The organism is Pseudomonas sp. RW409, from assembly GCF_003184125.1.
Taxonomy (GTDB): Bacteria; Pseudomonadota; Gammaproteobacteria; order Pseudomonadales; family Pseudomonadaceae; genus Aquipseudomonas; species Aquipseudomonas chlororaphis_I.
Genome location: NZ_QHHP01000021.1, coordinates 57,069 through 113,993, shown reverse-complemented (window position 1 = coordinate 113,993; position 56,925 = coordinate 57,069). Strand labels below are relative to the sequence as shown.

At 65.6% G+C, this 56,925-nt stretch carries 51 protein-coding genes (2 of these 51 running past the window's edge); 28 read left to right on the top strand and 23 right to left on the bottom strand.

All coding sequences use genetic code 11. From position 1 onward, the window contains the following. Positions 1-208 carry the 3' end of a DMT family transporter gene (locus DK261_RS09290; RefSeq protein ID WP_009049735.1) on the top strand. 689 nt of this gene lie to the left of the window's left edge, so the window shows 208 of its 897 coding nt (coding positions 690-897); its start codon lies off the left edge, out of view; the stop codon is at positions 206-208. Positions 209-292: 84 nt separating this feature from the next. Beyond that, on the top strand, positions 293-1,246 hold the full coding sequence (locus DK261_RS09285; protein WP_009049734.1) for a Dyp-type peroxidase: 954 nt from the start codon (positions 293-295) through the stop codon (positions 1,244-1,246). 128 nt (positions 1,247-1,374) lie between these two features. Here the strand turns inward: DK261_RS09285 and DK261_RS09280 are convergent, their stop codons facing one another. The 5 genes from DK261_RS09280 to DK261_RS09265 all read right to left on the bottom strand — a co-directional run bounded on the left by DK261_RS09280 (position 1,375) and on the right by DK261_RS09265 (position 6,571). Continuing rightward, a complete protein-coding gene (locus DK261_RS09280) occupies positions 1,375-1,536 on the bottom strand; it encodes a DUF2474 domain-containing protein (RefSeq protein WP_080684205.1) in 162 nt (53 codons plus the stop codon). Next, on the bottom strand, positions 1,523-1,678 hold the full coding sequence (locus DK261_RS33170; protein ID WP_173424515.1) for a hypothetical protein: 156 nt from the start codon (positions 1,676-1,678) through the stop codon (positions 1,523-1,525). The genes DK261_RS09280 and DK261_RS33170 overlap by 14 nt, the downstream gene beginning before the upstream one ends. Next, positions 1,665-2,681, bottom strand: coding sequence for a cytochrome d ubiquinol oxidase subunit II (gene cydB, locus DK261_RS09275; protein WP_028682832.1), 1,017 nt, complete (start codon positions 2,679-2,681; stop codon positions 1,665-1,667). Before cydB ends, DK261_RS33170 begins: the two co-directional genes overlap by 14 nt. A gap of 15 nt (positions 2,682-2,696) precedes the next feature. Further along, a complete protein-coding gene (locus DK261_RS09270) occupies positions 2,697-4,118 on the bottom strand; it encodes a cytochrome ubiquinol oxidase subunit I (RefSeq protein WP_110175631.1) in 1,422 nt (473 codons plus the stop codon). Positions 4,119-4,246: 128 nt separating this feature from the next. Then, positions 4,247-6,571, bottom strand: a complete 2,325-nt coding sequence (locus tag DK261_RS09265; protein ID WP_110175630.1) for an FdhF/YdeP family oxidoreductase — start codon at positions 6,569-6,571, stop codon at positions 4,247-4,249. Between the two features lie 444 nt (positions 6,572-7,015). Between DK261_RS09265 and moaA the strand changes: the two genes are divergently transcribed. From moaA to moaE, 5 genes are all read left to right on the top strand, one after another. Then, positions 7,016-8,014, top strand: coding sequence for a GTP 3',8-cyclase MoaA (gene moaA, locus DK261_RS09260; RefSeq protein ID WP_110175629.1), 999 nt, complete (start codon positions 7,016-7,018; stop codon positions 8,012-8,014). Between the two features lie 38 nt (positions 8,015-8,052). Beyond that, positions 8,053-8,952, top strand: coding sequence for a bestrophin family protein (locus DK261_RS09255; protein ID WP_110175628.1), 900 nt, complete (start codon positions 8,053-8,055; stop codon positions 8,950-8,952). Between the two features lie 77 nt (positions 8,953-9,029). Then, positions 9,030-9,524 carry a cyclic pyranopterin monophosphate synthase MoaC gene (gene moaC / locus DK261_RS09250; protein ID WP_110175627.1) on the top strand — a complete coding sequence of 165 codons (495 nt, stop codon included), beginning with the start codon at positions 9,030-9,032 and terminating at the stop codon, positions 9,522-9,524. After that, entirely contained in the window at positions 9,521-9,772 is a 252-nt protein-coding gene (locus DK261_RS09245; RefSeq protein ID WP_110175626.1) for a MoaD/ThiS family protein, read from the top strand. Before moaC ends, DK261_RS09245 begins: the two co-directional genes overlap by 4 nt. A gap of 3 nt (positions 9,773-9,775) precedes the next feature. After that, positions 9,776-10,222 carry a molybdopterin synthase catalytic subunit MoaE gene (gene moaE, locus DK261_RS09240; RefSeq protein ID WP_110175625.1) on the top strand — a complete coding sequence of 149 codons (447 nt, stop codon included), beginning with the start codon at positions 9,776-9,778 and terminating at the stop codon, positions 10,220-10,222. Positions 10,223-10,252: 30 nt separating this feature from the next. On the opposite strand, the gene DK261_RS09235 is transcribed toward moaE, so the two are convergent. Together DK261_RS09235 and mobA are read right to left on the bottom strand one after the other, a co-directional pair. Then, complete coding sequence (locus DK261_RS09235) at positions 10,253-11,155, bottom strand: LysR family transcriptional regulator (protein WP_009049723.1); 903 nt, start codon at positions 11,153-11,155, stop codon at positions 10,253-10,255. 159 nt (positions 11,156-11,314) lie between these two features. Further along, positions 11,315-11,905 carry a molybdenum cofactor guanylyltransferase MobA gene (mobA, locus tag DK261_RS09230; RefSeq protein WP_023964542.1) on the bottom strand — a complete coding sequence of 197 codons (591 nt, stop codon included), beginning with the start codon at positions 11,903-11,905 and terminating at the stop codon, positions 11,315-11,317. Positions 11,906-12,156: 251 nt separating this feature from the next. Here mobA and moaB point away from each other — a divergent pair, with 251 nt between their 5' ends. After that, a complete protein-coding gene (gene moaB / locus DK261_RS09225) occupies positions 12,157-12,696 on the top strand; it encodes a molybdenum cofactor biosynthesis protein B (RefSeq protein ID WP_009049721.1) in 540 nt (179 codons plus the stop codon). After that, positions 12,693-13,898: a gephyrin-like molybdotransferase Glp gene (gene glp / locus DK261_RS09220; protein ID WP_110175624.1), complete on the top strand. Its 1,206-nt coding sequence runs from the start codon at positions 12,693-12,695 to the stop codon at positions 13,896-13,898. Before moaB ends, glp begins: the two co-directional genes overlap by 4 nt. A 31-nt stretch (positions 13,899-13,929) precedes the next feature. Here the strand turns inward: glp and DK261_RS09215 are convergent, their stop codons facing one another. Together DK261_RS09215 and DK261_RS09210 are read right to left on the bottom strand one after the other, a co-directional pair. Further along, complete coding sequence (locus DK261_RS09215; RefSeq protein ID WP_016701848.1) at positions 13,930-14,970, bottom strand: FUSC family protein; 1,041 nt, start codon at positions 14,968-14,970, stop codon at positions 13,930-13,932. A 61-nt stretch (positions 14,971-15,031) separates the two neighbouring features. Beyond that, positions 15,032-16,657, bottom strand: a complete 1,626-nt coding sequence (locus DK261_RS09210; protein ID WP_009049718.1) for an NADP-dependent glyceraldehyde-3-phosphate dehydrogenase — start codon at positions 16,655-16,657, stop codon at positions 15,032-15,034. A gap of 438 nt (positions 16,658-17,095) precedes the next feature. Between DK261_RS09210 and DK261_RS09205 the strand changes: the two genes are divergently transcribed. The 3 genes from DK261_RS09205 to DK261_RS09195 all read left to right on the top strand — a co-directional run bounded on the left by DK261_RS09205 (position 17,096) and on the right by DK261_RS09195 (position 20,204). Next, entirely contained in the window at positions 17,096-17,497 is a 402-nt protein-coding gene (locus tag DK261_RS09205; protein ID WP_110175623.1) for a cytochrome c5 family protein, read from the top strand. A gap of 86 nt (positions 17,498-17,583) precedes the next feature. Further along, on the top strand, positions 17,584-18,912 hold the full coding sequence (locus tag DK261_RS09200) for a D-arabinono-1,4-lactone oxidase (protein WP_177411713.1): 1,329 nt from the start codon (positions 17,584-17,586) through the stop codon (positions 18,910-18,912). Between the two features lie 83 nt (positions 18,913-18,995). Next, positions 18,996-20,204, top strand: a complete 1,209-nt coding sequence (locus tag DK261_RS09195; protein ID WP_177411712.1) for a DSD1 family PLP-dependent enzyme — start codon at positions 18,996-18,998, stop codon at positions 20,202-20,204. Between the two features lie 220 nt (positions 20,205-20,424). On the opposite strand, the gene DK261_RS09190 is transcribed toward DK261_RS09195, so the two are convergent. After that, positions 20,425-21,375, bottom strand: a complete 951-nt coding sequence (locus tag DK261_RS09190) for a transporter (RefSeq protein ID WP_110175620.1) — start codon at positions 21,373-21,375, stop codon at positions 20,425-20,427. Between the two features lie 271 nt (positions 21,376-21,646). Between DK261_RS09190 and DK261_RS09185 the strand changes: the two genes are divergently transcribed. The 3 genes from DK261_RS09185 to DK261_RS09175 all read left to right on the top strand — a co-directional run bounded on the left by DK261_RS09185 (position 21,647) and on the right by DK261_RS09175 (position 24,675). Next, positions 21,647-22,684 (top strand): AraC family transcriptional regulator, encoded by a 1,038-nt coding sequence (locus DK261_RS09185; RefSeq protein WP_110175619.1) that lies wholly within the window; start codon positions 21,647-21,649, stop codon positions 22,682-22,684. Between the two features lie 109 nt (positions 22,685-22,793). Continuing rightward, positions 22,794-23,678 (top strand): Dyp-type peroxidase, encoded by an 885-nt coding sequence (locus DK261_RS09180; RefSeq protein WP_038577957.1) that lies wholly within the window; start codon positions 22,794-22,796, stop codon positions 23,676-23,678. Positions 23,679-23,706: 28 nt separating this feature from the next. Then, positions 23,707-24,675 (top strand): Gfo/Idh/MocA family protein, encoded by a 969-nt coding sequence (locus DK261_RS09175; protein WP_110175618.1) that lies wholly within the window; start codon positions 23,707-23,709, stop codon positions 24,673-24,675. A gap of 698 nt (positions 24,676-25,373) precedes the next feature. Here the strand turns inward: DK261_RS09175 and DK261_RS09170 are convergent. The 3 genes from DK261_RS09170 to DK261_RS09160 all read right to left on the bottom strand — a co-directional run bounded on the left by DK261_RS09170 (position 25,374) and on the right by DK261_RS09160 (position 29,775). Further along, positions 25,374-27,032 carry a phosphoethanolamine transferase gene (locus DK261_RS09170; RefSeq protein WP_371923066.1) on the bottom strand — a complete coding sequence of 553 codons (1,659 nt, stop codon included), beginning with the start codon at positions 27,030-27,032 and terminating at the stop codon, positions 25,374-25,376. A 132-nt stretch (positions 27,033-27,164) separates the two neighbouring features. Continuing rightward, positions 27,165-27,902, bottom strand: a complete 738-nt coding sequence (locus DK261_RS09165; protein WP_028682847.1) for a TorF family putative porin — start codon at positions 27,900-27,902, stop codon at positions 27,165-27,167. A 130-nt stretch (positions 27,903-28,032) separates the two neighbouring features. Beyond that, positions 28,033-29,775, bottom strand: a complete 1,743-nt coding sequence (locus DK261_RS09160) for an amidohydrolase (RefSeq protein WP_110175617.1) — start codon at positions 29,773-29,775, stop codon at positions 28,033-28,035. Positions 29,776-29,878: 103 nt separating this feature from the next. On the opposite strand from DK261_RS09160, the gene DK261_RS09155 reads away from it, so the two are divergent. From DK261_RS09155 to DK261_RS09105, 11 genes are all read left to right on the top strand, one after another. Continuing rightward, on the top strand, positions 29,879-30,796 hold the full coding sequence (locus DK261_RS09155) for a LysR family transcriptional regulator (protein WP_009049707.1): 918 nt from the start codon (positions 29,879-29,881) through the stop codon (positions 30,794-30,796). Between the two features lie 38 nt (positions 30,797-30,834). Continuing rightward, on the top strand, positions 30,835-31,452 hold the full coding sequence (gene lexA / locus DK261_RS09150; protein ID WP_110175616.1) for a transcriptional repressor LexA: 618 nt from the start codon (positions 30,835-30,837) through the stop codon (positions 31,450-31,452). After that, entirely contained in the window at positions 31,452-32,069 is a 618-nt protein-coding gene (gene imuA, locus DK261_RS09145) for a translesion DNA synthesis-associated protein ImuA (RefSeq protein ID WP_028682850.1), read from the top strand. The genes lexA and imuA overlap by 1 nt, the downstream gene beginning before the upstream one ends. Before the next feature lie 7 nt (positions 32,070-32,076). After that, positions 32,077-33,492, top strand: a complete 1,416-nt coding sequence (locus DK261_RS09140) for a DNA polymerase Y family protein (protein WP_110175615.1) — start codon at positions 32,077-32,079, stop codon at positions 33,490-33,492. Then, positions 33,489-36,572, top strand: a complete 3,084-nt coding sequence (locus tag DK261_RS09135) for an error-prone DNA polymerase (protein WP_110175614.1) — start codon at positions 33,489-33,491, stop codon at positions 36,570-36,572. The genes DK261_RS09140 and DK261_RS09135 overlap by 4 nt, the downstream gene beginning before the upstream one ends. Before the next feature lie 284 nt (positions 36,573-36,856). After that, the gene (locus tag DK261_RS09130) at positions 36,857-37,513 is read left to right on the top strand and encodes a CsgG/HfaB family protein (protein ID WP_223815619.1); all 657 of its coding nucleotides are present in this window, start codon (positions 36,857-36,859) and stop codon (positions 37,511-37,513) included. A 26-nt stretch (positions 37,514-37,539) separates the two neighbouring features. Continuing rightward, positions 37,540-37,911 (top strand): DUF4810 domain-containing protein, encoded by a 372-nt coding sequence (locus tag DK261_RS09125; RefSeq protein WP_016705381.1) that lies wholly within the window; start codon positions 37,540-37,542, stop codon positions 37,909-37,911. Then, a complete protein-coding gene (locus DK261_RS09120) occupies positions 37,908-38,567 on the top strand; it encodes a DUF799 domain-containing protein (protein ID WP_016705380.1) in 660 nt (219 codons plus the stop codon). The genes DK261_RS09125 and DK261_RS09120 overlap by 4 nt, the downstream gene beginning before the upstream one ends. A gap of 272 nt (positions 38,568-38,839) precedes the next feature. After that, the gene (locus DK261_RS09115; protein WP_110175820.1) at positions 38,840-40,951 is read left to right on the top strand and encodes a PAS domain-containing sensor histidine kinase; all 2,112 of its coding nucleotides are present in this window, start codon (positions 38,840-38,842) and stop codon (positions 40,949-40,951) included. Between the two features lie 175 nt (positions 40,952-41,126). Beyond that, positions 41,127-43,787 carry an excinuclease ABC subunit UvrA gene (locus DK261_RS09110; protein WP_110175613.1) on the top strand — a complete coding sequence of 887 codons (2,661 nt, stop codon included), beginning with the start codon at positions 41,127-41,129 and terminating at the stop codon, positions 43,785-43,787. A 200-nt stretch (positions 43,788-43,987) separates the two neighbouring features. After that, entirely contained in the window at positions 43,988-44,221 is a 234-nt protein-coding gene (locus DK261_RS09105; RefSeq protein WP_007932361.1) for a DUF465 domain-containing protein, read from the top strand. Between the two features lie 493 nt (positions 44,222-44,714). On the opposite strand, the gene DK261_RS09100 is transcribed toward DK261_RS09105, so the two are convergent. Both DK261_RS09100 and DK261_RS09095 read right to left on the bottom strand, forming a co-directional pair. Then, a complete protein-coding gene (locus DK261_RS09100) occupies positions 44,715-45,824 on the bottom strand; it encodes an SMP-30/gluconolactonase/LRE family protein (RefSeq protein WP_110175612.1) in 1,110 nt (369 codons plus the stop codon). 25 nt (positions 45,825-45,849) lie between these two features. Then, positions 45,850-47,019 (bottom strand): SRPBCC family protein, encoded by a 1,170-nt coding sequence (locus DK261_RS09095; protein ID WP_110175611.1) that lies wholly within the window; start codon positions 47,017-47,019, stop codon positions 45,850-45,852. A 94-nt stretch (positions 47,020-47,113) separates the two neighbouring features. Here DK261_RS09095 and DK261_RS09090 point away from each other — a divergent pair, with 94 nt between their 5' ends. Further along, entirely contained in the window at positions 47,114-48,052 is a 939-nt protein-coding gene (locus DK261_RS09090; protein WP_110175610.1) for a LysR family transcriptional regulator, read from the top strand. A gap of 124 nt (positions 48,053-48,176) precedes the next feature. Beyond that, on the top strand, positions 48,177-48,803 hold the full coding sequence (locus tag DK261_RS09085) for a thiol:disulfide interchange protein DsbA/DsbL (protein ID WP_038577977.1): 627 nt from the start codon (positions 48,177-48,179) through the stop codon (positions 48,801-48,803). A 107-nt stretch (positions 48,804-48,910) separates the two neighbouring features. Here DK261_RS09085 and DK261_RS09080 read toward each other — a convergent pair whose 3' ends face one another. The 8 genes from DK261_RS09080 to DK261_RS09045 form a co-directional block, all read right to left on the bottom strand. Continuing rightward, positions 48,911-50,323 carry an amidase gene (locus tag DK261_RS09080; RefSeq protein WP_101282792.1) on the bottom strand — a complete coding sequence of 471 codons (1,413 nt, stop codon included), beginning with the start codon at positions 50,321-50,323 and terminating at the stop codon, positions 48,911-48,913. After that, positions 50,320-51,603, bottom strand: a complete 1,284-nt coding sequence (locus DK261_RS09075) for a Zn-dependent hydrolase (protein WP_110175609.1) — start codon at positions 51,601-51,603, stop codon at positions 50,320-50,322. The genes DK261_RS09080 and DK261_RS09075 overlap by 4 nt, the downstream gene beginning before the upstream one ends. A 13-nt stretch (positions 51,604-51,616) precedes the next feature. Further along, a complete protein-coding gene (locus DK261_RS09070) occupies positions 51,617-52,312 on the bottom strand; it encodes an ABC transporter ATP-binding protein (RefSeq protein ID WP_009049691.1) in 696 nt (231 codons plus the stop codon). After that, positions 52,312-53,073 carry an ABC transporter ATP-binding protein gene (locus DK261_RS09065; protein WP_009049690.1) on the bottom strand — a complete coding sequence of 254 codons (762 nt, stop codon included), beginning with the start codon at positions 53,071-53,073 and terminating at the stop codon, positions 52,312-52,314. The genes DK261_RS09070 and DK261_RS09065 overlap by 1 nt, the downstream gene beginning before the upstream one ends. Next, a complete protein-coding gene (locus DK261_RS09060; protein ID WP_025804508.1) occupies positions 53,070-54,080 on the bottom strand; it encodes a branched-chain amino acid ABC transporter permease in 1,011 nt (336 codons plus the stop codon). The genes DK261_RS09065 and DK261_RS09060 overlap by 4 nt, the downstream gene beginning before the upstream one ends. Positions 54,081-54,082: 2 nt before the next feature. After that, positions 54,083-54,943 carry a branched-chain amino acid ABC transporter permease gene (locus DK261_RS09055; protein WP_101282789.1) on the bottom strand — a complete coding sequence of 287 codons (861 nt, stop codon included), beginning with the start codon at positions 54,941-54,943 and terminating at the stop codon, positions 54,083-54,085. Between the two features lie 84 nt (positions 54,944-55,027). Next, the gene (locus DK261_RS09050; RefSeq protein ID WP_009049688.1) at positions 55,028-56,230 is read right to left on the bottom strand and encodes an ABC transporter substrate-binding protein; all 1,203 of its coding nucleotides are present in this window, start codon (positions 56,228-56,230) and stop codon (positions 55,028-55,030) included. A 112-nt stretch (positions 56,231-56,342) separates the two neighbouring features. Continuing rightward, positions 56,343-56,925: the 3' portion of a FadR/GntR family transcriptional regulator gene (locus DK261_RS09045; RefSeq protein WP_009049687.1), read on the bottom strand. The gene runs 188 nt beyond the window's last position; 583 of the gene's 771 nt are visible here — the last part of the coding sequence; the start codon falls outside the window, past its right edge; the stop codon is at positions 56,343-56,345.

Below are 56,925 nucleotides of genomic sequence, written 5' to 3'. Positions count from 1 at the left end.
GTACGGCGCGATCCAGAAACTGCCGACCGCACTGACCGGCGCGCTGTCGTTCATCTACCCGATTGCGGCGATCTTCGTCGACTGGTTTGCCTTCGGCCATCGCCTGGAGCTGCTGCAATGGATCGGCGTGATCGCCATCCTGCTGGCGGCGGCCGGCATGCAGCAGGGCTGGAGCCTGGGCTTGCGTCGTCGGGTGGCGGCGCAGTAAGCGCCGCGGTCCACTCAGGCACTGTGACTGGGCGATTGTTTGCTACTCTGCGGTCCTTCTATCCCGTTCCGCCGAGTACAGAACATGCCTATATCCGACGCCAGTCCTGAACCGCAATCTGTCTGCAACCCGATTACCAGCAGCGCGATCTTTATCGTCGCCACCCTGGCCCCTGGCAGTGACGCCGCCGCCAAGGTACGGGGCTGGTGCGAGGATGTGGCGGGCCTCACCCGTTCGGTTGGCAAGCGGGTGCCCGCGGGTAACCTGTCGTGTGTCTGCGGTTTTGCTTCGGCGGCTTGGGACCGGCTGTTTGGCGGCCCGCGCCCGGCGTCCCTGCACGCCTTTCGCGAGTTCGGCCCGCAAGAGCGCCGGGCCGTGGCGACCCCGGGCGACATCCTGCTGCACATTCGCGCGGACCAGATGGACCTGTGTTTCGAGCTGGCGACGCAACTGATCGCGGCGCTGGGCGATGCGATCACGGTGGTCGACGAGGTGCAGGGTTTCCGCTATTTCGACATGCGCAGCATCATCGGCTTTGTCGATGGCACGGAAAACCCGGTCGGGCGCAAGGCCATCGAGTTCACCCTGGTCGGCGATGAAGATCCGGCGTTCAGCGGCGGCAGTTATGTGCTGGTGCAGAAGTACCTGCATAACATGAACGCCTGGAACGAGCTGTCGGTCGAGGAACAGGAACGGGTGATCGGGCGCAAGAAGCTGTCCGACATCGAACTCGACGATGCCGTCAAGCCGAGCTCTTCCCACAGTGCCTTGACCACCATCACCAAGGACGGCGAAGAGGTGAAGATCCTGCGCGACAACATGCCGTTCGGCCGGCCCGGGGCGGGGGAGTTCGGCACCTATTTCATTGGCTACGCGCGTTCGCCGGAGCCCATCGAGCAAATGCTGGAAAACATGTTTGTCGGACGGCCGGCGGGCAACTATGACCGTCTGCTGGATTTCAGCACGGCGGTGACCGGCGGCCTGTTCTTCGTGCCTTCGGCCGATCTGCTGGAAGCGTTGGCCGAACGCCAGCCCTGATCCGGATACAACGAGCCCGCGAGGTGAGGGCCTCGCGGGCTCGTTGCATCTGGCTGATTGGAACCACAAACCGGCAAAGGCGCCGGCGCCCCCAAAAAAGCGCCGGGCCTTACCGGTGCAGCCAGCAATCAGTGACTGCTCATCCCGGCCAGCTGCATCATCAGCCGCAGCAGCCCGGCCACCGCACCCAGGGCCAGCACACTGCCAAACCAGATGCCCACCAGCCACGCCAGCCGCCGATACCAGGGGGCAGCCTGACCTTCAGTGCTCGATACCTCAGAGCCTTCCATAAGCCAACTCCATCATCAGTGCGGTGGCAGCGGCCAGCATCAGCAGCCCACCGAGGAACAGCAGGCTCAGCTGCGCCACCTGCTGGTAGAAAGGCCGCAGCCTGGCAGGGGGGCGAAGGGTTTTGCTGTCAATGGTAACCATCGCCGATCCTCACTTTGCCGCGGAACACGTAGTAGCTCCAGCAGGTGTACATCAGGATGATCGGCAGGATGAACAGGGTGCCGATCAGGATGAACAGCTGGCTGGACGGGGGCGATGCCGCCTGCCACAGGCTGATGGAAGGCGGCACGATATTCGGCCAGATGCTGAAGGCCAGGCCGATGTAGCCGAGGAACACCAGCGCCAGGGTGAACACGAACGGCCAGTGCGAGTGATGCTGGCGCAAGGTGCGCAGCAGCCCGAACAGCGCCAGCAACCCGAGGACCACCAGGGCGCCGAAGACCACGATATGCGCGTGGGTGAACCAGCGGCTGGCGATTTCCGGATGCAGCAAGGGCGTCCACACGCAGAGCACCGCGACCACCGCCATCAGCACGAATGCCAGCGGCCGGCTGTAATGGCGCATCCGCGATTCCAGCATGCCTTCGGTCTTGACCAGCAGCCAGGTGCTGCCCAGCAGCGCGTAGGCGACGATCAGGCCCAGGCCGCAGAACAGCGGGAACGGCGCCAGCCAGTCGAGGTTGCCACCGGCGAACTGGCGATTGACCACCGGGATCCCGGCGATGTAACTGCCAATCACGATGCCCTGGCAGAAGGTCGCCAGCAGCGAGCCGCCAATGAACGCCATGTCCCAGATATGGCGTTTTTCCGGGCTGGCCTTGAAGCGGAACTCAAAGGCTACGCCGCGGAAGATCAAGCCGGCCAGCATGAAAATCAGCGGCAGGTACAAGGCCTCCAGAATCACCGAATAGGCCAGCGGGAAGGCCCCGTACAGCGCCGCGCCACCGAGGATCAGCCAGGTCTCGTTACCGTCCCAGACCGGCGCCACGGTGTTCATCATCACGTCGCGCTCCTGCGCGTCCGGGATCAGCGGGAAGAGGATCCCCAGTCCCAGGTCGAAGCCATCCATGATGACGTACATCATCACCCCGAAGGCGATGATCACGCCCCAGATCAACGACAGATCTATACCTTGAATGCCCATGGGCAAGCTCCTTGTTCAGTTGGCAGGGTTGCCGGACGCGAAGGTCTCGGGGACTGCGGACAGCGGCCGGCGCGGCGTGCGGTCCTGGCCGGGGCCGCCGTGTGGCGGATGATCGTGATGGGGCTGCGGGCCCTTGCGGACCAGCTTCATCATGTAGGCGATGCCCACGGTGAACACCGAGAAGTAGATCAACACGAACAGCGCCAGCGAGATGCTCAGTTGGCTGACCGAGTGGTTCGACGCCGCGTCGGCGGTGCGCTGCAAGCCGTACACCACCCACGGCTGGCGGCCGACCTCGGTGGTGATCCAGCCGGCGAGCATGGCGATCAGCCCGGTCGGGCCCATGAACAGCACCAGGCGCAGGAACAGCCGGTTGCGGTACAGCGCACCGTTGCGGCGCAGGGCCAGGCCGAGCAGGCCGGTGAGGATCATCAACATGCCCAGCCCGGCCATGATCCGGAAGCTGAAGAAGATGATGGTCGCGTTCGGCCGGTCCTCTTTCGGGAAGCTCTTGAGCGCCGGGATCTGCTTGTCCAGGCTGTGGGTCAGGATCAGGCTGCCCAGGTAAGGCACTTCGATCGCATAACCGGTCTTCTCGGCGTCCATGTCGGGGATGCCGAACAGCACCAGCGGCGTCGGTTGGTTGCCGATGTTTTCCCAGTGGCCTTCGATGGCGGCGATTTTCGCCGGCTGATGTTCCAGGGTGTTCAGGCCGTGGGCATCCCCGACCACCGCCTGGATCGGCGCGACGATCAAGGCCATCCACATTGCCATCGACAGCATCTTGCGCACCTGCGGCGTGTCGTTCTTGCGCAGCAGGTGCCAGGCCGCGGACGAGCCGACAAAAAACGCCGTGGCGACGAACGCGGCGATCGCCATGTGCGCCAGGCGGAACGGGAACGAAGGGTTGAACACGATGGCCAGCCAGTCCATCGGCACGATCCGCCCATCGACGATGGAGAAGCCTTGTGGCGTCTGCATCCAGCTGTTGGAGGCGAGGATCCAGAAGGTCGAGATCAGCGTGCCGATGGCCACCATGACCGTGGAGAAGAAGTGCAGCCCACGGCCGACCCGGTTCCAGCCGAACAGCATCACCCCGAGGAAACCGGCCTCGAGGAAAAACGCGGTCAGCACTTCATAGGTCAGCAGGGGCCCGGTAATGCTCCCGGCGAAGTCCGAGAAACGGCTCCAGTTGGTGCCGAACTCGTAGGCCATGACCAGCCCGGAGACCACCCCCATGCCGAAGTTGACGGCAAAGATTTTCGACCAGAAGTGGTACAGGTCCTTGTAGACCGGATTATTGCTTTTCAGCCACAGGCCTTCGAGCACGGCCAGGAAGCTGGCCAGCCCGATGGTGATGGCGGGAAAGATGATGTGGAACGAGACCGTGAACGCGAATTGAATTCGCGCCAGGTCGAGCGCTTCCAGGTTTGGCATGACGATACCCTCAGAGTGGCTCGAGACCTGTGCACGGCACGGCCGACCGCGGTGCGCCTTGCGGCTCGCGGTCGACGGCAATGCAGGTTTCGAAAGGGCCGGGGCGACGCGCGCCGCCCCGGGCAGGTTCAATCGACGGAGGACTGGATCAGGTTGCTGGCCGGCGCCGGTTCAAGGCGGATCGCGATGAACTTCGAGGTCGGGGTGAAGGTGCGGTCGCCGTAGCTTTCCAGTGGTACCAAAGGGTTGGTTTCCGGGTAGTAGGCCGCGGCCTGGCCGGCGGGAATGTCGTAGGCGATCAGGGTGAAGCCGCTCACCCGGCGCTCGCGACCGTCGCCCCACAGCGAGATCATGTCGACCTTCTGCCCAGGCTCGTAGCCCAGCTGGCGAATGTCCTGCTCGTTGACGAACACCACGTCGCGCATGCCGTAGACCCCGCGATAACGATCGTCCAGGCCATACAGGGTGGTGTTGTACTGATCGTGGGAGCGCATGGTCTGCAGGATCAGCTCCGGCTTCACTCCCAGGTCGCGCACGCCCTTGCTCACCAGGTGTTCCGGCAGCACGCCGGGGGTGAACTGGGCCTTGCCGGTGGCGGTTTTCCAGATGCGCTGGGCGGCGTCGTTGCCCAGGTGGAAGCCACCGGGGTGCAGCAGCTTCTTGTTGAAATCCTTGAAGCCGGGAATGGTGTCGGCGATCAGGTTGCGGATCCGGCTGTAATCCTCGATCACCCACAGCCAGTCGATGGGGTGGCTGCCGAGGGTGGCGTTGGCGATCCCGGCGATGATCGCCGGTTCCGAACGCATCAGCGGCGACTTGGGTTTCAGCTGGCCGTGGGAGATGTGCACCATGCTGAAGGTGTCTTCCACGGTGACGCCTTGCGGGCCCTGGGCTTGCAGGTCGATATCGGTGCGCCCCAGGCACGGCAGAATCAGCGCCTCGCGGCCGGTGACCAGGTGGCTGCGATTGAGTTTGGTGGCGATGTGCACGGTCAGCTCGCAGTTGCGCAGGGCTGCATGGGTGCGCGGGCTGTCGGGGGTGGCCTGGGCGAAGTTGCCGCCCAGGCCGATGAACACCTTGGCGCGACCTTCTTCCATGGCGGCGATCGCCATCACCGTGTTGTGCCCGTGCTTGCGCGGCGCCTTGAAGGCAAAACGCGCCTCCAGGGCATCGAGCAATTCGGTAGGGGCCAGTTCATTGATGCCCATGGTGCGGTCGCCCTGCACGTTACTGTGGCCGCGCACCGGCGACAGCCCGGCGCCCGGACGGCCGATGTTGCCGCGCAGCAACTGCACGTTGACCACTTCCTGCACGGTCAGCACCGAGTGGGTGTGCTGGGTCACGCCCATGGCCCAGCACATGATCACCCGCTTGGCCTTGCGGTACATGCGCGCGGCCAGCTCGATGTCCTCCAGGGACAGCCCGGACTGTTCGAGGATGTGCTCCCAGCTGGTGGCGTCGACCTCGGCCAGGTAGGCGTCCAGGCCCGAGGTGTGCTCGGCGATGAAGGCGCGGTCGAACACCGCCTCGCCGTTGTTCGCCAGGGCTTCGCGTTCCCACTGCCAGAGGAACTTGGCGATGCCGCGCATGGCCGCCATGTCGCCGCCCAGGGCCGGGCGGAAGTAGGCGGAGGAGGTGGGCTCCGAGCCGTTGGTGAGCATCTCCAGCGGATGCTGCGGGTGCTGGAAGCGTTCCAGGCCACGCTCTTTCAGCGGGTTGAAACAGATCACCTGGGCGCCACGCTTCACTGCCTCACGCAGCGGTTCGAGCATCCGCGGGTGGTTGGTGCCAGGGTTCTGGCCGATGACGAAAATGGCGTCGGCTTCCTCCAGGTCATCGAAGGTCACCGTGCCTTTGCCCACGCCAACGCTGTCGTCCATACCCAGGCCGCTGGCCTCGTGGCACATGTTCGAGCAGTCGGGGAAGTTGTTGGTGCCATAGGCACGTACGAACAGCTGGTAGAGGTAGGCGGCCTCGTTGCTGGCCCGGCCCGAGGTGTAGAACTCGGCCTGGTCGGGCGACTCCAGAGCGTTCAGGTGCTTGGCGATCAGGGCGAAGGCATCGTCCCAGCTGGTTTCGACGTAGCGGTCAGTGCTGGCGTCGTAACGCATGGGGTGGGTCAGGCGGCCCTGGTATTCGAGCCAGTAGTCGCTTTGCGCCGCCAGCGCCGACACCGTGTATTTATTGAAGAAAGCCGGGTTGACCAGGCGCCCGGTGGCTTCCCAGTTGACCGCCTTGGCGCCGTTCTCGCAGAACTTGACCATGCCGTTTTCCGGCGATTCGCCCCAGGCGCAACCCGGGCAGTCGAAACCGCCGTTCTGGTTGGTCTTGAGCATGGTGCGAATATTCTTGAAAGCGTTTTCGCTGCCCAACCAGTTTTTGGTCACGGCAATCAGCGCGCCCCAACCGGCGGCTGCTCCCTTGTAGGGTTTGTAGCGTTCAACTTCGCTCATGGTTCTTCTCCAGGACATCGCACGTAGGCTGTGCCTAATGCCAAGTCATTGTTCATGACTGTTTTGTTGTGCGGTTAAATGCGCTTTTATTTGCAGCCAGCTACAAGGCATGCGCATTTATTCACTTCACGGGTGCCGCTCAAGTACTACGGGAACAAGCCTATGTTGGTCGTGAAGTGCCTGTCTAATCGCTATTAATGACCAGTTGATCGAGATCCTCTATCAAGTAAAAAACCAAAATAAATCAATGGATTATTTGTTTAAGGTGGCGTGATTTCAGACGCTTTTTTGCTTGATAGATCCTATTGATCAACCGGTCATTAATAGCGATTAGACGGCGCTTTTAATTGAACTTAGTCTTGCCGCAACAAGGCCCCTCTATAACGGCGGCCTTCCAATAACAGCCTTCTGGTCAATGCGCCTGAAGTGTTGATGGAGGCGGTAATGTCAGATCGAATCCTGCGGGATGGTTTTTCCAGGCGAGTCGACTATCTGCGGATGTCGGTGACCGATCGCTGCGACTTTCGCTGTGTGTATTGCATGGCCGAAGACATGCAGTTCCTGCCACGGCAACGCATCCTGACCCTGGAGGAGCTCTATCAGCTGGCGCACAGCTTCGTCGCCCTGGGCACCCGGAAAATCCGCCTGACCGGGGGCGAACCCCTGATCCGCCAGGGCGTCGTCGAGCTGTGCCGGCGCATCGCCGCGCTGCCGGGGCTGCGCGAGCTGTGCATGACCACCAATGGCTCGCAGCTGGGCAAACTGGCGGCACCCCTGTTCGATGCCGGGCTCAAGCGTCTGAACATCAGCATCGACAGCCTCGATGCCAGGCGCTTTCGCGAGCTGACCCGTACCGGCGACCTGGCCCAGGTCATCGCCGGCATCGATGCGGCGAGCGCCGCCGGTTTCCAGCACACCAAACTCAACTGCGTGGTGATGAAAGGGCGCAACGATCACGAGATCAACGACCTGGTGGGGTTTGCCATCGACCGTGGGCTGGACATCTCCTTTATCGAAGAGATGCCCCTGGGGGTGATCAGCGAACACAGCCGCGCCGATGCGTTCTTTTCCAGCGCCCAGGTGCGCGAGCGCATCGCCGAGCGCTACACCCTGATCGACTCCACCGAATCGACCCAGGGGCCGTCGCGTTACTGGCGCCTGGCCGAGGCGCCGGAGATTCGCCTGGGGTTCATCTCGCCCCACAGCCACAACTTCTGCGCCACCTGCAACCGGGTGCGGCTGACCGTCGAGGGCCGGCTCCTGCTGTGCCTGGGCAACGAGCATTCGGTCGACCTGAAGCAGGTGCTGCGCAGCCATCCGGGCGAGCCGGAGCGCCTGGAGCGGGCGATCGTCGAGGCGATGAAAATCAAGCCGTACCGCCACAACTTCGAACTCAATGACGAGGTGCAAGTGGTGCGGTTCATGAACATGACCGGCGGCTAGCCCGCGCGGTTTTCCCTCTGCAAAAAGGCTGTCTTGCGATGATCGTCAGATCCAAACCCAACCTGATCAATGTGCTGATCTCCCTCAAGGGCTCGATCGCCAAGCGCATCGCCCTGCGCAGCCTGCTGGTGACCCTGCTGGCCTCGGCCATCGTGTTTATCGAGACCCTGTACCCGGCCTATTTCTCCAGGGTCAACGCCACGCCGTTCACCCTGTTGGGCCTGTCGCTGTCGATCTTCATGAGCTTTCGCAACAACGCCTGCTACGACCGCTGGTATGAAGCGCGCAAGGCCCTGGGCACGCTGGTGACGGAGGTGCGTTCGATGATCCGCGAAACCCAGGCGATCAAGGATTCGCGACAACGCGGCAAGATCCTGCGCGACCTCTGCGGCTTCGCCCATGCCCTCAACGCCAGGCTGCGCCAGGAAGACGAGTCGAGCGCGGCGGGCACCTGGCTGAGCCGGTTGCCGCCGGCCCAGGCGCCCAACGTGCCGGACAGCATCCTGCGCCATGTCGGCCAACAGTGCTCGGTGCTGGCCGAGTCGGGGGCGATCAGTGAGTGGCGCTACACGCTGCTGGCCAATCACCTGAGCAGCCTGACCAACGCCCAGACCATCTGCGAGCGGATCAAGGGCACGCCATTGCCCTTTCCCTACACGCTGTTGCTGCACCGCACCAGCTACATCTTCTGCATCCTGCTGCCCTTTGCCATGGCCGAGCCCCTGGGCTGGTTGACGCCGATCTTCACGGCCATCGTCAGTTATACGTTCTTCGGCCTGGATGCCATTGGCGACGAGCTGGAAGACCCCTTCGGCCGAGACGAGAACGACCTGCCGACCAACGCCCTGGTACGCACCATCGAGCGTGAGGTGCTGGATGCCCTGGGGGCGACCCAGCTGCCGCCGGTGCTGCAGCCGGTGGACTTCGTGCTGAGCTGATCGGCGCCCATGTGTTCGCCTGGCTTCCCCGGGCGACATCAAGTACTCAACCCAGCCAGCCGGCTGCGAGGATAACCATGAATCACGATTCCACCACCCTGACTCACCTGGATGCCGAAGGCCGCGCCAACATGGTCGATGTCAGCGACAAGCAGCCCACCGACCGCGAAGCCCAGGCCCAGGCCTGGGTGCGCATGCGGCCCGCCACCTTGCAGATGATCCAGCAGAACGGCCACCCCAAGGGCGACGTGTTCGCGGTCGCGCGCATCGCGGGCATCATGGCGGCGAAGAAAACCCATGAACTCATCCCGCTCTGCCACCCGCTGATGCTCAGCTCGATTCACCTCGAACTGAAGGCCGTCGAGCCCGACAGCGTCAGGATCGTCGCCAGCTGCCGGCTGAACGGCCGCACCGGGGTCGAGCTGGAAGCCCTCACCGCGGCCAGCGTGGCCGCGCTGACTATCTACGACATGTGCAAGGCGGTCGACCGCGGCATGGTCATCGACAGCATCCAGCTGCTGAAGAAACAGGGCGGACGATCAGGCGCCTTTGACGCGGGAGTCACCGCATGATTCTGATCAACTACTTTGCCCGTTATCGCGAGCAGCTCGGTATCGGCGGCGAGAAGATCGCGCTGGACGATTCGTTGTGCAGCGTCGGCGACGTGAGGACATTGCTGATGGCCAGGGGCGAGACCTGGCAGGCGGTGCTCGGCGAAAACAGCCTGATGTGCGCGCTGAACCAGGACCTGTGCAACCTCGACGCACCCATCGAGGACTTCGACGAGATCGCGTTTTTCCCACAAGTCACCGGGGGCTGAACCATGACCGTGCATGTCCAGGCCGAGGCCCTCGACCTCGATCGACTGCACCGTGAGGTGCACGGCGGGGACCCGAGCGTTGGCGCGGTGGTGACCTTCGTCGGCTATGTGCGCGACCTGAACCTGGGAGAACAGGTCGGCAGCCTGTTCCTCGAATATTACCCGGGCATGACCGAGCGCGCGTTGCAGCGCATCGTCGATGAGGCCAATCAGCGCTGGCCGCTGCAACGGGTCAGGGTCGTGCATCGGGTGGGACTGTTGGAGGTGGCTGAGCCGATCGTGTTTGTCGGCGTCGCCAGCGCCCATCGGCAGGCGGCCTTCGCGGCCTGCGCCTTCCTGATGGACTATCTGAAAACCCGCGCGCCGTTCTGGAAGCGCGAACAGACTTTGTCCGGCGAACGTTGGGTGGAGGGCAGGGAGAGCGACCAACTGGCCGCCAGTCGCTGGTAGGGCAGGGATACGCCCTGCGGCGCAGCAGCTTTAGTCGGCCGTTGGCTCTGGTGCGGCAAACAGTTTCCTGGCTTCGGCAAAGCACTTTTCGGCGATGGCCGAGCGCGGTTCGGTCTTGCGCATCACCAGGCCCAGGGGCGCCAGCACGCTGGCATCCGGCAGGTTGATGAACGCCAGGTTCTCGATCGGATTTTCCAGGCCGCTGGACAGCGGCATGATCGAGCAACAGAAGCCTTCGTGAATCGCCTGGAACAGCTGATAGGTGGAGTCGCTTTCGAGGATCGGCTGCGGGTCGAGGCCACGGCTGCGGAAACTCAGGTCGATGGATTTGCGGTAGTGCATGCCATTGCTGATCATCCCCAGGGGCAGCTCGGCGGCTTCTTCCCAGCTCATTTCGCTGCCTTCGAAATGGAAGTGGCGGGTGTCGTACAGCAGGCCAACGCGGGTTTCGCCGATCTCGAAAAACTCGAAATAGTTCGGGTTCACGTGGTCCAGATAACACACCCCCAGGTCCAGCTGGTTGTTGCCCAGACCCTCGATGATCTGGTCCGAACTCATGGACGACAGGGCGAACTTGAGTTCCGGGAAACTCTTGGAAAGCCCCTGGACGTAGCCGATCGGGTTGAAGCTGCTCAACGGCACCAGGCCCAGGCGCAGGCTGCCGACCAGTTGGCCACGGCACGCGGCGGCCTCGGCGAATAGCCCGTCATGGGCGGCGAGCAGGGTCCGCGCCCAGGCCAGCACCCGTTCGCCGGCCTCGGTGAAACCTTCGAAACGCTGGCCGCGCTTGACCAGCACCAGGTCCAGCTCGTCCTCCAGATTGCGCAAGCGCATGGACAGGGTCGGCTGGGTAATGTGGCAGCGCGCCGCGGCCTGGCCGAAGTGTCGGGTCTGGTCCAGGGCGATAAGGAACTTGAGTTGTTTGATGTCCACGGTGGCACCTGCTGAGAAAGGGATTTGATGTCAGGGGTAAGGTTGCTGTCCAGGATGCACGAAGTGTCCGGACATCCCGATCCGACCTTTGGAGGAAAAGACTGTGCACCCGTTCGGTGGCACGCGGAGCTGTTAAAAAAGCGCTGTTAAAAACCGCCGTTAAAAAAGTAGCTCAGGGGTATTGAAGTTGCTCAGGCGCGGGTCGTCCTCGGCGCAGACCAAGGCTTGCGGCCGGTGCTTCGACAAGGCGCGTTGCAGGCTGCGCTCGCCGGCGTCCCAGTCTTGTTGCAGGCTCGCCAGCAAGGTCTTGGGGATCAGGCTGAACATGGGTTGCCAGTGGCCGGCCTGCTGCACCATCAGCACCGAGTCCGCGGCGGGGCGCGCCGCCAGCATGGCGCTGATCAGCGCGGCGTCGATTTTCGGCGCGTCGCAGGCGAACACCAGCAGCCACGGATGACGCGCCACCGCCAGGCCGGCGAGCACACCCGCCAGCGGGCCCGGGAAATCCTTCTGCGAATCCTCCACCAGTTGGTCGGCATAGGCCCGGTACTGCTCGGCGTTGCGGTTGCAGGAGATGATCAGGTCGTCGCTGAAGGGCCGGACCGCCGCCTGTACATGGGCGATCAGCGGCTTGCCCTGCCAGGGCAGCAAACCCTTGTCCCGTCCGCCCATGCGTGCGCCACGGCCGCCGGCCAGCAGCAGTACCGAGCAGGGGATGGACAAAGGGGAAGCGGGACAGGTCGGGGTCATGGTTCAAGGCACGCTGGTTGGGTATCGGGACGATCTCATTGTCGCCGCCGCGAGTCCAATCGGAAGTATCGAATGTCCGATCAAAAGGCTCTATCGACCGCGGATTTCACCCGCGCCGAACCGCGTTTTCCAGGGAAAAAAGCCTTGATAGATGGGCTCGATAAAGTGGTCGGCCAGAGTGATTAGACACTGACGGTTTCAGCGCTTTAGCCTCTGGCAATGGTTTTTATGACTGCCTGCCGGAGAAAGACATGAGCGTGAAATCGGATGCATTGTTTGTCCCCCTGAATATTGCCGTGCTGACCGTCAGCGACACCCGCGAATACGCCACCGATACCTCCGGGCAATTGCTCGTCAGCCGCCTGCTGGAAGCTGGCCATACCCTGAGCGAGCGCAACCTGCTCAAGGACGACCTGTACAAGATCCGCGCCCAGGTCGCGCTGTGGATCGCCGATGAGAATATCCAGGTGGTGCTGATTACCGGCGGCACCGGCTTCACCGGACGCGACAGCACGCCCGAGGCGGTGGGCTGCCTGCTGGACAAGCGGATCGACGGTTTCGGTGAACTGTTCCGGGCGATCTCCATCCTCGATATCGGCACCTCCACCGTGCAGAGCCGGGCCCTGGCCGGGCTGTCCAACGGCACCCTGGTGTGCTGCCTGCCGGGCTCCACGGGTGCCTGCCGGACTGCCTGGGAAGGCATCCTTGCCGAGCAGCTGGACGCCCGCCATCGGCCGTGCAATTTCGTGCCACACCTCAAGCAGGTGCAAGCCTGCGGGACTCGCGGATGAGCCCGTCACCGCTGATGCCAGTGGAGGAGGCCATCGCCCGCTTGCTGGCCATGGCCGAGGCGCAGCGCGTGCAGGACAGCGAGCCGGTGGCGCTGGGCGAGGCGCGGCAACGGGTGCTGGCCAGCGACCTGGTGGCGACCCTGGACCTGCCGCCCTGGCCGAACAGCGCCATGGACGGTTATGCCTTGAACCTCGAGGGCTGGGACGGGCAGCCGCTGGCGGTGTCGCAACGCATCTTTGCCGGCCAGCCCCCCGAGCCGTTGCTGCCGGGCACCTGCGCGCGAATCTTCACCGGCGCGCCGCTGCCCGAGGGCGCCAACAGCATCGAGATGCAGGAGAACGTCGAGCAGCTCGACGACGGTCGCATCCGCTTCAAGCAGCCGCTGAAGGCCGGCCAGAATATCCGCGCCCAAGGCCAGGAGAATCGCGCCGGGCAAGTGCTGCTGCGTGCCGGCAAACGCCTGGGGCCTTTCGAACTGGCCATCGCCGCGGCCCAGGGCTGTACCCATCTGCCGCTGGTGCGGCGGCCACGGGTGGCGTTGCTGTCCACCGGCGACGAACTGGCCGAGCCGGGTACGCCCTTGCGCCCCGGCTGCATCTACAACAGCAATCGCACCCTGCTCAGCCACTGGTTGAGTGCCCTGGGCTGCGAGGTGATCGATGCCGGGATTCTCCCCGACCAGCCACAGCAGACCCGGCTGCGCCTGGAGCAGCTGCAGTGCGCGGCGGACCTGATCCTGACCACCGGCGGCGTGTCCGCCGGCGACGCCGATTGCCTCGGCCAGGTGCTGCGCGAGTGCGCCACCCCGGTGTTCTGGAAACTCGCGATAAAACCCGGCAAGCCGCTGACCGTCGGACGCTTCGGCAGGGTGCCGGTGATCGGCCTGCCCGGCAACCCGACCTCGGCCCTGGTGACCTTTGGCCTGCTGGCCCGGCCTTACCTGTTGCGCATCCAGGGTGTCGAGGAGGTGATGCCATTGAGCTTCCCGGTCAGCGTCGGTTTCGACTGGCCGAAAGCGGGCAGCCGCCGCGAGTACCTGCGGGCCAGGCTGGAGGAGGGGCGCGCCGTGCTTTATCCAAACCAGAGTTCCGGCGTGTTGCTGGGTGCTTCCTGGGCCGATGGGCTGGTGGAGATTCTCGAGGGCAGCACCTTGCGGGTCGGTGAGCCGGCGCGGTTCATTCCGTTCAGCGAATTGTTCTAGCGGCGCTACTTGGGCGGCAGGCGCAGGGCCCTCAGATCTTCCAGTGCTCCGCGCTTTTCGCCAGGCGCTGGCGCATCTCGTTGAGGTTGGCCACCAGTTGCCGGGTCAGCAGGCGATAGCCGTCCAAGGCGGTGTAGACCGAGGTGTCTAGGGTCGAGGAGGGCGGGCCATCCAGGGGCCGCCCCAGGCGTCTGGTGGCGCCGGATTGCAGGGCGCGGGCCATGCCCACCAGCTGTATGCGCACCTGCCGGTGCTCGTGTTTCAACACCTGTTGCAGCTGCTCGCGAGCCTGTGGGTCGCTGAGGTTCGGCCGGGTATTGCCAAGGATTTCCAGGGTGCTGAAGCACATGCGCAGGTTGCGCTGGATGGCGTCCAGTTCGGTCATGGAGATCCGCACTTCCTTGGACACCGAGGGCATCAGCGAGCGCAGTTGCAGCAAGGTGCTGTTGAGGCGCCCGAGCAACTTCAAGTGTTCATCGTCGGTCACCGACTGGCCGCCGATGATGCGTCCGTAAAGGGTGGCGCAGTCGCGCAAGGCGCTGGCCAGGTTGTAGCGCCAGGAATACACCGCATACAGCGGAATGGCGAAGGAGAAGGCCAGGGCCAGGGCGATGCCGATCAGGATGTCCACCGTGCGCCACAGGCCATCGCTGACGTGGTTGTCGCCATGGCCGGCGACGATGAACACAGTGATCGCCGCCAGCAGCGCGGTGTAACCGCCCTTGCCGATGGCGTGATAGGAGAAATACCCGCACACCACCGACATCCCCAGGTAGGTCAGCCAGGACATGCCCAGGTAAGCCTGCTGCACCACCAGCACCAGGCCGACGCCCGCGCCGATCAGGGTGCCGATAGCCCGTTCCGCGGCTTTCTTGCCGATATTGCCGTGGTGCTGCAAGCCGCCGATCACCACCAGCATGGTCACCGACGCCCATTCGCCGTGAGGCAGGTTGAGGCCGGTGGTCAGCGCGATGGTGGCCAGCAACCCCAGGGCCACGCGCACCGCATGGATCAGCTTGGCGTAGCGGTAGCGCCGATACGGGTCCAGTACCGGGAGCAGGAATCGGCGCAACAGCGGTGGCAGGCGAAAGGATCGCCAAGGGGTTGGCAGGCCCAGGGGAAATTCTCCGTTTCTAGAAAATGTAATCGGTGGTCAGGAAGCCCGACTCGCGGTTACGGATGATGTCGCTGATCAGCTCCTTGTTGCTCTCCTGGAACTTGGTGGCCACCAGGGTGCGGATCGAGAAGGTGCGCAACGCGTCATGCACAGACAGCGTGCCTTCGGCGGAGTTCTTGCGCCCGTTGAACGGGTAGGTGTCCGGGCCGCGCTGGCACTGGGCGTTGAGGTTGATCCGCCCGACCTGGTTGGCGAAGGCGTCCACCAGCCGCCCGACTTGTGCCGGTTGGGTGCCGAAGATACTCAGCTGCTGGCCGAAGTCCGATTCCAGGACGTAGTCGATCACCGTTTCCAGGTCGCGATACGGCACGATCGGCACCACCGGGCCGAACTGCTCTTCCTGGTACACGCGCATCTGGCTGTTCACCGGGTACAGCACCGCCGGGTAGAAGAACGAGGCCCGCGCTTCGCCACCGCCGGGGTTGACCACCTTGGCGCCCTTGTCGATGGCGTCGGCCACCAGGGCGTGCAGGTAATCGACCTTGCCCGACTCCGGCAGCGGCGTCAGCGCCACCCCCGGTTCCCACGGCATGCCGGGCTTGAGGCTGAGCAGCTTGGCGTTGAATTTCTCGATGAAGGCATCGACCACGGTTTCATGGACGAAGAGGATTTTCAGCGCGGTGCAGCGCTGGCCGTTGAACGACAGCGAGCCGGTGATCGCCTCGTTGACCGCGTTATCCAGGTCCACCTCCGGCAGCACGATGCCAGGGTTTTTCGCGTCCAGGCCCAGGGCGGCGCGCAGGCGGTGCGGCTTGGGGTGCAGTTTCTTCAGGTCGCTGGCGGCCTTGTTGGTGCCGATAAAGGCGAAGATATCGATCTTGCCGCTGGCCATCAGCGCGCTGACGGTTTCCCGGCCGCTGCCGTAGATCACGTTGATCACCCCGGCCGGGAAGCTGTCGCGGAAAGCTTCCAGCAGCGGGCGGATCAGCAGCACGCCGAACTTGGCCGGCTTGAACACCACGGTGTTGCCCATGATCAGCGCCGGGATCAGGGTGGTGAAGGTCTCGTTCAGCGGGTAGTTGTACGGGCCCATGCACAGGGCCACGCCCAGCGGCACGCGGCGGATCTGGCCGAGGGTGTCCTGCTCCAGCTCGAAGCGGCTGGAGCGGCGGTCGAGTTCCTTGAGCGCGTTGATGGTGTCGACGATGTAGTCGCAGGTGCGGTCGAACTCTTTTTCCGAGTCCTTGAGGTTCTTGCCGATTTCCCACATCAGCAGCTTGACCACCGCCGAGCGCTGTTCGCGCATGCGCCCGAGGAAGGCTTCGACGTGCTGGATGCGTTCGGCCACGCGCATGGTCGGCCAGGCGCCCTGGCCACGGTCGTAGGCGCGCACGGCGGCGTCGAGGGCGGTCAGCGCGGTGTCGGCGTCGAGCAGCGGGGTGCTGCCGAGAATCACTTGCTCGTCGCCATTGGCGGTGTCCAGGTACACCGGGCTGCGCACCAGGGCCAGGGGCCCGTTCCAGGTCTGCAACTGACCGTCGACCAGGTACTCGCGTTGCTCGACCTGGCCGTCCAGGCGGTACTGCTCGGGGATGTCGGCGGCGACGGGAAACAGCGTGTTCAACAGATGGGCTGTGGTCATGACTCTATTCCGTAATGGCAATGGGCAATGCACCGGCGGGCTGGATAGCGCGCCGGCGCTGACGGGCGAGACGGGTCTTCAAGGTTTGTTTCTACGGGTATACGCCTTGATGTCTCGGGTCTTTAGCAAAAAGCTGGGCCAAAATGGCGGAAAGTCGTGCAGCAGAGGTGTGATGGTGTGGTTCTTTGGGCCAAGAGTAGCCGTTTTTTCCCATGGAAAAACAGCCTTTGTTTCAACTGGCGCTGAAGCGCTGGCTGCGTCGTCACAATCGCGAGCTTGCTCGCGATAGCCGCATAGCGGCGGTTGCGCCAACCCATCGCTCCCACCGGCCTGGCCGCAGATGCCCCCCTCGCTGGCCCGCAATGCCCTCAGGCCGTGGCGGCGCCTGCCTTAGTGTTGGCTCTGGGTCGATCCCGACCGTCACCCGAGAGGAACACCATGCCGGCACCGACTGCCTCGCTGCGGTTTTCATCCGTCACCAGGCTGTATCGCCTGGCGCGCCTCGCGCTGTGGTTGGCGCTGGGCGGGCTGCTGGTTGCCTGTGGCGACCAGAGCGCGCCGCCATCGGCGGCGGCCGTGCAACAACTGCCCGACGATTCGGTGCTGGCGCGGATCTACGACAGCAGTTGCAAGCTCTGCCACACCAACCCGGCGTCCGGCGCGCCGCTGACCGGCGATGTCCAGGCCTGGCGCCCGCGCATTGCCCAGGGCGCCGACACCCTGCTGGACCACAGCATCAACGGTTACAACGGCATGCCGCCGATGGGCCTGTGCATGCAGTGTTCCGAGGCGCAGTTCCTCGCCCTGATCCGCTTCATGTCCGCACAAGACCTCCAATAACCCGGCACAGGGACACAGGCATGACCATGCACCTCACACGACGTCAGTTGCTGCAACGCAGCGCAGTAGTCGGGACGTTCGGCGCGCTGACCAGCAACCCGCTGCTGGCCGAGCTGGCGCGGGCGCCACGGCTGATTCCCTGGCGCAACTGGTCCGGCGCGCAAAGCTGCCTGCCCCTGGCGCGGCTGGCGCCCAAGGACCTGGATGAGCTGGTGCAGGTGATTCGCCAGGCCCCGGGCAAGATCCGCCCGGTGGGCTCGGGGCACTCCTTCAGCGCCCTGGTGCCCACCGACGGCACGCTGTTGTCGCTGAGCTTCTTCAGCGGCCTGCTCAGCCATGATGCTGCCACCTTGCAGGCCGAGTTCGCCGCCGGCACGCCGATGTCGCGCATGGGCGCGCCGCTCAAGGCGATCGGCCAGGCCCTGCCGAACATGGCCGACATCGACTACCAGACCCTGGCCGGGGCCATCGCCACCTCGACCCATGGCACCGGTGTCGGCTTCAAGTCCTATTCGGCCCAGGTCTGCGGCCTGCAACTGGTGACCGCCAGCGGCGAGGTGCTGGACTGCGACAGCAGCCGCAACGCCGAGGTCTTCAGCGCCGCGCGGGTGTCCCTCGGTGCCCTGGGCGTCGCCACCCGGGTGTGCTTGCAGAATCGCCCGGCCTATCGCCTGCGGGAAAAACAGTGGATCGCCAAGACCGAGGAACTGCTCGAAGACCTGGCGAAAAACACCCGCGACAACCAGCACTGGGAAATGCTGGTGGTCACCCATTCCGACTACGCGCTGTCGATCGCCCTGAATGAAACCGAGGACCCGGCGACCCCACCGGTGGACCCGGCACAAGAGGGCGGCAACGAGTTCGTCAGCCTGATCGAGAACCTCGACAAGTACCTCAGCGACTTTCCTGAGACCCGCCGCACCCTGCTCAACAGCCTGCGGCATTTCGCCAGTTTCGATGACCGGGTTGGCGACTCCTACGAGGTCTACGCCAATGTGCGCAACGTGCGCTTCAACGAAATGGAGTATTCGGTGCCGGCCGAGCACGGCCCGGCGTGCCTGCGGGAAATCCTCAAGCTGATCCGCGACAAGGACCTGCGCACCTGGTTTCCCATCGAGTACCGCTACGTCCAGGCCGACGACATTCCCCTGAGCATGTTCGAGGGCCGCGACAGCTGTTCGATCTCGGTGCACCAGCACTACGGCATGGACCACCACAACTTCTTCGCCGCCGTCGAGCCGATTTTCTGGAAATACGCCGGCCGCCCGCACTGGGGCAAGTTGCACAGCCTCAACGCCCGGCAGTTGCAGGCGCTGTACCCGCGCTGGCGGGAATTCACCCGGGTGCGCGAGGCGCTGGACCCCGGCGGCAAGTTCCTCAATGCCCACCTGTCGTCCATCCTGGGCGTGGTCTGAAGGGAGAAAATAGGATGAATCGACGCAACTTCCTGCTCGGTACCGCGGGTGTCGGCGCGTTGTTGGCGGGGGTGGGCGCCTGGCTGCGGCCCGCCGACCGGGGCGGGCCCTACAGCGACTATTTCCGCGCGCTGAACCGGGAGCTCAAGGTCCACGGCCCGATGCGCCCGGTGATGCTGATCGACCTCGACCGCCTGGACCACAACATCGATGTGGTGCTGCAGTCGGTCAAGCGCGGCGGTAAGCAGCTGCGGCTGGTGGAGAAATCCCTGCCGTCGCCGGGATTGCTGGACTATATCGGCCAACGCGCCGGCACCCAGCGCCTGATGTCGTTCCACCAGCCGTTCCTCAATCACGATGCCCAGCGTTTTCCCGAGGCCGATATCCTGCTGGGCAAGCCGCTGCCGGTGCGTTCCGCCGAGCTGTTCTACCAGGGCCACAAAGGCCCGTTCGATCCGGCCCGGCAGTTGCAGTGGCTGATCGACACCCCGCAACACCTGCAGCAATACCTGGCCCTGGCCCGAGGCCTGGGCACCCGGTTGCGGATCAATATCGAGCTGGACGTCGGCCTGCACCGCGGCGGGGTGAAGGACAGCCTCGAACTGGGGCCGCTGCTGACCCTGATCGCCGCCAACCCCCAGCACCTGGAGTTCGCCGGTTTCATGGGCTACGACCCCTTTGTCGGCATGGGCGTGCCGGGCATTCTCGGCTCGCCCGACGTGCTGTTCGCCAAGGTCATGCAGCGCTACCAGAGCGCCGTGGACTTCACCCGGCAACGCCATCCGGCGCTCTGGCAGCCGGGGCTGACCCTGAACACCGCCGGCAGCCCCAGCTACCGCATGCATGAGCAGGAACAGTTGAGCAGCGAAGTGTCGGTGGGCACGGCGATGCTCAAGCCGACCCACTACGACCTGCCGTCCCTCAGCGAACATCTGCCCGCGGCCTACATCGCCACGCCGGTGCTGAAAAGCACCGGCCCGGTGCGCATCCCGGCGCTGGACGACAAGTCGAAGCTGTTCGCCTGGTGGGACCCGAACCAGCGCGAGACGTTCTTCATCTACGGCGGCAACTGGCTGGCCGAGTTCGAGTCGCCCTCGGGGCTGCAAAGCAACGGCTTGTTCGGCCGCAGTTCCAACCAGGAGATGGTCAACGGCTCGCCCGCCGTGGGCCTGGGGCCGGACGACCAGGTGTTCCTGCGGCCGATGCAGAGCGAAGCGGTGCTGCTGCAGTTCGGCGACCTGCTGGCGGTGCGCGGCGGGCGGATCGTCGACAGCTGGCCGGTCTACAGCTAGGTTTTTGCGGTGGGGCCGAGGGTCTCATCGCGAGCAAGTCGGATCGCCGCCCGCTCGCTCCTACAGAAGCTCACACGTTCTTCTGTAGGAGCGAGGCTTGCCCGCGATAAACGATAACGCGGTGGTTCAGACATTCTGCGTCACGGCCATCGCACGCAAGCTGTGCTCCTACAGAAGAAGATCGCGCAATCCGTAGGAGCGAGCAGGTGGCGCTCCTACATCACAAGCTGAACGGAATCGTCAGCTTGGCCCACAGCATCTCGCCCTCGGGCCGGTTCTCCACGTCGAACTCCTTGGCCCAGCGGATCTCCGCGCTGGCGTACTTGAGGAAGGTCAGGTACAGCGCCGGGCCGATGGCGAACACCTGGCCGCGCACGCCGTCGTCCACGTCCTCGCCGAGAAACTGCACGGTGCGGCCGTACTGTTTGTCGTCGGTGGTCTGCTTCAGGTAGTAGCCGTTGAGCCCCAGGCTCAGGTTGTCGGTCACCTTGTAGCTGGCGGAATAGTCGAAGTGGAAGATCTGCCCGGACTTGTAGTCGGTGGCGTGGTTTTCCTCGTTGAAGCTGTAGGTGGTTTTCATCGACAGCTCGGTGCGCGGGGTGGGCAGCCAGGTCACCGAAACCAGCGGCTTGTAGGTGTAGAAGTTGTTGCTGGTATTGGCCAGGCGCGTCGCGTCGTACTTGCCGGTGGGAATGGTGATTTCCACGGCGGCGCCCAGGGTCAGGTTCTTGCCCATGTCCCACAGGATGATCGGCGCGATGGTGGTGTCGCCCATGCTTTCGCGCTGGTCCTTGAGGCCGAAGACTCCCACCTGCTGGCGCAGATAAGGTTGCGCCATGTAGCCGCCGAGGCGCCCGCCGAACAGCCGAAGCGGGCTCAGGTAATCGAGGCGGGGAATGATCGCGTCCGAGACGATCCGCACGTCCGGCACCTTGCCGCCCAGGGAGCTGATATTCAGCTTCCGTGCCTCGTAGTGGTTGTAATAGAGGTTGAAGGCGAACATGTGGTCCGGCAGGCCGTTGACGTCCAGCGGCAGGATGAAAAAGCCGTCGGTGCCGGTGCCGATGTTGTCGACCCCGGACTCGGTGGCCGGTGCCAGGGCGGGCAGGGCGGCGATACAGGCCAGGCTGGCGGCGAGGCGCCGGGAGCGATGCGTGCGGGTCGAATTCATGTTCGGGCTCTTATTATTGTCAGTGGGCGCACAGTCGGCCGGTTTCCGGCCGCCCCATAGGAATAAGCCTTCGGCGCCCGGCCAGGCAGGGTATTGGCGGCCACTGAGGGGGACTTTCGCGGCCAGCCTGCAATGACTTGTTACATCCTTCCGTGAACGCGAGCGGAAAACGCTATGCTGAGCGAGCGCTCGCCTCGCCCTGGCAGTGATGGGAGCGGGGCGCATAACCAGAATAAGAATTGCAGCCGAACCGGCTCGGGACCCGATGCCCATGCAGACGAAAGCCGTCGATCCACAGTACCAACTGGCCCTGGTTTCACCCTTCCTGTTGCAGACCCTGGCCGAAGTCGCCGGCAGCCACGGCGTCGACCCGCACGCCCTGTGCCGCGGCCTGGGCTTTACCCTCGACGACCTGCAGGACCCCGCGCAACGCATCTCCTACCGCCAGGCCGTGGCGATGATCCAGCGCGCGCTCAAGGCCTTGCCGCAGCAGGGCCTGGGCCTGTGGGTCGGGCACCAGAACGTGCTCGGCACCCTCGGCCTGCTGGGGCATGTGCTGTCGCTGTGCAAGACCCTGCGCGATGCCTTCGACATCGGCATCCGCCACCAGCACACCTCGGGCGGCATCGTCAGCTGCAGCGTCCGGCAGCAGGGCACCGAATTTTTTGTCGAGGCCGAATGCCGGCTGCCCTACAGCGAGGTGCAGATCTTTGCCGTCGAAGAGTTCTTCGCCAGCCTGCCGGTCTATGGCCGCGCCCTGGTCGGTGCCGATTTCAAGGCGCTGCGGGTCGAGTTCATGCACGCCGCCCCGGCCTACCGGGACGAATACCTGCGCCTGCTGGGGCCGGATGTGCACTTCGGCTGCCTGCACAACCGCATGGTCATCGCCGGCCACTGGCTGGACACGCGCCTGCCCAACCACCACGCCGTGGCCCTGCGCCAGGCGCTCAAGCTGCTGGAACTGGAAAGCGCCCAGGTGCACCGCAAGCTGGACCTGATCCAGGCGGTGGAGCGGGCCATCTCCCGCGACCTGACCCAGGGCAGCCATATCGACCAGGTCGCCAGCGACCTGAACATGAGCGGGCGCACCCTGCGCCGACGCCTGAGCGAGCACGACCTGACCTTCGAAGCGCTGCTCGAGCAGGTGCGCCGGGCGCGCACCCTGAGCCTGCTGGCCAACCCGCAGCTGTCCATCGAGCGCATCACCGAGGCGGTGGGCTACAGCGACGTGCGCAGTTTTCGCCGGGCATTCAAACGCTGGACCGGCCTGAGCCCCAGCGCCTACCGGGAAGAGGGCGGCCAGTTGTAGGGCATGGCTTGCGGTGGCGTGACGATTCACCACGCAGGTCCATGCGTGTCTAAACCCCCACAAATTGTGGTGCGCCGGGTAAACTTCGGGCTTTCTTCAAGGAGTCGCTATGAGTTACTACCAGCCGGGCATTCTTGCCACCCCCGTTCCGAGCCAGGCTCGCCATCTGTTTTTCGCCCTCGAATCCATCGAGGCACTGCCGGCGGCGATCGATCGCTTGCTGACGCAGGTGGACGGGAAAACGGCGGTAGCGGGTTTCGGTGCGTCGCTGGTCAAGGCGCTGGGCGCCCGCGTGCAGGGGCTCAAGGCCTTCCCGGCGCTGACCGGGGTCGGCGTCGACAACCCTTCGACCCAGCACGCGCTGTGGGTCTGGCTGCATGGCGAAGACCGCGGCGAGCTGCTGCACCGCAGCAATGCCCTGGAGGCCGCCCTGGCCCCGGCGCTGCGTCTGGTACAGATGAACGAAGCCTTCCGCCACAAGACCGGCCACGACCTGACCGGTTACGAGGACGGCACCGAAAACCCCCACGATGAAGAAGCGGTTTCCGCGGCCCTGGCCGAAGGCGCCGATGGCCTGCGCGGTGGCAGCTTCGCCGCGATCCAGCAGTGGCAGCACGACTTCAAGGGTTTTGCCGCGATGCATCAGGAGGAACGCGACAACATCATCGGCCGCCGCCTGAGCGACAACGAAGAGCTGGACGACGCACCGGACTCGGCCCACGTCAAGCGCACCGCCCAGGAGAGCTTCACCCCCGAGGCCTTTATGGTGCGCCGTTCGATGCCATGGATCGAAGGCGACAAGGGCGGCCTGATGTTCCTCGCCTTCGGCCACAGCCTCCAGGCCTTCGAAGTCCAGCTGCGGCGCATGAGCGGCCTGGAAGACGGCATAGTCGACGGCCTGTACCGCATGAGCCGGCCGATCACCGGCGGCTACTACTGGTGCCCGCCGCTGCAGGACGGCCGCCTCGACCTGCGCGCCCTGCAAGCGGTCTGACCGGCCAATGGGCACAGGAGGAGAGGGCATGCGGCCCGTGCGCTGGGGCATGATCGGTTGCGGCAGCGTCACCGAACGCAAGAGTGGCCCGGCCTTCTACAAGGCGCCGGGCTCGGCCCTGGTGGCGGTGATGGGCCGGCGCCTGGAAGCGGTGCGGGACTATGCGACACGCCACGGCATCGCGCGTTTCTACACCGATGCCCAGGCGCTGATCGACGACCCCGAAGTGGACGCGGTGTACATCGCCACGCCCCCCGACAGTCACCACGCCTACAGCTTGCGGGTGGCCGCCGCCGGCAAGCACTGCTGCGTGGAAAAGCCGATGGCGTTGAACGCCGGGCAAAGCCTGGAGATGCAGCAGGTTTTCCAGCAGGCCGGATTGCACCTGTTCGTGTCCTATTACCGCCGGTCCCTGCCGCGCTTCCAGCAGGTGCGGCAATGGCTGCGGGACGGGCGCATCGGTGAGGTCCGTCACCTGAGCTGGACCCTGACCAAGGCGCCGTCCGAGGCCGATCGCAATGGCGGCAGCAACTGGCGCACCGACCCCCAGATCGCTGGCGGCGGTTACTTCGCCGACCTGGCGAGCCACGGCCTGGACCTGTTCCAGTACCTGCTGGGGGACATCACCGAGGTCGCCGGTTTCACCGCCCGGCAGGCCGGGCTGTACAGCGCCGAGGACGCAGTGAGCGCCAGCTGGCGTTTCGCGAGCGGCGCCCTGGGCACGGGGGCCTGGAACTTCGTCGCGGACCGTCGGGTGGACCGGGTGGAGATCATCGGCAGCCAGGGGCGTATCGGCTTCTCGGTGTTCGACGAGCATCCGCTGCAGTTGGACGCCGATGAACAGCTGAGCCTCTTCATCGACAACCCCGAACATATCCAGTGGCACCACGTGCTGGGCATGAACGCCCATATCCGTGGCCAAGCACAGCACCCGGCCCTGGCCACCGAGGCGCTGAAGACCGACCGGATCATGGACCTGATCCTCAAGCGCGGTTAGGCCTTACGGAACGTGCACGATCTTCTTCTGTAAACGATAACGCGGTGCGCCAGGCCAACCGCGTCGCGGCCTTCGCGAGCAAGCCGGATCGCGCCCGCTCACTCCTACGGATCGTGCGCGACCTTCTTCTGTAGGAGCACAGCTTGCGTGCGATGAACGATGACGCGGTGGATCAGAAATTCCGCGTCGCGGCCTTCGCGGGCAAGCCTCGCTCCTACGGATCGTGCGCGATCTTCTTCTGTAGGAGCACAGCTTGCGTGCGATGAACGATGACGCGGTGGATCAGAAATTCCGCGTCGCGGCCTTCGCGGGCAAGCCTCGCTCCTACGGATCGTGCGCGACCTTCTTCATGTAGGAGCACAGCTTGCGTGCGATGAACGATGACGCGGTGGATCAGAAATTCCGCGTCGCGGCCTTCGCGGGCAAGCCTCGCTCCTACGGATCGTGCGCGACCTTCTTCTGTAGGAGCACAGCTTGCGTGCGATGAACGATGACGCGGTGGATCAGAAATTCCGCGTCGCGGCCTTCGCGGGCAAGCCTCGCTCCTACGGATCGTGCGCGATCTTCTTCTGTAGGAGCACAGCTTGCGTGCGATGAACGATGACGCGATGCGACAGGCAAACCGCGTCGTTCCCATCGCGGGCAAGTCGGATCGCCGCCCGTTCGCTCCTACAGAAGCGAGGTTGTATCCGGCGGCGCTAGTGCGCCGCGGTCATGTTCGGCCGGCAGGAATGGAAGATGTCCAGCCGCGGCTGGTACAGGCTGGTCTTGACCTCGAACAGCCCGAGCACCGAGTGGAACAGGTTGTCGTGGCTCAGGTCCGGCTCGCCGCGCTTGCCTTGCAGGCAGTCGCGCTGGATGCCCAGGTCGGCCAAGGCCTGCTGGCCGAACCACATCAGCATCGGCACATGGGTCTGCGCCTGCGGCGCCAGGGCGTAGGGCGCGGCGTGCAGGTACAGGCCGTTTTCGCCGAGGGACTCGCCATGGTCGGAGACGTACAGCATCGAGGTGTCGAAGCGTTCCTGGTTGTGCTTGAGCAGCTCGATGACCCGGGCCAGGAAGTGGTCGGTGTAGAGGATGGTGTTGTCATAGACGTTCACCAGTTCCTCGCTGCTGCAACTGCCCAGCTGGTTGGTGTGGCAGATCGGGGTGAAGCGCTCCAGGTTCTTCGGATAGCGGTCGTAGTACTCCGGGCCATGGCTGCCGTCGGCGTGCAGGACGATGATCGCGTTGTCGCCGAGGCCATCGATGTACTGCTGCAGGTCCACCAGCAGGGCCTCGTCCAGGCAGTTTTTGCCGTCGCAGAAGGGGCTCGGCTGGGTCTTGGGAATGTCGCGGTTCGGCACCCGCAGGCAGGTGCCCTTGCAGTCGCTGTTGTTGTCCAGCCACAGCACCTGCACGCCGGCCCGTTGCAGCACATCCAGCAGGCCTTCGTAGGTCTTGCCCTTCTTGTCGCTGTAGTCCTCGCGGGGAAACATCGAGAACATGCACGGCACCGAGACCGCGGTCGAGGTGCCGCAGGAGTGCACCTGGGTGAAGTTGAGGATGTCCAGCCTGGCCAGCTCCGGGTTGGTGTCGCGGGCATAGCCGTTGAGGGAGAAGTGGTCGGCGCGGGCGGTTTCGCCGACCACCAGGATCATCAGCGACTTCTTCTCCCGGGCGCTGGCCTGGGCGCTCATCGCCGCGTCCTGGCCGATCGGCTGGATCACCAGGTGTTGCTTGATCCCCAGGCTCTGCTTGGCGTATTTGCCGAGGGCGTAGAGGTAGTTGGTCGGGTTGATGAAGTGGGTCAGCTTGTCTTCTTCGCGAAAGACCGGCGCGTAGGTGGAATAAAAGGTGCCGACCGAGACCGCGATCACCAGCACGCAGGCGGCAATCACCAATAGCTTGTTCAGCAGGCCGCGAAAGAACGGCCGGTAGCGCACCGGGGTACGCCAGATCAGCACCACCGGCAGCAGGCCCAGCACCAGCAGGTAGCCCAGCAGCTTGAAGTTGAACAACGCGGCGGCTTCGCCCGGGTTGGTCTCGAACACGTTTTGCACCATCACTGTGTCGATGGTGATGCCGTACTGGTTCATGAAATACGCGGCGGCGGCCGAGGTCAGGGCCACCAGGCTCAGCGCCGGTTTCAGGGTCCAGCGGAAGGACACCAGGGTCAGCAGCAGGGTGATGGCGGCCCACAGGAACAGCCCGAAGGAGGCGAAGAATGCCAGCTTGTGCAGGCCCTGCAGGCTGATCAGGTGGCCCAGCGCGCGCCAGGTGGCAAAGTTGTAGAGCGCCACCAGGGCCAGGGAAAACAGCAGTACCAGGCGGGTCGATGTGATTGACGCGAATTGCAGTCCTTTGCCCAAGACCATTTCAGTTCGTTCCTCCGGGTAGAGATACAGGCACCAGCAGTGGCACTGCTGACTGTAGAGGGTCATTGGTCAAAAAAATGTCGAAAGGGCGCGGGCCGTTACCCGAATCACGTCGAACCGCGCCCGCCGGATTCAGAAAGTCTTCCTGGCACTGGCGACCCAGGTCGCGCCACACAGGTCGCTGAACCCGTAGTTGCTGGTGCACTGGCTTTTCGACAGGTCGGTATCGATATAGCTCAGGCCCAGCACCACGCCTGCCACCTCGCGGGTCAATCTGGCCTCCCATTCGTGGTAGGCATCCTCGCCCTGGCCCGAGGCCGAGATCAACCGTGGGTCCTTGAAGTCCATCTCGCCGTAACGCAGCTTCAGCCCCAGGCCCAGGGGCAGCTCGGTCTCGTAGCCCACGTAGCGATACAGGGTGTTTTGCTGGCTGTCGATGCCCGCGGCGTCGCTGGAGTAATAGGCGGCCAGGCTGACCCCATAGGCACTGAAAATCCCGTAGACCTCGCTCTGGTTGAATTGCCCTTCCCTGGGGTAGCTGTACTTGAGGTAGCCCAGGTCGAGGCTGATCGCGTCGCTGGCCTGCCACAGCCAGCCGGCGTAGTAGTCGACTTCCTGGCGGGTCTTCAGGCCGCCGCCGAAATCGACGTTGGAGGTCCACGCACCCAGGTACAGGCCGCTGCTGTGCAGCAGGGTCGCGGCGGCCTGCGCGGCGGGGTCGTTCTGGGTCTGGGAAATGCCGCGGGTGCGGTAGTCGCTGGCCAGGGTCAGTTCCAGTTCCACGGCAAAGTCATCGTTCAGGGGCAGGGCCTGGCTGCCCAGGGGCAGCAGGCTCAAGGCGCCGATGGCGAACAGGCTGAGGGTCTTCATAGGGGCGTCCCGTGTTGTTGTGATTGTTAGGGGCGGATTTCAGGCAAGGCTGCGCCGGCCCCACGTGCGCAAGGACGCGGGGGCGGGCAGTGGAGCAGTTTTTTAGAGGGATCGATCTGGAGGGATCGGGCTAGAGAGGCCGGGAATAGACTTCGCGGCCGGCGAACCAGGTCTGCAGCACCTGGGTTTCATGCAGGGCCTTTTCGTCGACGCGGAACACGTCGCGGTCCAGCACGATGAAGTCGGCCTGTTTGCCGGCGCTCAGCGAGCCGATCCGTTGCTCCAGGCCGATGGCGCGGGCGGCGTTGAGGGTGTAGGCGTAGAACATGGTCTCGCGGTCCAGGCGCTCGTCGGCGTTGAGCACCCCCAGCGGCCCCGTGCGGGTGATGGCCTGGGCGATGGCGTTCCACGGGGTGGGCGAGGACACCGGCCAGTCGCTGGCCCCGGCGAGGGTCGCGCCCTGCTTGAGCAGCGAGTGCGCCGGGTACTGGTAACGGAAGGCCAGGGCGCTGACATACGGCTTGATCATGTCCAGGGTGTAGTCGTCGGCCGAGGCCCACAGCAGTTGCATCGAGGCGATGACCCCCAACGGCTTGAAGCGGGTGAACTCCTTCGGGTTGACCATCTGCAGGTGGGTGATGGAGTGGGCGATGCCGCTCTGGCGGTCCTGGCGCGCCTGGGCAATGCCATTGAGGGATTCGCGCACCGCGCGGTCGCCGATGGCGTGGATGTGCACCCGCCAGCCGCGCTGGTCGATGGCGCTGACCAGTTCGCCGAAATGCTCGGGATCGATCAGCAGTTCGCCCTGTTTGCGCGAGTTGCTGTAGGGATCGATCATCGCCGCGCTCTGGGCCGGGTACTCGATCACCCCGTCGGCGAAAATCTTGACGCCGGGCAGGGTCAGGTTGGGGATGCCCTGGAATTGCTGGCGCACCTGCTCCAGCACGTCGAGGTCGGCAGGGCGGCTTTTCGGGTTGGCCACCAGTAGCGCGGCGACATGGGCGCTCATGCCGCCGCTTTCGGCGAGCGCCTTGTAGGCCGGCAGCACACCAACCGTCTGGGCCGTGGGCTTGAGGGCGAACACCGCCTCGCCGGGGGCGGCGTTGGCCGCCGGGTCCATCCAGGCGGTGATGCCCAGGCTGTTGTTGTAGCGCACCGCCGATTGCGCCGCGTTGAGCAGGGCGGCGCTGCTGGGCACCGGCATTTTCGCCGCGACCCGGTCCCAGCCGGCGTCCACCAGGAAGCCATTGGGGCGGCCGTCGGCGAGCTGGCCGATGGTGTCGCGCTCGGCCTCTGGCAGGCTCTTGAGCAGGGCGGCGTCGATGCCGGCGCGCTCCAGCATTGCGTCATTGGCCCAGGCGGTATGGTGATCGCTGCCGGTGAACACCACGGGCACCCTGGCCCACTCGCCGGCGTTGAAGCGCTGGCCCAGGGCTTCGGCCTGGGCCCAGTAGGCCGAGCTCATGCCGGCGATGCTGAGGACGTCGCCGTGCCTGGCCTTGCCGTCGGCGCGCCAGGCGCGCAGTTTTTTCTCCAGCTGGTCGAGGCTGACCACCTTGTCCTGCATATTGGCCGAGGTCATTTCCAGGCCGCCGAAGATCGCGTGGGAATGGCTGTCGATCAGGCCGGGCATCAGGGTCTTGCCGCCCAGGTCGATGACCCGGGTGCCGGTTTCGATCAGGGCCTTGATCTGCGCGTCGCTGCCCACTTGCAGCACCTTGCCGTCGGCCACCGCGAGGGCCTGGACCTTGGGCTGGGCGCGATCGGCGGTGAACACCTGGCCGTTGAACAGCACCAGGTCGGTGGCGGCCATGGCTTCCATTGAGGCAAAACTCACTGCAATCGTCAGCAGATTCGGGATGAATCTTTTCATTGAGTATTTCCTTGTTATTGCGTCTGATGGCCAGATTAGTGGCTTGCCAGAGCCGACAGAACGCCTCGCTGACGAAAAACGTTTTTGCCTGAATGGAAAAAGCATGGACAAGTTGGGTGCATTAAAAATGTTCGTGGTCACCGCGCAGCTGGGCAGCTTCAGCCGCGCCGCCGAGCAGTTGGGCAAGACCCCCTCGGCCCTGACCAAGGCGGTCAATCACCTGGAAGTCGAGCTGGGCGCGCGTCTGTTCGAGCGCAGCACCCGGCGGATCCTGCTGACGGAAGTGGGGCGGCTCTACCTGGAAACCGCGCGCCAGGTTTTGCAGCGGCTGGAGGAGGCCGGCGAGGAAATCGAGCAGTTGCAGCATGGCTTGCGCGGCAACCTGAAGATCACCGCGCCGCTGGCCTATGGGCAGGCCTTTCTCGACCAGGTGTGTGGCGGTTTCCTCGAGCAGTATCCGCAGATCGACCTGCAGGTGGACCTGTGCGACGAGTTCGTCAACCTGCTGGAAAGCGGCTACGACCTGGCCCTGCGCGAAGGCCATGACGACCTGCCGGGGCTGATTGCGCGGGTGGTCGGCAGCAATTGCCTGGCCTTGTGCGCCAGCCCGGCCTACCTGGCGCGCAAGGGCGTGGCGGTGACGCCGCAGACCCTGGATGAACACGAATGGCTGCTCTATCGCCATCCCTTGCTCAGCCGCGAGTTCTGGTGGGTCGAACGGGACGGGCAGCGCCTGAGCCTGCTGCAACCCCGGGCGCCGCGGCTGCGCAGCGACAATTACGACCTGTTGCTGGCCAATGCCCTGGCCGGGCGCGGGCTGTTGCACACCCCGTTGTGGAGCGCCGCGCCTTACCTGGCCGACGGTCGCCTGGTGCGGGTGATGGCCGACTACGCCATCGACCCGGACTGCTTCGGGCCGCACATCCTCGCGGTCTACCCCAGCCACCGGCGGGCTACGGCCAAGGTGCTGGCGTTCATCGATTACATCAGCGCGTTCCTGGCGAGCCGTGGCCTGGGCTGACTGGCGGTTCTTGTCAGGAAAACCCGGGAGGAGTACAAATGTACTCCATGACTACTTTATCTCCCCGCCGCAGTGCCATCCTGACCTTTATCCGCGAGCGCATCGCCGAACATGGCCAGCCTCCGAGCCTCGCTGAAATCAGCGAGGCCTTCGGCTTCGCCTCGCGCAGCGTGGCGCGCAAGCATGTCGTGGCCCTGACCGAGGCCGGCTTCATCGAGGTCAACCCCCATCAGGCCCGAGGCATCCGCCTGCTCAACCAGCCGCCGCGCCTCGAGTGGCTGGAGATCCCGGTGCTCGGCCGGGTCGCCGCCGGCCTGCCGATCGGCGCCGATGCCGAGGTGCACAACCGCTTGCTGCTCGACCCGGCGCTGTTTTCCCGTACCCCCGATTACCTGCTGCGGGTCCAGGGCGACTCGATGATCGAGGACGGCATCCTCGACGGCGACCTGGTGGCGGTGCGTCGCGACAGCGAGGTGCGCAACGGCCAGATCGTGGTGGCGCGGCTGGATGGCGAAGTCACCATCAAGCGTTTCGAACGCCTGGCCGATGGCGTGCGCCTGCTGCCGCGCAACCCGGCCTATGCCCCGATCCTGATCGGCGAGGACCGGGACCTGGCCATCGAAGGGGTGTTCTGTGGCCTGGTGAGGCAAGGCTGATGGGCGCCGTCGTGGCACTGGAGACGCTGTTCAATGCCGGCCGGGTGTGGAAGGGCCGCCCGACGGCGCCCGCCGCCAGCCCGCAACCCACCGGCCACGCCATGCTGGACGCGGCCTTGCCCAGCGGCGGCTGGCCGGAAGCGGCGCTGACGGAAATCCTTATCGCCGCCCAGGGCGTCGGCGAGCTGCAACTGCTGTGGCCGACCCTGGCCCGGCTCTCGGCCGCCGGCGAGCGCATCGTGCTGGTGGCGCCGCCCCATGTGCCGTACCCCCAGGCCTGGCAGAACGCCGGGGTCGACCTGCGCCAGCTGGCGGTGATCCAGGCCGGCGAACGGGACGCCCTGTGGGCCGCCGAGCAGTGCCTGCGCTCGGGCAGTTGCGGGGCTGTGCTGTGCTGGCCGCAACAGGCCGACGACCGCGCCTTGCGGCGGTTGCAGGTGGCGGCCGAAACCGGCCAGACCCTGGCCTTTGCCTACCGTCCCCTCAAGGAAGCCATCAACCCCTCGCCAGCGGCCCTGCGCCTTGCCGTGGAGGCCCGGCCGGCGCAGCTGCGGATACTCAAGTGCCGCGGCGGCCTGGCCCATGCGGCGCCGATCGCCTTCGCCCCGGGGCACTGAGCTTGCCATGCGCTGGGTCTGTATTCTGTTCCCGCAATTGGCGCTGGACGCGGCGCTGCGCCAGCGCCCCGAACCGGACGCCGCGCTGGCGTTGCTCAGCGGGACGCCGCAGCGCCGGGTGATCCAGGCGGTGAATGCCGCCGCCCGCGAGCTGGGGTTGCGGCCCGGGCAGTCGTTGACCGCCGCCCAGGCCCTGAGCAAGAACTTCGCCAGCGCCGAATACGACGCCGACGAAATCGCCCATTGGCAGCAGTTTCTCGCAGCCTGGGCCTACCGTTTCAGTTCCCAGGTCAGCCTTCATTATCCGCGCACCCTGGTGTTCGAGATCGAGTCGAGCCTGGGTCTGTTCGGCCCCTGGCCACAGCTGGAGGCGCGCCTGCGCCAGGAGCTGAGCGAACTGGGCTTTCGCCACCGCATCGTCAGCGCGCCGAATCCGGCGGCGGCCCGGGTGCTGGCCAATGCCTACGACGGGCTGGCGGTGACCGACCTGGAGCAATTGCGCCAGGCCCTGGGGCGCATGCCCGTGGAGCGTCTCGGCCTGCCGCCGGGCGCGGCCACAGCCCTGTCGCGCATGGGCCTGCGCACCTTCGCCCAAGTGCGCGGGCTGCCCCGGGACACCCTGGCCCGGCGTTTCGACGCGGGCCTGCTCAAGCACCTGGATACTCTGTTGGGCGAGCGTTCCCTGGCGCTGGCGTTCTATCAGCCGCCAGACCGTTTCGATCTGCGCATCGAATTGAATTTCGACGTGCTGTCCCACCAGGCCCTGCTGTTTCCCCTGCGCCGCCTGACCTGCGATCTGGCGGCGTTTCTCTGTGGCCGTGACAGCGGGGTGCAGCGCTTCGACCTGCACCTGGAGCATGTCGAGCTGCCCGACAGCCTGATCAAGGTCGGCCTGCTCAGCGCCGAGCGCGAACCGGCGATGCTGTTCGAACTGGCGCGCGGGCGCCTGGAGCAGGTCCAGGTGCCCGCGCCGGTGCGTGGCGTGCGCCTGGTGGCCGAGGATTTGCCGCGCTTCGTGCCGCAGCACCGCGAGCTGTTCGACGAGCGCCCGCAGCAATCCCTGCCCTGGGAGCAGTTGCGCGAACGCCTGCGCGCCCGCCTGGGAGACGAGGCGGTGCATGGCTTGCGTTTCCACGCTGACCACCGTCCCGAATGCAGCTGGCAACCGGTCGGCGACAGCCAGGCCTGCCCGCTGCTGCCCGGACCCCGGCGCCCGGGCTGGCTGTTGCGCGAGCCGCTGGCGTTGCAGGAGGGGGCGGCGCGCATCCTCATGGGGCCGGAGCGCATCGAGTCCGGCTGGTGGGACGGCGGTGACGTGCGCCGCGACTATTACCTGATCGAAACCCGTGGCGGCCAGCAGGGCTGGGCCTATCGCCCGGTGGGCGAGGCGGGGCCCTTGCTGTTGCAGGGCTGGTTCGCATGAAGGGCTACGCCGAACTGCACTGCCTGTCGAACTTCAGTTTCCAGCGCGGTGCCTCCAGTGCCCGCGAGCTGTTCGAGCGGGCGGCGGCCCAGGGCTACCAGGCCCTGGCGATTACCGACGAGTGCAGCCTGGCCGGCATCGTCCGGGCCTGGCAGGCCTCGAAGGACTGCAACCTGGCGCTGATCGTCGGCAGCGAAATGCGCCTCGACGACGGCCCCGGACTGGTGCTGCTGGCGGAGAACCTGGAGGGCTACCAGGGCCTGTGCCGGCTGATTACCCGCGCCCGACGCCGGGCGCAGAAGGGCCAGTACCAGCTGTTGCGGGAAGACTTCGAGCAGCCCTTGCCGGGGCTGCTGGCCCTGTGGCTGGCGGACGCTCAACCACAGGGTGAGCAGCAAGAAGCGGGGCGCTGGTTGCAGCAGGTGTTCGCCGACCGGCTGTGGCTGGCCGTGGAGCTGCATTGCGGCCAGGACGACCAGCGGCGCCTGGGTGAATTGCTGACGCTGGCCCGGGAGCTGGGCATTGCCGCCGTGGCCTGCGGCGATGTGCATATGCATGTGCGCGGGCGCCGGGCCTTGCAGGACACCATGACCGCGATCCGCCATCACGTGCGGGTGGCCGAGGCCGGCCAGCGCCTGCACCCCAATGGCGAGCGGCATTTGCGCAGCCTCGAGGCGTTGCGCAGCCTTTATCCGCCGGCCCTGCTGGAAGAGTCGCTGAAGATCGCCGAGCGCTGCCATTTCGACCTCGGGCAACTGCATTACCAGTACCCCCGGGAGCTGGTACCGCAAGGGCAGACGCCCACCAGCTGGCTGCGCGAGCTGACCGAGCGCGGCATCGTCAAGCGCTGGCCCGGGGGCGCCAAGCCCAAGGTACTCAAGCAGATCGACGCTGAGCTGGAACTGATCGCCGAGCTGGGTTACGAGAGCTATTTCCTCACGGTGCACGACATCGTCAGTTTTGCCCGCGGCCAGTCGATCCTCTGCCAGGGCCGGGGCTCGGCGGCCAACTCGGTGGTGTGTTTCGCCCTGGGCATCACCGAGATCGACCCGGACCGCTCGACCCTGTTGTTCGAGCGTTTTCTCTCCCGCGAGCGCAACGAGCCACCGGATATCGACGTGGACTTCGAGCACGAGCGCCGCGAAGAAGTCCTGCAGTACGTGTTCCAGCGTTACGGCCGCCATCGCGCCGCGCTGACCGCGGTGGTCAGCACCTACCATGGCGCCGGCGCGGTGCGCGATGTGGCCAAGGCCCTGGGCCTGCCGCCGGACCAGGTCAACGCCCTGGCCGATTGCTGCGGGCATTGGAGCGATACGCCGCCGGCCGTCGAGCGCCTGCTGGAGGCCGGTTTCGACCCGGACAGCCCGGTGCTGCGCCGGGTCCTGAGCCTGACCGGGCAACTGATCGGCTTTCCCCGGCACCTGTCCCAGCACCCCGGTGGCTTCGTGATTTCCGAACAGCCGCTGGACACCCTGGTGCCGGTGGAAAACGCGGCCATGGCCGAGCGCACCATCATCCAGTGGGACAAGGACGACCTGGACGCGGTCGGGCTGCTCAAGGTGGATGTGCTGGCGCTGGGCATGCTCAGTGCGATTCGCCGCTGTTTCGACCTGATCCATGGCTATCGGGACCAGCGGCTAAGCCTGGCCAGCATCCCCGCCGAGGACCCGGCCACCTACGAAATGATCGGCCGCGCCGACACCATCGGCGTGTTCCAGATCGAGTCGCGGGCGCAGATGTCGATGCTGCCCCGGCTCAAGCCAAAGGATTTCTACGACCTGGTGATCGAGGTGGCCATTGTCCGGCCGGGGCCGATCCAGGGCGGGATGGTGCATCCGTACTTGCGTCGGCGGGACAAGAAGGAGGAGGTGACCTATCCCTCCGAGGAACTGAAAGAGGTGCTGCAGCGGACCCTGGGCGTGCCGCTGTTCCAGGAGCAGGTGATGCAGATCGCCATTGTCGCCGCCGATTACACACCCGGCGAGGCCGACCAGTTGCGCCGCTCCATGGCCGCCTGGAAACGCCACGGCGGCCTGGAGCCCCACCGCCTGCGCCTGCGCGACGGCATGCGCGCCAATGGCTACAGCGACGAATTCGCCGCGCAGATCTTCGAGCAGATCAAGGGCTTCGGCAGCTACGGTTTTCCCGAGTCCCACGCCGCCAGTTTCGCCTTGCTGACCTATGCCAGCTGCTGGCTCAAGTGCCATGAGCCGGCGGCCTTCGCCTGTGCCCTGATCAACAGCTGGCCCATGGGCTTCTACAGCCCCGACCAGATCCTCCAGGACGCGCGCCGGCACCATCTGGCGATTCGTCCGGTGGACGTGCGCGCCAGCGCCTGGGATTGCAGCCTGGAACCGCTGGCCGGCGCGCAGCCGGCGTTGCGCCTGGGGCTGCGGATGATCAAGGGCTTTCGCGAAGACGACGCGCGGCGCATCGAGGCAGCACGCCAGTACGCGCCCTTTGTCGATATCGCCGACCTCGGGCAACGGGCGCGCCTGGACAGCCGCGCCCAGGAACTGCTGGCCGATGCCGGCGCCCTGCGTGGGCTGGCCGGGCACCGGCATCGGGCGCGCTGGGAAGTGGCGGGGGTGCAGCAACAGCTCGGCCTGTTCGCCGGCCTGCCGCGCCAGGAGGAAACGCCCGTGGCCTTGCCGCGACCGACGGTCGGCGAAGATCTGCAGGCCGATTACCTGAGCGTCGGTACCACCCTCGGACCCCATCCGCTGGCCTTGCTGCGGGACGAGCTCAAGGCCCGGCGCTGCCGCAGTTCCCGCGAGCTGCTGGAGGTCGAGCACGGGCGCCCGGTGAGCATCGCCGGGCTGGTCACCGGACGCCAACGGCCGGGCACCGCCAGCGGCGTGACCTTCGTCACCCTGGAAGACGAGTTCGGCAACGTCAACGTGGTGGTCTGGCGCGACCTGGCCGAACGCCAGCGCAAGGTCCTGGTCGGCGCGCAGTTGCTCAAGGTCGACGGCACCCTGGAAACCGAAGGCGAGGTCCGCCACCTGATCGCCGGCCGCCTGAGCGACCTCAGCGACCTGCTGAGCGGCATCACCATCCGCAGCCGCGATTTCCGCTGAGCCGGTCACGCTGCCGCAGGCTGCGACCGGCGTCGCAGCCATCGCGGGCAAGCCTGGAGCATCCGGCAGTCAATCGACTGACGGCAGGATTTTTATTTCTTTTCGCAGTGATGGCACTTTGGCATAATCGCCGCCGCCGACGCCTCCTGCGTCACGTTTCAGCATGCCCTGACTGCTATTTCCGAACCCGCAGAAGCCGTGTTTCGCAAGGCTGTGGCAGGGCGCAGGCACTTTTTATGAATACTCAAAAGGAACCCAGAGTGAGACTGATCTCGAAGTTGGTGATGTCGGGCGTAGCGTTGGCCGTACTGGCGGGCATGAGCGGTTGTGCCACGGAAAGCTCCCGGGCGTTGCCGGTGGAGAAGGTCCAGAGCGCCAATCAGGTGTGGACCGGTGCTCGGGTACCGATGGCGGTGGGCAAGTTCGATAACCGCTCCAGCTACATGCGCGGGATCTTCTCCGACGGCGTCGACCGCCTCGGCGGCCAGGCCAAGACCATCCTGATTACCCACCTGCAGCAGACCAACCGCTTCAACGTGCTGGATCGCGACAACATGGGCGAGATCCAGCAGGAAGCGGCAATCAAGGGCCAGGCGCAGAAGCTCAAGGGCGCGGACTTCGTGGTGACCGGCGATGTCACCGAGTTCGGCCGCAAGGAAACCGGCGACCACCAGCTGTTCGGCATTCTCGGCCGTGGCAAGACCCAGGTGGCCTACGCCAAGGTGGCGTTGAACATTGTCAACATCAGCACTTCCGAAGTGGTGTATTCGACCCAGGGCGCCGGCGAGTACGCCCTGTCCAACCGCGAGGTGATCGGCTTCGGCGGCACCGCTTCCTACGACTCGACCCTCAACGGCAAGGTCCTCGACCTGGCCATGCGCGAGGCCGTCAACCGCATGGTCGAGGCGATTGACGCCGGTGCCTGGAAACCCAGCCGCTGATCGATACCGCTGACAGGGAGAAGAGCATGTTCAACACCAAGATGGCCCGGCCGCTGATGGCCGCCACGTTGCTGGGCAGCGTATTGCTGGCCGGTTGCAGTGGGCCGAAGACGCTTTACCAGTGGGAAACCTACCAGGCCCAGACCTACGAGTACTTCAAGGGCGAGGAGGCCAAGGAGGCGCAGGTCGAAGCGCTGGAGCGCGACCTGCAGAAGATCAAGTCCACCGGCAAGGCGGTGCCGCCGGGTTACCACGCTCACCTGGGCATGCTCTATGCCGGCCTGGGCAAGGACGACCAGATGGTGCAGCAGTTCAATACCGAGAAGGCGCTGTTCCCCGAGTCCGCGCCGTACATGGACTTTCTGCTGAAAAACGCCAAGAAGGGAGCCGGCCAATGAACCTCTGCACCTTGCGCAACCTGATGGGCCTGTTGGCCGTCAGCCTGCTGGTGGGCTGCGCCACGCCCAAGACCGTGGACTACTCGGCCTACAAGCAGGCCCGGCCGAAGTCGATCCTGGTGCTGCCGCCGCTCAACGAGTCGCCGGACGTCAAGGCCACCTACAGCATGCTGTCCCAGGTGACCTTCCCCCTGGCCGAAGCCGGTTATTACGTGATGCCGATCGCGGTGGTGGACGAAACCTTCCGCCACAACGGCCTGACCAACCCGGCGGATATCCATGGCCTGTCGCCGGCCAAGCTCAACGAGATCTTCGGCGCCGATGCCGGGCTGTATATCACCGTCAAGGAATACGGAACCAGCTACATGCTGATCAGCAGCGCCACCGTGGTCACCGCCAGTGCCACCCTGGTCGACCTGAAGACCGGCACCACGTTGTGGACCGGCACTGCCCGGGCCTCCAGCGAAGAGGGCAACAATAACAACGGCGGTGGCCTGGTGGGCATGCTGATCACCGCCGCGGTGAAGCAGATCATCAACACCTCCACCGACGCCGGTCACCCGATCGCCGGCATCACCAGCCAGCGCCTGCTGTCGGCCGGGCAACACGCGGGCCTGTTGTACGGTCCGCGCTCGCCGAAATACGGCACCGACTGAGGTCCGCAGGGCGGGCAATCCGCCCTGTGCCAGGCGACGTTTGCGAGCGTCCGCCTGGACCTTGCGCCAACGCCTATGCTGTTTGTTCAATCCTGTCCGGCGCGTGCTGGGTGCACTCGCGGGCAGGGCGACCGACCAGCGGCAGCGGTGATTCGGCCCAGGGGCTGAAAATAGTGAAACCATCCGCACGCACGGTGCTCAAAGGCTCTGGAGGCTGCCGCGTCGCAACCTCTTGAAAACCCATGCTTGTCATGTTTTTCGTAGAGTTCGTCATGCCGTTCTTATCAGATCCTCATGGTTGCCAGGGCTGGAAAGGCGAGATGGCCGCACGCATCCAGGCGTTCGACTGGTCTGTCACCGAGCTGGGAGCGCTGGACCGCTGGTCATCGAGCCTGTGCAGCGCGGTGCAACTGCTGCTGGCCTCGCCGGTGCCGCTGGTCATGCTCTGGGGCCGTTCGGGCTACATGATCTACAACGATGCCTACGCCGAATTCGCCGGTGGCCGCCATCCGTACCTGCTCGGCTGCCAGGTGGAGCAGGGCTGGCCGGAAGTGGCGGATTTCAACCGCCATGTGCTGGACACCTGCCTGGCGGGCGGGACCCTGTCGTACCGCAACAAGGAGCTGGTGCTGCTGCGCAACGGTCAGCCGGAACATGTCTGGATGGACCTCTACTACAGCCCGGTGGCCGGCGACGACCAGGCGCCGGCCGGGGTCATGGCGATCGTGGTCGAGACCACTGCCCATGTACTGTCCGAGCAACGCCGCCAGGAAGTCGAGAACGCCTACCGCGCGGAAAACGAGCGGGTGCAGCTGGCGCTCAATGCCGGGGCGCTGCTGGGGTCCTTTGTCTGGGACATCAAGGCCGATCGGCTGTCGGGCGACGAACGTTTTGCCCGGACCTTTTCCTACCCGCTGGAGCAGCCGCTGGACGACCTGTCGATGGCGGTCGCCGACAGCCGGGTGCACCCCGAGGACCTGGCGCGGATCAAGGAACAGCTGGCCTACAGCGTGCAAAAGGGCGTGCCCTACAACGCCGAATACCGCATCCGCCGGGCGGACGGCAGTTACCTGTGGGTCATGGGCTGCGGCCGTTGCGAGTTCGACGACGCGGGGCAGGCCCTGCGTTTTCCCGGCGTGCTGATCGATATCCATGAACGCAAGATGGCCGAAGAGTCGCTGCTGCAACTGACGCGCAACCTCGAGCAGCGGGTGGCCGAGGAGGTCAACGCGCGGGTCTCGGCCGAGGAGCAGCTGCGCCAGTCGCAGAAGCTCGAGGCCATTGGCGGCATGACCGGTGGCGTGGCCCACGACTTCAACAACCTGCTGCAAGTGATCGCCGGCAACCTGCACCTGCTGGCGCGCCATGAGCCGGACAATGCCAATGTGCAGCGCCGGGTCGGCGCGGCCATTACCGCGGTCGAGCGCGGCGCCAAGCTGTCCGCGCAATTGCTCGCGTTCGCCCGGCGCCAGCCGCTGTCGCCCGAGGTCTACAACCCATGCCGGATCCCCGACAGCCTGAGCGAGCTGCTGCAACGGGCCCTCGGCGAGACCATCGATATCGACGTGCAGTTGCCCGCGCAGCCCTGGTGCATCAAGGTCGATCGCGGCCAGCTGGAAAACGCCTTGCTCAACCTGGCGATCAACGCCCGCGATGCCATGAAGGGTGAGGGCACCATCGGCATCCGTGGCGAAAATGTGGTGCTCGACTGCGGTTTCTGTGCCGGCAAGGGCATCACCGCCGGCGACTACCTGTGCCTGTCGGTGGCCGATACTGGCGATGGCATGCCGCCCGAGGTGCTCAAGCAGGCGTTCGAGCCGTTCTTCACCACCAAGCGCGATGGCCTGGGCACCGGCCTGGGGCTGAGCATGGTGTTCGGTTTCGTCAAGCAGAGCGGCGGCCATATCGAGATGCTCAGCACGCCGGGGCAGGGCACCACGGTGCGCATGTATTTTGTCCGCAGTACCGAGCAGGAACCGGGCGCGGCGCCCCGGCGTGGGCAGCGACCTTGCCATGGCCAGGAAACCATCCTGGTGGTGGAGGACAACGAGGACGTCCGCGCGGCGGCGGTCGAGCTGCTGGAGCACGCTGGCTACAAGGTGCTGGTGGCGGCCAATGGCGATGCGGCCATGCAACTGTTGCTGAATGGCGCCCATGTCGAGCTTATCTTCACCGACGTGGTGATGCCGGGCCTGATCAAAAGCACCGACCTGGCGCTCTGGGCCAAGACCCAGTCGCCGGCCGTGGCGGTGCTGTTCACCTCGGGGCATACCCGCGACATCATTTCCTGCAATCACCAGCTCAGCCCGGACACCCACCTGCTGAGCAAGCCCTACAGCCCGGACGCCCTGACCGCCATGGTCAGGTCGGTGCTGGAGGCGTGAGACTGTAAGCCTCTCAAGCAAAAAGTCCGCTGAACCTTCGAGATCCACGGTTGCTCAAAACCCCGAGCCCATGCACCCTGCAACTCGGTCGGGTGGCTGCCTGTCGCCGGTGCTGGCGCCGAGGGGCTCTCTGACTAGAAATCTCGTCCCGACACCTCCGATACAAGGCTGGCCCATGACTTCAGCGCGCAACATGCCTTCGCCCCAGGTTTTGTCTTCCTTGCCAGCGCACAGCTCGGGTTTTGTCAGGGTGCGCGGCGCCCGCGAACACAACCTGCGCAACGTCGACGTGGATATTCCCCGCGATGCGCTGGTGGTGTTCACCGGGGTTTCCGGCTCCGGCAAATCGTCCCTGGCGTTCTCGACCCTGTACGCCGAGGCCCAGCGCCGCTATTTCGAATCGGTGGCGCCTTACGCCCGGCGCCTGATCGATCAGGTCGGGGTGCCGGATGTCGATGCCATCGAAGGCCTGCCGCCGGCGGTGGCCCTGCAACAGCAACGCGGCACGCCGAGCACCCGCTCTTCGGTGGGCAGCGTCACCACCTTGTCCAGCCTGATCCGCATGCTCTATTCCCGGGCCGGCAGCTACCCGCCGGGGCAGCCGATGCTCTACGCCGAAGACTTCTCGCCCAACACCCCGCAGGGCGCCTGTCCCAACTGCCATGGCCTGGGCCGGGTCTACGAGGTCAGCGAGGCGTTGATGGTGCCGGACCCTTCGCTGACCATCCGCCAGCGCGCGGTGGCCTCCTGGCCGCTGGCCTGGCAGGGGCAGAACCAGCGCGACATCCTTGTGACCCTGGGCTACGACGTCGATATCCCCTGGCGCGACCTGCCTAAAGAGCAGCGCGACTGGATCCTGTTCACCGAAGAAACCCCGACCGTGCCGGTGTACGCCGGGCTGACCCCGGAGCAGACCCGCGAGGCCCTCAAGCGCAAACAGGAGCCGAGCTACATGGGCACCTTCAGCGGGGCCCGGCGCTACGTGCTGCACACCTTCACCCATTCGCAAAGCGCGCTGATGAAAAAGCGCGTGTCGCAGTTCATGCTCGGCAGCCCGTGCCCGCTGTGCGAGGGCAAGCGCCTGAAGCGCGAGGCGCTGTCGGTGACCTTCGCCGGCCTCGACATCGGCGAGCTGTCGCAGATGCCCCTGCTGCAACTGGCCGAGGTGCTCAAGCCGGTGGCCGCCCAGGCTTACCTGGAACAGGCCGAGGAGGCCGGCGAGGCCTGGAGCCACGAGCAGACCCAGGCCGCGCGTCAACAACGGATCGCCCAGGGTGCGCCGGGGCATGTCGGAGGACCGGATGTGCGGCACACGCCGAACCTGTCCCTGGAAAAACGCCTGGCCGCGCAACGCATCGCCCAGGACCTGCTGGAGCGGGTCAGCACCCTGACCGGCCTGGGCCTGGGGTACCTGGCCCTGGAGCGCAGCACGCCGACCCTGTCGTCCGGCGAGTTGCAGCGTCTGCGCCTGGCGACCCAGCTGGGTTCGCAACTGTTCGGGGTGATCTACGTGCTCGACGAGCCTTCGGCGGGCCTGCACCCGGCGGACGCCGAGGCGTTGTTCGAGGCTTTGCAGCAACTCAAAGCTTCGGGCAATTCGCTGTTCGTGGTCGAGCACGACCTGCAGACCATGCGCCGCGCCGACTGGCTGATCGACGTCGGCCCGGCGGCGGGCGAGCAGGGCGGCCAGGTGCTGTACAGCGGCCCGCCAGCGGGGCTGGCCGAGGTCGCGGAGTCGCAGACCCGCGCCTACCTGTTCGCCGAGCAGGCGCCGGCTCGCCGCACCGCGCGCGAGGCCCAGGGCTGGCTGCGCCTGGAGGGCATCAGCCGCAACAACCTGAAGGACCTGAGCGCCGAATTCCCCCTCGGCTGCTTCACCGCGGTGACCGGGGTGTCGGGTTCCGGCAAGTCGAGCCTGGTCAGCCAGGCCCTGCTGGAACTGGTGGGCGCGCACCTCGGGCGGCCGCAGGGCAACGAAGAGCCGGAAGAGCTGAACCTGGAAGACGACGCCCCGCAGGCCAGCAGCGGCGAAGTCACCGCCGGGCTGGAACGGATCAAGCGCCTGGTGCAGGTGGACCAGAAACCCATCGGCCGCACCCCGCGCTCGAACCTGGCGACCTACACCGGGCTGTTCGACCACGTGCGCAAGCTGTTCGCCGCCACCCCCGAGGCGCGGGCTCTGGGTTACGACGCCGGGCAGTTCTCCTTCAACGTCGCCAAGGGCCGCTGCCCGGCCTGCGAAGGCGAAGGTTTTGTCAGCGTCGAGTTGCTGTTCATGCCCAGCGTCTATGCGCCGTGCCCGACCTGCCACGGCGCGCGTTACAACCCGCAGACCCTGGCTATCCAGTGGCAAGGCCTGAACATCGCTCAGGTCCTGCAACTGACGGTGCAGGAGGCGGTCGAGGTGTTCGCCGAGCAAGCGGGCATCCGCCGTTCCCTGGAGGTCTTGCGCGATATCGGCCTGGGTTATCTGCGCCTTGGCCAGCCGGCCACCGAGCTGTCCGGCGGCGAAGCGCAGCGGATCAAGCTGGCCACCGAACTGCAGCGCAACCCCCGCGGTGCAACCCTGTATGTGCTGGACGAACCGACCACCGGCTTGCATCCGCGGGATGTCGATCGCCTGCTGGAGCAACTGGACAACCTGGTGCGGGCCGGTCACAGCGTGGTGGTGGTCGAGCACGAAATGCGCGTGGTGGCCCAGGCTGACTGGGTGATCGATATCGGCCCGGGCGCCGGTGACCAGGGCGGCAAAGTGGTGGTCAGCGGTACCCCGCAGCAGGTGGCCAGGCACCGCAAGAGCCGCACCGCGCCGTTTCTGGCCCAGGCGCTGGGATGAATCGCGGCACCCTCAGCGGGGCTTCGGTCATGGCGGATTGCGAGGCGGGCGGTGGGTCACGGGAAATGCCGCTGAAGGCGACGAACGGTCATTGCTGTGGTCCGATTGGCGGTCGACAGACAGCGGTGGTCGAGGTCATTCTGGTAACTGGCAAGCGCCTGTAAGTGCGCTTGCTACCGATCAACAAACGGAGGTGTTTCATGCCGGTGCCCCATGACCTGTACCAGGACCTGAGCTACAGCAAAGAAGACATTCAACAGCGTCGGGCCAGTGACCCGCACCTGAATGCCTTGTTCGATAAATACTCCAGCATTGATGATCAGGTGCTCAAAGCGGAGGCCGCGGCGGCCGCTGATGAGGAGTTGAAACGGCTCAAGGAAAAGCGGCTGCTGATCAAGGATGAGATCTCCGAGAAGCTGACTGCCCGCTTCTGACCCCGACCCTGTCCTGAGCGAGATGTCCCGAGGCTTCGGGCGTCTCGCCAGGTTCTGTGCTGTAGCTTTCCCTTCCTGCTGTTTACGTAGTTATTTCCCTGTTGCTATCCAACCCGTGGGCGAGGCGCGCCCAGGGGCGGGCGCGCCTGTTTCATCATCTGCCTGGATAAGGGCACACGCATTTGCTAGGGCCTATCACCGGGCCTTTGCAAGGGTCCTTGGACGGCCCGACCACCGGGCACGCGGCCACGGCCGAAAGGGATGAAGTGAGCAGCAGGGAAACCAGCAGGATTTTCATTTTCATAGGGCGTATCCACTCTCAATGTGATGGGGAATCAATCGGACTCGATTGTTCGCCGTTCCTTGTGCGGGCGTCGGGTGACGCCGCGCTGGAAAATCTATATTTGATGCTAATGATAATCAATACCAATATGACGAGCGGTAATAACCCGCTTGTCTGACCCGCTTTGTCCAGGGGTTGGATGCGACGGCTTCAGGGCGTCTTCGCCAGGGCGACGCTCAATGGCAGGCGCGCCATGTGCGTGGCCGTGAGCGAGCCGAAGTACAGGGCGTCGCCGTATTCGCGCACCGTGGTGATGGGCGCGTAGTTGCCGGCGCTGGTGTCCTGCAGGTTGGCGATGACCTGGCCCTGGGTATCCAGGCCGAGGACGAAGCCGCGTTTTTCCACCGGCTTGGGCAGCAGGGTCATGGCGCGCACGATCATCTTGCGCACCAGGGGATAGGGCGCGGTGCCGTCGAGCAGGATATTGCGCGGGGCGTAGAGCGCCACCCAGAAACGTCCCTGGCCGTTGAAACTGAGGTTGTCTGGCAGCCCCGGCAGGTTGTCGATGAACAGGTCGTGGGTCCCGGCCTTGGCACCGCTGAGCCAGTAGCGGCTGATCCGGTAGGCGCCGGTTTCGTTGACCAGCACATAGGCCTCCTGGGGCCCGAGGGCGATGCCGTTGGCGAACTCCAGGCCATCTAGCAATTGTTCGGTCTGGCCGCTCTGGAAGTCATAGCGCAGCAGGCGACCGTCGCCGCCGTGCTCGATCACCGCCTCGCCATCCTGGCCATAGCCCCAGCGGCTGGTGGCGTCGCTGAAGTAGGCATAACGCCCGGCGGCGTCCACCGCCACGTCGTCGGTAAAGCCGAAGGGCAGGCCGTTGGCGGAAGTAGTCAGGGTGCTCAACTGGCCCTTGGCGTCCAGCGCCAGCAGGCCTTTGACCGCGTCGGCGATGATCAGCCGGCCATCCGGGTGGCGGGCCAGGCCCAGGGGGCGCCCGCCGGTATTGGCCAGTACCTGCAGGGCGCTGCCGTCCAGGGCGGTGCGGATCACCCGCCCGTCATGCAGGCCGCTGATCAGCGAGCCGTTCTCCAGCAACAGGGCTTCCGGCCCGTCGATATCCAGCGCGCCCATCGTCTGCAGGCCCTTGAGCTTCTGGTTCTCGGCGTACAGGCCGCTCTTTAGCGAAGGCGCCGGCGGCGGGGTCCAGGCCAGTGGCTGGACCTTGGTCGGCATCAGCAGCAGAAAGGCGCCGATGGCGATGACCACGACCAGCAGCAGATGGCGAATTTTGATCCGACGGGGTGCGACTGGCTTCATCGATGGCGGCTCCTGGGTGATGGGTTCAGGTCACACGCTGCGGTGCGACGCCGGCGCCCAGGGGAATTGCCCGTTGCGCCACTTCGCACAAGGCTAGCAGGGAGTCGGCGGACTCCCGTTCTATCCGCCTTCTGAATAACAGGCGATTGCCCAGGCGCATCAGCAGGCCGTCGAAGCGGTATTCCAGGGTGCGGATAAACCGCGTGTGGTGGGCGTCCAGCGGCTGGCACTCGTAGGTCACCACCAGATGCAGGCCATGATCGCCCTGGGCCGTGGCACGCCAGCGAAGCCCCGGCAGGTACTCGTCGACCCGCCAGCTCAGGTGCCCGCTGCGCCCGCCGGCGTGGATGTCTTCCTCGAAGCGCGCGCCGGCGGGCAGGGCCCCGGCCGGCCCCTGGACCTTCAGCGAAGACGGGTGCCACTCCGGCCAGCGGCTGGAGGCGCTGGCGTAGTCGAGCAGGGCCACCGGGTTGCGCGGAATATCGATCTGATGCTGCATGCGGGTCATGGGCGAGGACCTTGTCGATAGAGAGGAGTTAGCGGGTTCCGGCTCCCAGTACAGGGTGCCGAACAGGTAATCCATCAGCGGCAGGACAATGTTGAAGTTGCGCTCCTGCATCAGCTCGCGGCGGTGATGCAACTCATGCAGGCGGCGCATCTGGCGGATCCACGGCAGCCGCGCCAGCGGATGCCCGGCCGGCAGGTGTTCGCAGGCATGGAACACTTCGTAGGCCAGGTAGCCGATCAGGGTGCAGCTGGCGAACAGCGCCGCGACATTGGCATTCCAGAATTTCAGCAGCCACCACAGCGGCAGGGCGAACAGCAGGCTGTGGACCACGATCAGCCAGGCCGGGAACAGGATCACCCGCCAGTCCCGCGGGCCGTCGTAGGTCATGTATCCGGGCACGAAGAAGCTGTGATGGTCGCCGCTGTGGCGGGCATAGAACATCCGCGCGAAGGCCTGCTTGTGGTGGCCCAGCCAGCGGTGCACGACATAGATGCACAGGTTGAAGAACAGCAGCGCCACCGGCACCGCCAGCCACTCCAGCGGCTGCACCTGGTGCAGGGTGCTCCACAGCAGGGCGATGCATGCCATGCCGTAGGCCAGCACGAAACCGCCGTGCAGCCAGGGGTTGTAGCGCGGATGAACCGCGGCGCGGTAACGCTCGCGAAATGCCAGGGTGGTTTGCCTCAAGGCCGTTCTCCTGTGGGTTTTGTTGTTCTTATTGACAGAAGATTAGTCCTGCTCGAATTATCCAGCTAATGGATATTCGGAATGGGCATTATTCATGAAGCTGAACTTGCGGCACCTGGATCTCAACCTGCTCTTGGTGTTCGACGCGCTGATGCAGGAACAGAACCTGTCCCGCGCGGCGGTGCGCCTGAACCTCAGCCAGCCGGCCGTGAGCAATGCCCTGGCGCGCCTGCGCAGCCAGCTCGACGAGCCGCTGTTCATCCGCACCGCCCGGGGCATGCAGCCGACGCCGCGGGCCCATGTGCTGCACGGCTCGGTGCGCCAGGCCCTGCGCCTGTTGCAGGAAGGCCTGGACCCGAGCAGCGAGTTCGACCCGGCGGCGTCCGACCAGACCTTTAGCTTGTCGATGAACGACTACGCCCAGGCGCGCCTGTTGCCGGCGCTGTCACGCCGCTTGCAAAGCGCTGCGCCCAAGGTGCGCCTGGCGGTGCGCAGCGACGCCGCCGACTCCCTGCCAGCCTGGCTGACCACCGGGATGCTCGACCTGGCGGTGGACTACCTGTACTTCGACGATCCTGACCTCTGCTACCAGCCGCTGCTGGAAGAACAGCTGGTGGTGATCGGCCGTATCGACCACCCGGCCTTCGAGCCGCAACTGAGCCTCAAGGCCTATGAGCAGAGCCAGCACGTGGCGATTCCGGACCGGGGCGGGCGCGGCTCACCGCTGGAGATCGTCCTCGGTTCGGCCAAGGTCCAGCGCCATGTGCAGCTGTTCGTCCCGCATTACCTGAGCATCCCGTTGATCGTCGCCCAGTCGGACTTGCTGGGCACGGTGCCGCGGCGCCTGGCGGAGCACTTCTGCGCGCTGATGCCGATCCGCATCGCCGAGCTGCCGCTGGTGGCGCCGCCGGTGCAGGTCAGCCTGATCTGGCATCGCCAGCAGGAGCGGGTTCCGGGGCATCGCTGGCTGCGCCAGGAGATCATCGCGCTGGCCGCCCGGTTCGTGGGGCAGCCGGAGCTGTCCGGGCATTGATGACAAAAAACCAACAAAAGATTAAGACGGGTCTGATTGGCATCGCGGATGTCGTCTGTATCCTTTGGGGCCCGCTCGATGAGCAGCCGTGCTGACTCAGAGGCGCCAACCCATTGGAGATTGCATGCGTCACTCGATTCTGAACATTGCCCTGGCAGCCAGCTGCCTCTTTGGCTTGGCCGGGCAGACCGCCATGGCCGCGGTGGATGCCAGCCAGTACGTGGAACTCAAGGATGCCGTGCCGCAGGTCGTGCCCGGCAAGATCGAAGTGGTGGAACTGTTTTCCTACGGCTGCGGCCACTGCTACAACCTCGAAGCCTCGATCAACCCCTGGGCGGCCCAGCTTCCTGAGGACGTGAACTTCGTCAAGCTGCCGGCCATGTTCGGCGGGATCTGGGATGTCTACGGCCAGCTGTACCTGACCCTGGCGACCCTGGACGCCAAGCCCGAAGTGCACCATGCGGTATTCGAGGCGATCCACCGCGGCAACCGCCTGAAAACCCCCGAGGCCATGGCCGAGCTGCTCAAAGGGCAGGGCATCGAGCCGGCGAAGTTCCTCGCCACCTACAATTCCTTCGCCGTGCAGGCCAAGGTGATGGACGCGAAAAAACGCACCGCGGCCTACCAGGCCACCGGCGTACCTTCGCTGGTGGTGGACGGCAAGTACCGCTTTGGCATGACCAGCGACGGCGCCAAGGGCCTGTTCGCGGTGGCGGACCAGTTGATCGCCCAGGTGCGGGCGGCGAAGTAAGCCCTTGATCCCCTGGCCGTTGCCGAGCCTTCAAGCTTCGGCGGCGGCTCCAGGGCATCGAGCAGTAGCCAAAAGGGCATCGATAGCGATGCCCCCCATAAGCATTGTCAGTCCTTGATCAGCGGTGCCTGCGGGTGCGGGCTCGGGAACGCCTGCTCATAAGCCCGGCACAGGCGCAGCACCTGATCATCGGCAAACCGTGCGCCCACCACATGCAGGCCTACCGGCAAGCCGTCCTCGGCGAAGCCACATGGCACCGACGCGGCCGGCTGCTGGGTCAGGTTGAAGGGGTAGCTGAAGGGCGTCCACTCCATCCATTCGCCCAGGCCGGAACCCGGTGGCACGTTGTGCCCGGCGGCGAAGGCGGTGAGCGGTAGCATGGGCGAGACCAGCAGGTCGTAGCGACTGTGGAACTCGGCCATGTGCGCCACCAGCGCCGCACGGGCTTCCAGGGCCAGGGTGTACTGGTGGAGGCTGATGTCTTGGCCCTGCCGGGCAATGCGCAGCAGGCCCGGGTCGAGCTGCTGGCGTTGCTCCTGGCTCAGTTGCCCGGCCAAGCGCGCGGCGCCGGCGAACCACAGGGTATTGAACAGTTCCAGCGGGTCGCTGAACCCGGGGTCGACCTGCTCGACATGGGCACCCAGTTGCGCCAGGCGTTCCACCGCCCGGGCCACCACCCGCGCCACCTGTGGCTGCACCTTCACGTAACCGAAGTCAGGGCTGTAGGCGATGCGCAGGCCTTTTAGGTCAGTGCTCTCCGGCAGCCAGGGCGTGCTGCGCGGGGCGCCGACCAGGCCGTCGCGGGCATCCGGCCGGGCGACGGTTTGCAGCATCAATACCGCATCGTCGACGGTGCGGGTCATCGGTCCCAGGTGCGAGAGAAGGGTCATGGCGCTGGCCGGCCACTGCGGCACGTAGCCGAAGGTCGGCTTGATCCCGAAGGTGCCGGTGAAGGCGCAGGGAATGCGGATCGAACCACCGGCATCGCTACCCTGGTGCAGCACGCCGAGGTTCAGCGACGCCGCGGCGGCCGCGCCACCGGAGGAACCGCCGGCGGTGGTGCGGGTGTCCCAGGGGTTGCGGGTGATGCCGTACAGCGGGTTGTCGGTCACGCCTTTCCAGCCGAATTCCGGGGTGGTGGTCTTGCCCAGCAGCACCGCGCCGGCGTTGCGCATAAAGGCCGGGAAGGGCGCATCGACATCCCAGGGGCCGCTGGCGGAAGTGGTTTTCGAACCCTTGCGCGTGGGCATGCCACGGGTCAGGGTCAGGTCCTTGATCGAGGCCGGCACGCCGTCCAGCGCGCCGCAGGGCCGGCCCTTGAGCCAGCGCTGCTCGGAGGCCTTTGCCGCGTCCAGCGCGCCTTGCGGGTCGACATGGCAATAGGCGTTGACCTGCGGGTTGAAGCGCTCGATGCGCGCCAGGGCGTCCTCGGTCACTTCCACCGGCGACAGGCGTTTGTCGCGGTAATGGGCGAGCAGTTCGACGCCGCTCATCTCGGCAATTTCGCTGTGTCGGGTCATGCCGCTGCTCCTGTTTGTTGCGCCGCGTTGATCATGGCCCGCAGCAACACCGCGCAACCGTCGGCCAGGTCCTGGGGCGCGGCGTTTTCGATTTCGTTGTGGCTGATGCCGCCTTCGCAGGGCACGAAGATCATCCCCGCCGGGCCCAGCTCGGCGACGAAGATCGCGTCGTGCCCGGCGCCGCTGACGATGTCCATATGGCTCAGGCCCAGCTGTTCGGCGCCCTGGCGCACCGCGGCGACGCAGGCGGGGTCGAAGTCCAGCGGCGGGAAGTCGGCGGTGGCGGTCAGCTCGAAGCCCAGGCCGTGCTGCTGGCAGGTGTCTTCGATCACCTGGCGCACCTCGTCGACCATGGCCTGCAGCTGGTCGGCATGCAGGTGGCGCAGGTCGAGGGTCATTTGCACCTGGCCGGGAATCACGTTGCGCGAGCCCGGGTGCAGGCTCAGGCAGCCGACGGTGCCGCAGGCGTGGGGCTGTTGTTCATGGGCGATGCGGTTGACCGCGCTGATCACCTGGGCGGCGCCCACCAGGGCATCCTTGCGCAGGTGCATCGGTGTCGGCCCGGCATGGGCCTCGACCCCGGTCAGGGTCAGGTCGAACCACTTCTGGCCGAGGCAGCCCATGACCACGCCAATGGTGGTCTGGCGGTCCTCCAGCACCGGGCCCTGTTCGATGTGCGCCTCGAAATACGCGCCCACCGGATGGCCGAGCACCGCCCGCGAGCCGGCATAACCGATGCGCTGCAACTCGCTGCCCACCGACAGCCCCTGTTCGTCCTGTTTGCGCAGGGTGTCGTCGAGGTCGAACTTACCGGCGAACACCCCCGAGCCCATCATGCACGGTGGGAAGCGTGAACCTTCTTCGTTGGTCCAGACCACCACCTCGATCGGCGCCTCGGTCTGCAGGCCGAGGTCGTTGAGGGTGCGGATCACCTCCAGGCCGGCCATCACCCCGTAGCAGCCGTCGAACTTGCCGCCGGTGGGCTGGGTGTCGATATGGCTGCCGGTCATCACCGGCGGCAGTTGCGGGTTACGCCCGGCGCGGCGGGCGAAGATATTGCCGATGCCGTCGATGCTGACGCTGCAACCGGCCTCTTCGCACCAGTGCACGAACAGGTCGCGGGCCTGGCGGTCGAGGTCGGTCAGGGCCAGGCGGCATACGCCGCCCTTGGCGGTGGCGCCCAGTTGAGCGAGGTCCATCAGCGATTGCCAGAGGCGTTCGCGGTTGACCAGCGGGGCGCTGTCTTGCAACAGGGGTACGGACACAATCGGACTGTTCATTTCAGCTCTCCCCTCAGGCGCTCAGGGCCAGGTAGCGGTTCTTGATGCTCGGGTCGGCACGGAAGTCAGCGGCGCTGCCTTGGTAGACCACGCGACCCTGTTCGAGGACGTAATGGCGGTCGGCGAGCTTGTCGCAGACCATCAGGTTCTGTTCCACCAGCAGCACCGGCAGGCCGTCGTCCTTGATCTTGCGCAGGATCTTCACCAGCTCGTCGACAATCACCGGGGCGAGGCCCTCGGTGGGTTCGTCGAGGATCAGCAGCCTGGGATCGTTGAGCAGGGCGCGGGCGATGGCGAGCATCTGCTGCTCGCCGCCGGACAGCGCATGGCCGGCGTTTTTGCGCCGCTCCTTGAGGCGCGGGAACATGCCGTAGACATCCTCCAGCTGCCAGCGGCTGCTCTTGCGCTGGGCGATGCGCAGGTTTTCCTCGACGCTGAGCAAGCGGAAGATACCGCGGTGTTCCGGCACCAGCGCCAGGCCCTGGCGGGCGATCTCGAAGATCTTCTTGCCCACCAGCTCCTGGCCGTTGAAGCGGATCTGTCCCTGGCGCGGGCAGATGATCCCGAGGATGCTGCGCAGGGTGGTGGTCTTGCCCGCGCCGTTGCGCCCCAGCAGGGTCACCAGTTCGCCGGCGTTGACCTGCAGCGAGACGCCTTCGAGGACGTGGCTCTTGTCGTAGTAGGAATGGATATTCTCGACGGTCAGCATCAGGCGGCTTCTCCCAGGTAGGCGCTGCGCACGCGCTCGTCGGCGCGGACGAATTCTGGCGTGCCTTCGACCAGGATCTGGCCGTGGCTCATGACGGTGATGCGTTGGCTGATGGACATGACGATGCTCATGTTGTGCTCGATCAGCAGCACCGTGTGGTCGCGGCCGAGGTCGCTGATCAGCTGGGTCATGATCGGGATGTCGTCGATGCCCATGCCGGAGGTCGGCTCGTCGAGCATCAGCAGTTTCGGCCTGGAGCAGATCGACATGCCGACTTCCAGCACCCGCTGCTGGCCGTGGGACAGCTCGCCGGCGAGGGTGTCGGCGCGTGCCGTCAGTTGCAGGCGTTCGAGCACCTGGTCGGCCATCTCCAGGTGTTCGCGGCGGCTGTCGAGGTGGCGCCAGAAGTTCAGCGCCGCCAGGCCATCGCGACCCTGGGCGGCCAGGCGCAGGTTTTCCCGCACGCTGAGGTTCTGGAACAGGCTGGTCAACTGGAACGAACGGGCCATGCCCAGGCCGACCCGGCCGTGGGCCGGCTTCTTGATGATGTTCTTGCCGTTGAACAGGATCGCCCCGGCGGTGGCCTGGCGTTCGCCGGTCAGGCAGTGGAACAGGCTGGTCTTGCCGGCGCCGTTGGGGCCGATGATGGTGTGGATGGTGCCGGCCTCGACCTTCAGGTTGACGCCGTTGACCGCGTGGAAGGCGCCGTAGGCCAGCTCCAGGTCCTGGGTTTGCAGCAGGTACTGCGCGGGGCTGTTCATGACAGTTTCTCCTCGGTCGGCAGGGCCGCCTTGCGTGGCCTCAGGATGCGTTCGAACAGGCTCGACAAGCCGCCCCACAAACCACCACGCATGAAGATCACCACCAGGATCAGGATGATCCCCAGCAGCATCAGCCAGCGTGGCCAGAGTTCGGAGAGGAACTCACCGAGCAGCACGATGGAACCGGCGCCCAGCAGGGAGCCGAACAGCGAGCCGGTGCCGCCGACTATGGTCATGATCAGGATGTTTTCCGACATCGCCAGGTCGATGCTCGACAGCGGCACGAAATGCAGGAGCATGGCGTACAGCGCCCCGGCGATCCCGGTGACCGCGCCGGACAGCATGAACACCAGGATCTTGAAGTGCCGGGTGTCGTAGCCGATGGCGGCGGCGCGGGTTTCGTTCTCGCGGATCGCCATCAGCGTGCTGCCGAACGGCGAGGCGATCACCCGTCGGGCGCCGATGAAGATCAGCAGGAACAGCACCGCGACAAAGGCGTAGAAGTAGCGCGCGTCGCTCAGCGACAGCAGCACCGTGTCGCCGATGCGGATCTCCGGGCGCGGCACGCTGAGCAGGCCGTTGTCGCCGCCGGTCCAGTCGCTCAGGGTGTAGGCGATGAAGTAGGCCATCTGGCTGAAGGCCAGCGTCAGCATCACGAAGTAGATGCCGGTGCGCCGGATCGCCAGGGCGCCCACCAGCAACGCCAGCAGCGCGCCCACCAGGGCCGCGCCGAACAGGGCGCTGAACAGCCCCAGTTGCAGGTGGATCATCAGCAGCGCGGCGCAGTAGGCCCCGGCGCCGAAGAAGATGCCCTGGCCGAACGACAGCAGGCCGGTGTAGCCCAGCAGCAGGTTACAGGCCAGCGCCGCGAGGGCGAAGATCAGGATCTCGCTGGCCAGGGTCGCCGATGGCAACACCAGCGGCAGGCCGATCAGTACCGCGACCACCAGCCACGGCAGGGCGCGCGACTGGGTCTTGGCGAACGGCAGGGGATTTTTCTCGCTCATGTTCATGCTCTCCCGAACAGGCCGTAGGGACGGACCAGAATCACCGCCGCCATGGCGCCGTAGATCATCAGGCTGGCGCCTTGCGGCCAGAGGGTGGTCATCAGGCTCTGCACCACGCCCACCAGCAGGCCGCCTACCAGGGCGCCGCTGAACGAACCCATGCCGCCGATCACCACCACCACGAAGGCGACCCCGAGGATTTCCGGGCCGACAAAGGGCTGGGCGCCACGCAACGGGGCGAACAGCACCCCGGCGATCCCGGCCAGGGCCACGCCGAGGGCGAAGGTCATGGAGAACAGGCGGAAGATGTTGGTGCCCAGCAGCGACACGGTCTCGGTGCTTTCGCTGCCGGCGCGCACCAGGGCGCCGAAGCGCGTGCGCTCCAGCAGCAGCCACAGCGCCAGCCCCACCAGTGCCGAGAAGCCAATGAGGAACAGGCGGTAGTAGGGGTAGACGAAGTCGCCGACGATCAGCACGCCGCGCAGCAGTTCCGGCACCGCGACGCTTTTGCCGACGGGCCCCCAGATCAGCACGCTGGCTTCCTGGATGATCAGTGCGATGCCCAGGGTCACCAGGATCTGGAAGGTGTGGGGCAGGTGGTAGATGCGCTGGATCAGCAATCGCTCGATGGCCCAGGCCAGGGCCGCGACCACCAGCGGCGCGACCAGCAGCGCCAGCCAGAAGCTGCCGGTGAGGCTGACGGCGGTGTAGCAGATGTAGGCCCCGAGCAGGAAGAACGCGCCGTGGGCGAAATTGACGAAGTTCAGCAGGCCGAAAATGATCGTCAGGCCCACCGCGATCAGGAAGTAGATCATCCCCAGGCCGAGGCCGTTGAGGATCTGGAACAGGTAAAGATTGAGCATGCGGGTACCCTCGACAGGGGGCCGGCGACTGTCGTCGTCGGGCGGCCCGCTGCCTCTAGCCAGCGATGGAAAGGTCGGTCGGGGTCAGGCCAGGTTGCAGCCGGTGGCGCCGGCATCCGGGAACGAGCGCCCGGAACTGAGCACTTCGGCCAGGTCGTCCTTGTCGCGCATGCTGGCCGTGGCCTTGCCCTGCAGCAGGTAGTAATCCTTGATCACCTGGTGGTCGCCGGCGCGGATGCTTTCCTCGCCGGTCGGCCCCTGGTACGTCAGGCCTTGCATGGCCTTGGCCACGGTCGCGCCGTCGAAGCTGCCGGTGGCGACTATGGTGTCGAGCATGATCTTGGTGCCGATGTAGTCGGCGGCCAGCGGGTAGGTAGGGTTGATGCCGTACTTGGCCTGGGTCAGCTTGACCAGCTCGCGGTTGAGCGGGGTGTCGACCTGGTGCCAGTACTGCGCGCCGAGGTAGACGCCTTCGAGCACGTCGCTGCCCAGCTCCTGGAACTGGTCGAGCCCGGCGGACCACACCAGCAGCACTTTCATGCGTTCCTTGATGCCGAAGTTCACCGCCTGGCGCAGGGCGTTGGAGGACTGGCTGCCGAAGTTGAGCAGCACCAGTACGTCGGGCTGGGCGGCGATGGCGTTGGTCAGGTAGCCGGAGAATTCCTGTTCCTGCAACGAGTGATAGCTGTTGCCGACGTGCTCGATGCCATGCTCGGCGCACACCTGTCTGGCGCCGGCCAGCAGCGCTTCGCCGAATACGTATTGCGGGGTGATGGTGTACCAGCGCTTGGCCTCGGGCAGGCGCTTGATCAGCGGCACCATGGTTTCGCGAATGGCGCCGTAGGTCGGCACCGACCAGCGAAAGGTCGAGGCATTGCAGTCCTTGCCGGTGACTTCGTCGGCGCCCACCGGGGTCATGAACACGCCGTTGACCTTGCTCACTTCCTTGGCCACCGCCAGCGCCGAAGACGACAGGGTGCAGCCCTGGAAGAATCGCGCGCCGTCCTGGGCAATCGCCTCCTGGACCTTGCGCACCGCCTTGCCGGCGTTGCCTTCGGTGTCGATCACCTTGTAGTTCAGCGGGCGGCCGAGCAGGGTCGGGTACTGTTCCACCGCCAGGCGCGAGCCCATGTCGGCGAACTTGCCGTAGCTGGCGAAGGCGCCGGACATCGACTTGAGCCCGTAGAAGGTAAAGGGTTCGGCGGCAAAGGCGTTGCGCACCCCCAGCGGAAGGCTGAGGGCTCCGGCAACGGTCAGACTGGCTTTCAACAACGTACGACGCTGCATGGGGTAACTCCCTGGTTTAGTTATTGGCAGGAGTGGCAATGGCAAAACGGCGCAGCAGCCTGTGTTCAGGCTTTGTTATTGGCGAAGCGGCGTGTGGCGGGTGCGGCGGTTATCAGTGGTGGTGATCGAACTCCAGCAGGAAGTGTTGGGTGACCTCGCCCTCGAGGGCGCTCATATGGTGTTCGGCGTCGCACATGTGTTCGTGCATCAGCTGGCGTACCGCGGCTTCGTCCTCGGCTTTGAAGGCCAGCAACAGGCGCTTGTGGTAATCGAGGTTGGCGGCGTCGAACTGCTTGCGCTTGGGCTTGTAGGCCTTCTTCAGCACTACCAGGTCGCGCAGCAGGTCATTGAGGAACTGCGCCATGAAACTCAGCAGCGGGTTGGGGCAGGCGCGGCCCAGCAGGTTGTGGAATTCCAGCTCGGCGATGCGCTGTTCGCGCTGGCCGGCCTCGCTGTCTTCCGGGGCGCTGCAGAAGTCGATGTTGGCCTGCAGCGCCTCGAAGTCGTCGGCGCTGAGACGGCCGATCACCGACACCGCCAGCTCCACTTCGATGACCTTGCGCAGCTGGTACACCTGCTCGCCGTCCATCTGTTGGAAGTGCAGGTAATTGCGCAGGGCGCGGCTCGCCGGCTCGGTGCCGGCCTGGTTCAGGTAGGCGCCGCCGCTGGGGCCGGTGCGGGTGTTGACCAGCCCT

Bases quoted from the DNA above. Each gene is read 5' to 3' on its own strand.
- DK261_RS09180 (WP_038577957.1), top strand. From the start codon at position 22,794: ATGAGTTACTACCAGCCGGGCATTCTTGCCACCCCCGTTCCGAGCCAG.
- DK261_RS09165 (WP_028682847.1), bottom strand. From the start codon at position 27,902: ATGAAGACCCTCAGCCTGTTCGCCATCGGCGCCTTGAGCCTGCTGCCC.
- DK261_RS33170 (WP_173424515.1), bottom strand. From the start codon at position 1,678: ATGGTTACCATTGACAGCAAAACCCTTCGCCCCCCTGCCAGGCTGCGG.
- DK261_RS09065 (WP_009049690.1), bottom strand. From the start codon at position 53,073: ATGAACAGCCCCGCGCAGTACCTGCTGCAAACCCAGGACCTGGAGCTG.
- DK261_RS09055 (WP_101282789.1), bottom strand. From the start codon at position 54,943: ATGCTCAATCTTTACCTGTTCCAGATCCTCAACGGCCTCGGCCTGGGG.
- DK261_RS09285 (WP_009049734.1), top strand. From the start codon at position 293: ATGCCTATATCCGACGCCAGTCCTGAACCGCAATCTGTCTGCAACCCG.
- DK261_RS09100 (WP_110175612.1), bottom strand. From the start codon at position 45,824: ATGAAGCCAGTCGCACCCCGTCGGATCAAAATTCGCCATCTGCTGCTG.
- glp (WP_110175624.1), top strand. From the start codon at position 12,693: ATGAGCCCGTCACCGCTGATGCCAGTGGAGGAGGCCATCGCCCGCTTG.
- DK261_RS09140 (WP_110175615.1), top strand. From the start codon at position 32,077: ATGCGCTGGGTCTGTATTCTGTTCCCGCAATTGGCGCTGGACGCGGCG.
- moaA (WP_110175629.1), top strand. From the start codon at position 7,016: ATGTCAGATCGAATCCTGCGGGATGGTTTTTCCAGGCGAGTCGACTAT.
- DK261_RS09205 (WP_110175623.1), top strand. From the start codon at position 17,096: ATGCCGGCACCGACTGCCTCGCTGCGGTTTTCATCCGTCACCAGGCTG.
- DK261_RS09160 (WP_110175617.1), bottom strand. From the start codon at position 29,775: ATGAAAAGATTCATCCCGAATCTGCTGACGATTGCAGTGAGTTTTGCC.
- DK261_RS09190 (WP_110175620.1), bottom strand. From the start codon at position 21,375: ATGAATTCGACCCGCACGCATCGCTCCCGGCGCCTCGCCGCCAGCCTG.
- lexA (WP_110175616.1), top strand. From the start codon at position 30,835: ATGTACTCCATGACTACTTTATCTCCCCGCCGCAGTGCCATCCTGACC.
- DK261_RS09185 (WP_110175619.1), top strand. From the start codon at position 21,647: ATGCAGACGAAAGCCGTCGATCCACAGTACCAACTGGCCCTGGTTTCA.
- DK261_RS09245 (WP_110175626.1), top strand. From the start codon at position 9,521: ATGATTCTGATCAACTACTTTGCCCGTTATCGCGAGCAGCTCGGTATC.
- DK261_RS09125 (WP_016705381.1), top strand. From the start codon at position 37,540: ATGTTCAACACCAAGATGGCCCGGCCGCTGATGGCCGCCACGTTGCTG.
- DK261_RS09280 (WP_080684205.1), bottom strand. From the start codon at position 1,536: ATGGAAGGCTCTGAGGTATCGAGCACTGAAGGTCAGGCTGCCCCCTGG.
- DK261_RS09120 (WP_016705380.1), top strand. From the start codon at position 37,908: ATGAACCTCTGCACCTTGCGCAACCTGATGGGCCTGTTGGCCGTCAGC.
- DK261_RS09050 (WP_009049688.1), bottom strand. From the start codon at position 56,230: ATGCAGCGTCGTACGTTGTTGAAAGCCAGTCTGACCGTTGCCGGAGCC.
- DK261_RS09270 (WP_110175631.1), bottom strand. From the start codon at position 4,118: ATGCCAAACCTGGAAGCGCTCGACCTGGCGCGAATTCAATTCGCGTTC.
- DK261_RS09255 (WP_110175628.1), top strand. From the start codon at position 8,053: ATGATCGTCAGATCCAAACCCAACCTGATCAATGTGCTGATCTCCCTC.
- DK261_RS09130 (WP_223815619.1), top strand. From the start codon at position 36,857: ATGTCGGGCGTAGCGTTGGCCGTACTGGCGGGCATGAGCGGTTGTGCC.
- DK261_RS09085 (WP_038577977.1), top strand. From the start codon at position 48,177: ATGCGTCACTCGATTCTGAACATTGCCCTGGCAGCCAGCTGCCTCTTT.
- DK261_RS09110 (WP_110175613.1), top strand. From the start codon at position 41,127: ATGACTTCAGCGCGCAACATGCCTTCGCCCCAGGTTTTGTCTTCCTTG.
- DK261_RS09070 (WP_009049691.1), bottom strand. From the start codon at position 52,312: ATGCTGACCGTCGAGAATATCCATTCCTACTACGACAAGAGCCACGTC.
- mobA (WP_023964542.1), bottom strand. From the start codon at position 11,905: ATGACCCCGACCTGTCCCGCTTCCCCTTTGTCCATCCCCTGCTCGGTA.
- DK261_RS09105 (WP_007932361.1), top strand. From the start codon at position 43,988: ATGCCGGTGCCCCATGACCTGTACCAGGACCTGAGCTACAGCAAAGAA.
- moaE (WP_110175625.1), top strand. From the start codon at position 9,776: ATGACCGTGCATGTCCAGGCCGAGGCCCTCGACCTCGATCGACTGCAC.
- DK261_RS09265 (WP_110175630.1), bottom strand. From the start codon at position 6,571: ATGAGCGAAGTTGAACGCTACAAACCCTACAAGGGAGCAGCCGCCGGT.
- DK261_RS09135 (WP_110175614.1), top strand. From the start codon at position 33,489: ATGAAGGGCTACGCCGAACTGCACTGCCTGTCGAACTTCAGTTTCCAG.
- DK261_RS09115 (WP_110175820.1), top strand. From the start codon at position 38,840: ATGCCGTTCTTATCAGATCCTCATGGTTGCCAGGGCTGGAAAGGCGAG.
- DK261_RS09080 (WP_101282792.1), bottom strand. From the start codon at position 50,323: ATGACCCGACACAGCGAAATTGCCGAGATGAGCGGCGTCGAACTGCTC.
- DK261_RS09060 (WP_025804508.1), bottom strand. From the start codon at position 54,080: ATGAGCGAGAAAAATCCCCTGCCGTTCGCCAAGACCCAGTCGCGCGCC.
- DK261_RS09210 (WP_009049718.1), bottom strand. From the start codon at position 16,657: ATGACCACAGCCCATCTGTTGAACACGCTGTTTCCCGTCGCCGCCGAC.
- DK261_RS09170 (WP_371923066.1), bottom strand. From the start codon at position 27,032: ATGGTCTTGGGCAAAGGACTGCAATTCGCGTCAATCACATCGACCCGC.
- DK261_RS09155 (WP_009049707.1), top strand. From the start codon at position 29,879: ATGGACAAGTTGGGTGCATTAAAAATGTTCGTGGTCACCGCGCAGCTG.
- cydB (WP_028682832.1), bottom strand. From the start codon at position 2,681: ATGGGCATTCAAGGTATAGATCTGTCGTTGATCTGGGGCGTGATCATC.
- DK261_RS09090 (WP_110175610.1), top strand. From the start codon at position 47,114: ATGAAGCTGAACTTGCGGCACCTGGATCTCAACCTGCTCTTGGTGTTC.
- imuA (WP_028682850.1), top strand. From the start codon at position 31,452: ATGGGCGCCGTCGTGGCACTGGAGACGCTGTTCAATGCCGGCCGGGTG.
- DK261_RS09175 (WP_110175618.1), top strand. From the start codon at position 23,707: ATGCGGCCCGTGCGCTGGGGCATGATCGGTTGCGGCAGCGTCACCGAA.
- DK261_RS09075 (WP_110175609.1), bottom strand. From the start codon at position 51,603: ATGAACAGTCCGATTGTGTCCGTACCCCTGTTGCAAGACAGCGCCCCG.
- moaB (WP_009049721.1), top strand. From the start codon at position 12,157: ATGAGCGTGAAATCGGATGCATTGTTTGTCCCCCTGAATATTGCCGTG.
- moaC (WP_110175627.1), top strand. From the start codon at position 9,030: ATGAATCACGATTCCACCACCCTGACTCACCTGGATGCCGAAGGCCGC.